The organism is Mycobacterium sp., assembly GCF_008709575.1.
Classification (GTDB): domain Bacteria; phylum Actinomycetota; class Actinomycetes; order Mycobacteriales; family Mycobacteriaceae; genus Mycobacterium.
The window spans coordinates 1-57,671 of sequence record NZ_VYIK01000009.1; the positions used below are offsets into that span (position 1 = coordinate 1).

The window sequence follows — 57,671 nt, forward strand, 5'->3', positions numbered from 1 at the left end:
GCGGGGTGGCGGTGGCCCCCGCCGGTGTTCCCGATGCTGGTGATGTCTTCGTCACCAACTCCGGAAGCGACACGGTGTCGGTGATCGGCTACAACACTGCCCATGACACGTTCAGTGTTGTTGACACCATCACCGTCACCGCCCCCACCGGGGTGGCGGTGGCCCCCGCCGGTGTCCCCGATGCCGGTGATGTCTTCGTCACCAACGACGTCTCAAGCGGCACGGTGTCGGTGATCAATCCCTCCACCGAGCAAGTCTTTGACACCATCACCGTCGGATCTTCTCATGGCTTTGAAAACGAGCCCCAGCTAGCGGTGATCCCCGCGGGTTTCACCGGCGCCGGCGATGTCTATGTCGCCAACATGGACAGCGGCACGGTATCCGTACTCGGCGCGGGGCTGCCGCAGTAGGGGTGAAGCAGAAATCGCCCGCAGACTGGTCACCGCCGCCACCGACGCGCGGTCACGGGCGACGCTGCGCCGGGCCCTATGCCCATCCCCGCTCCGGGGCGGCGGTGGAGTCGCGGGCGCGCCTGTTTCCACGCGGACCGGCGGGCTTCATCGGGCTACATGATCAGCGGTGCCGCACTCGGTATCGTGATGCGCCGATCCGGCACCGCGACCACGCCGCACCTCGACGTTGCGGTGGTGCCACAAACAGCAGCCAATGGGCCCGGCGAGTGCGAGCGCTGCAGCCACACCGAGCGGAGCGCATGACCACTCGACCGCCCCGCCGCTGCCAACAATGCCGTCAAGGATTGAAATCAGTGAGGCCGAATCGGCCATCTCAATAATCCTGTCGGAACCCCATGCCGCCTAACCGGGACTGGCCGGCGCATCCGGCGGCGAGTACCGTGATCACCGCGGACGAGTTGGCCGGGCGGCCGCGGCTCGCGCGGTTCGCCGGCGAGTCGAGGAAAGTCCGGACTTCACAGAGCAGGGTGATTGCTAACGGCAATCCGAGGTGACTCGCGGGAAAGTGCCACAGAAAACAGACCGCCACCGCTGCGGTGGTAAGGGTGAAACGGTGCGGTAAGAGCGCACCAGCATTCCGGGTGACCGGAATGGCTTGGCAAACCCCACCCGAAGCAAGGCCAAGAAGGCCGCACCGCGGTGCGGCCGCGCAGGCGTCCGAGGGTTGCTCGCCCGAGCCTGCGGGTAGGCCGCTTGAGGCACCCGGTGACGGTGTGTCCAGATGGATGGTCGCCGCCGCGCCGTCGGCAGTGACGGCGCGGAACAGAATCCGGCTTACAGGCCAACTCGCCCGCGCCAGCGGAAGGTGCGGCTCAGTGCCGGACCTTCCGAGCCGCCTTGTCGAGCTTGCGCATGGCCGCATCGAGCTGCTCACGGCAGTGTTGGGCCAGGTCGGCCTCTTGTTGGTAGAGCAGACCGTAGGTGAAGGTGTCCTCCCCGGCGGCGTGGGCGGCATCGGCCTGCCGAAGCAGGTGCTCGCGGCTGACCACACTGTCCTGATGGTCACCGAGCAACGTCTGGATGGTCTTGGCCTGCTCGGCCAGCTTCGTCGCACCGGTGGCCGCCGCGGCGTAGCGCAGTCGCTTGGCGCTGATGCGCGTCCGGTGCAGCGCCTTGTCGCGGTCGGCTTCGGCGGCCCGGGCGGCGGCCTTGGCCGCTTTGCGCACGCGCTGGTAGGCAGCGTCGAGGTCGACCGGCGTCGATTCAGGGTTGTGCCGAGACGGGGAGCTGGCCACTACGGCATCCAACGCGTCGAGCAGCCGGAAGTAGCGTTGCGAACGCAGCGCGGCCAGTGCTCGTTGCAGCCCTGTCCGGTACCGCCGTCGCGCCCCGTCGACCAGGCGTTTGCGGACCGGGCCGCGCACCAGTTCCGGGGGCAGCCGATCCAGGGCCTGCTGGTAGCGCATCCCCAGCACCTCGGCGTCTCGGGCAACACCGAGCACCGCGGCCAGCTCGCGGAGCTCGTCGAGGATCCAGGTCTGGTCGGACAGGCCGAAGGCATCCGGCGCGACCCGCAGCAGGCTGCGGATCTTGCGGGTGGTCACCCGCATCTGGTGGACCGCGTCGTCTGCGTCGGCCCGCACCGCCCGATCCCACACCAGCAGCTCGTCGATCTGCTCGACCACCGCCCGGTGCAGCGGGTCGGCCGACCGGTCCGGTGGGTGCGGCGGCGCGGTTTCTCCGAGCGCCCGCGCCAGCTTGGAGGCATGCCGGGACGGCGTGGCTCCGGCGTCGATCAGCCGGTTGCTCAGCCGGTCCAGCAACTCGGTGTTGCCGGCCGCGTCGGGCCCGACGAGTTCGAGTTCCCACTCCCGCCATCGCTGGGTCTCCTCGGCGTCGGCCAGGCGCGCACAGACCTCGTCGTCGCAGAACTCGGCCAGCACCGCACCGTCTTGGCCGCACAGCAGGTGGACGTCGCGGTTGGTGGTGATCTGTGCGACCGGTCGCAGCGGGCGATCGCGCACGATCGCCGCCACCACGTCCCGCAGCGCGTCGGGCACCGGGTCGCGGTCGGCGTCCTCCGCGCCCAGCGGGGTCCGAATCTCGGTGCGGGCGTCAGGCCCTGCGGGCAACTTCAGGTGCCATCCGGCATCGGAGCCGCCGCTGCGGCGACGCAACGTGATGCGGTTGGCGGCCAGATCGCGCCCCGGGGTATCGACGTACACCGCATGCAGCGTCTGCGTCGGTTGCTTTTCGATGCGGGTGATGGCGGCAAGTCCGGCAAAGGACGGGGACAGTGTGGACTCGTCGACGTCGAATTTGCGCTCGACTTCCCTGTGGCGCGTGGTATCCGCAGCCTTGGCAGCCCGGGCAGCCATAGACGTCCTCCGTCGTCGGGATCGGCGCCAAGCGTGCCATATTCGGCCGCCGCGGCGTGCGACAAGGTTGTCGGTCGGCGCCGCGCGGGGCGGGCCGGGAACTCGGCGCTAGAAGCAGTGCTCGTCGGCAGGAAACGTTCCGTTGGCCACTTCTGCTGCGTACTGCGTTGCGGCGCGGTGTAACTCGCCGGCGACGTCGCCGAACCGCTTGACAAAACGGGCGGTCTTGCCGTTGGTCAGGCCGGCCATGTCTTGCCAGACCAGCACTTGGGCGTCGCAGTTGGGGCCCGCGCCGATGCCGATGGTGGGGATGGTCAGCTTGCCGGTTATCTGGGTGGCCAACTCGGCCGGCACCATCTCCAGCACCACCGCAAAGGCACCTGCCTCGGCCACGGCGATCGCGTCGGCGACGACCTGTTCGGCGGCATCGCCGCGGCCTTGCACCCGGAAGCCTCCGAAGCTGTTGACGCTTTGTGGGGTGAACCCGATGTGCGCCATCACCGGGATCCCGGCAGCGGTCAGGGCGGCGATCTGCTCGGTTACCCGCGCGCCGCCCTCGAGCTTCACCGCGTGCGCGCCGCCCTCCTTCAGGAACCGGGTGGCGCTGGCCAACGCGGCGATTGCGCCCGTCTCGTAGCTGCCGAACGGCAGGTCGGCGACGACGAGAGCGTGTGGCGCGCCTCGAACGACCCCCCGAACCAGCGGAATCAGCTCGTCGATGCAGACCGGCACAGTGGTGTCGTAGCCGTAGACGACATTGGCGGCCGAGTCGCCGATCAGCAGCACCGGAATACCGGCGTTGTCGAAGATCCGGGCGGTGGAGTAGTCGTAGGCCGTGAGCATGGCCCACTTGTGGCCTTCGGCCTTCATCTTTTGCAGGTGGTGGATGCGGATCTTGGGCCGCGGCGCGTCGGCAGTTGCTATACCTCGTTCTATGCCTTGGCGGGCACCGTAGACGCTCTGCTCAGACATCACTGTCCCTGATGGTGGTGGGGTCGATCCTCGTGGCCCTGCCGGGTCCCCGGGCTCGTCTGACCCTGACCAGTGTGCCAGCTGCGCGAGAGCAGATCCACGCGCAGAGCAGTGGATTTTTTCACAATAAAACCCCGTGCTGCGGTTCGTTCGCTCCCGATGAATGCTCGACATACCATCGGCGCATGCAGCGGCTCAGCGGACTCGACGCCAGTTTTCTCTACCTGGAGACCTCGTCACAGCCATTGCATGTCTGTTCGATCCTGGAGCTGGACACCTCGACGATGCCGGGCAGCTACACCTTCGACCGCCTGCGCGAGGAGTTGGCCATCCGGATCAAGGCGATGCCGCAATTCCGCGAGAAACTGGCCGACAGCCCGCTCAATGTGGACCATCCGGTCTGGGTCGACGACGAGCACTTCGACATCAGCCGCCACCTGCACCGAATTGGGCTGCCGCCACCGGGCGGGCGCCTGGAGCTGTCCGAGATCTGCGGCCACATCGCCGGTCTGCCGCTGGACCGCAGCCGCCCGTTATGGGAGATGTGGGTCATCGAGGGGGTCGGAGGCACCGACGCCCGGGCGGGTGGGCGGCTGGCGGTGCTGACCAAGGTGCATCACGCCTGTGTGGACGGTGTGACCGGCGCGAATCTGATGTCTTCGCTGTGCAGCACCGACATTGACGCACCGCCGCCCGAGCCGGTCGACGGCGTCGGCGGCGCCAACGAGTGGGAGATCGTGGCCACCGGCCTGCTGACATTCGCCGCGCGGCCGCTGCACCTGATGCGTGTTGTGCCGACCACGGTGTCGTCGGTGGTCAAGACGCTGCAGCGGGCAAGCACAGGTCGAACGATGGCGCGCCCGTTCGCCGCGCCCCCGACTCCGTTCAACGCCCGCATCACCGGCCACCGCAACGTCGCCTACACGGAACTGGATCTCGACGACATCAAGAAGGTCAAGAACCACTTCGGTGTCAAGGTCAACGATGTGGTGATGGCGCTGGTGTCGGGGGTGCTCCGCCGGTTTCTGCTGGACCGCGGCGAGCTACCGGACTCGTCGCTGGTGGCCATGGTGCCGGTATCGGTGCACGGTAAATCTGATCGGCCCGGCCGCAACCAGATCTCGGGAATGTTCTCTCGCCTGGAAACCCACATCGCCGACCCGGTCGAACGTCTCAGAGCCATCGCCGAGGCGAATGCGGCTGCCAAAGAACACAGTTACGCGATCGGTGCCACGCTTTTGCAGGACTGGTCGCAGTTCGCCGCCCCGGCAGTGTTCGGGTTGGCGATGCGGGCGTACGCCCGCACGCGGCTGACTCGCAGCCGGCCGGTGTACAACCTGGTGATCTCCAACGTGCCGGGCCCGCAGCTGCCGCTGTATTTGCTGGGCTGCCAGGTCAAGGCGATGTATCCACTCGGTCCGATTTTCCACGGCGCCGGCCTCAACATCACCGTGATGTCGTTGAACGGCAAACTCGACGTCGGACTGATCGCCTGCCCGGAGTTGGTGCCGGACTTGTGGGAGCTTGCCGACGGCTTCGCCGTTGGCTTAGAAGAACTGCTGCGCGTCACCGGCTGAACTCATCGGCGCCGACCCGCTGCGCCCCATGAGGCCCGACTGGGCCGGCGGATGCGACCGCCGCGGATCCTACGGCTACCACGGACCGCTCACGGGCCATGGCAGCATAGGTGAGCATGGGGCCGTCTCGCCGCGACACGATTGCGCGCACGCTGCTGCTGTGGACCTCGATGGCTGCGGTCGTGGTCATGCTGGCAAGTTGTACCCGCGTCGTCGCCGGACGCGCGGTGCTCACCGGACCGAAAATCGGCAGTCCGGTGGAGTGGGGCGAGTGCCACGTCATCACCGACGGTCCGGCGGTGAAACTTCCGGCCGGCGCGCAGTGCGGCAAGATCGCCGTGCCGGTCGACTACAACGACCTCAGCGGGGGCGCGGCGACCTTGGCGATGATCCGGTTCCCGGCGACCGGGCACAAGATCGGTTCGCTGGTCGTCAACCCGGGTGGGCCGGGGGAGTCCGGTGTCGAAGCGGCACTGAGCATGGTGGGTTCGTTGCCGCCGCGGGTGCGCGAGCGGTTCGACCTGGTCGGGTTCGACCCCCGCGGCGTCGCGTCGTCGCGGCCGGCTGTCTGGTGCAACTCCGACACCGAAAACGACAGGTTGCGGGCCGAGCCGCAAGTCGACTACACCCCGGCGGGGGTGGCGCATATCGAGGACGAGACCAAGGCGTACGTCGCCCGCTGTGTCGACAAGATGGGAAAGAAGTTCCTGGCGAACGTCGGAACGGTCAATGTTGCACGGGATCTGGACGCGATCCGCAAGGGGCTGGGCGACGACAAACTGTCCTACCTGGGCTATTCGTACGGTACCCGGATCGGTTCGGCGTATGCCGAGGCCTATCCGCGCAACGTGCGGGCGATGATCCTCGACGGGGCCATCGACCCCAACACCGACCCGATCCAGGCAGACCTGCGGCAAGCCAAGGGATTCCAGGATGCGTTCAACGATTACGCGGCTGACTGCGCCAAGTCGCCGGAATGCCCGCTGGGCACCGACCCGGAGAAAGCCGTCGAGGTCTATCACAGCCTGGTGGACAAGCTGGTCGATCCTGCGGACCCGATGATCGGCAGGCCGGCCAAGACCAAGGATGCGCGCGGGCTGAGCTACAGCGATGCCATCGTCGGCACCATCATGGCGCTGTACTCGCCGGCGCTGTGGCATTATCTGACCACCGGGCTCACCGAACTGAAAAGCGACCACGGCGACGCCCTGTTGCTGCTGGCCGACATGTACATGCGTCGCGACGCCAAGGGGCACTACACCAATGCCAGCGACGCCAGGGTGGCGGTCAATTGCGTCGATCAGCCGCCGATCAAAAGCCACGCCAAGGTCATCGAAGAGGATCGGCTCTCGCGGGAAATCGCGCCGTTTATGAGTTACGGCAAGTTCACCGGTGACGCGCCTTTGGGCACCTGCGCTTTCTGGCCGGTACCGCCGACCAGTGATCCCCATACCATCTCGGCGCCCGGTTTGCCGCCCACTGTGGTGGTCTCGACGACGCACGACCCCGCGACACCGTACGAGGCGGGCGTCGACCTTGCCAAACAGCTGCACGCCGGGCTGCTCACCTTCGACGGGACCCAACACACCGTGGTCTTCCAGGGCAACAGCTGCATCGACGACTATGTGGCCGCGTATCTGGTCAACGGCACTATGCCGCCCACCGGCGCCCGATGTTGAGAGTGCGCCGCGAATAACGAGACCAAGGCGTGACCTGTCGGCCGTGCCGTCGGTGTTCGACCCGTGCGACTATTGAAACCCATGTGGCGCATGAGACGATTGAGCTCAGCGCTGTTGGCACTCGGCCTGGCGTCGACGGCCCTCGTACCAGCCCACGCCAACCCGGAATCCGACAGCGGCCAGGCGCCGGGCCCGGCCGCTGCCCAGCCCGCCTCGGCGCCCGTTCTGACTTGGGGCAGCTGCGGCGGGTTTGTGGCCGACACCGGTGATATCCCCAGCGCCCGCTGTGCCACCGTCGCGGTCCCGATCGACTACGACAACCCCGGCGGCGAACAGGCCCGGCTTGCGCTGATCCGTATCCCGGCAAGCGGCCCGCGGATCGGATCGCTGCTGGTCAACCCGGGAGGGCCCGGTGCTTCGGCGGTCGACCTCGTGGCCGGGCTGGCGCCGGCGCTGGCGGGCAGCGAGGTCACCCGGCGCTTCGACCTGGTCGGGTTCGACCCCCGCGGGGTCGGCCACTCCACCCCGACCCTGCGCTGCCGCACCGACGCCGACTTCGACGCCTGGCGGCGTGAACCGATGGTCGACTACAGCCCGGCCGGTGTGGCGCACGTCGAGCAGCTCAACCGGCAACTGGCGGCCGCCTGCCTCAATCGGATGGGTGCGGCATTCCTGAAGAACGCGGGCACCGCGTCCGTCGCGCGGGACATGGACATGGTCCGTCGGGCGTTGGGCGACGACCAGATCAACTACCTCGGATTCAGCTACGGGACCGAACTGGGCACCGCGTACGCCGAACGGTTTCCCGCCCAGGTGCGGGCGATGGTGCTCGACGGGGCGATCGACCCGAACGTCGGACCGATCGAGGAGAACATCAAGCAGCAGGCCGGCTTCCAGGTGGCGTTCAACGACTACGCGGCCACTTGCGCCCGCGCGCCGGCCTGCCCGCTGGGCACCGATCCGGCCAGGTGGGTCAGCCGATACCACGAACTGGTCGATCCGCTGGTCGCCACTCCGGCGAAAACGGCCGATCCGCGCGGGCTGAGCTACTCAGACGCGATCACCGGAACCATCAACGCCCTCTACACCCCCCAGTACTGGAAGTATCTGACCAGCGGGCTGCTCGGCCTGCAGCGCGGCACCGGTGCCGAAGACCTGCTGGTGCTGGCCGACGACTACTTTGCCCGCGACGAGGACGGCCACTACGACAACTCCCAGGACGCCTTCAACGCGATCCGATGTGTCGACGCCCCGTCGCCGACCAGTCCGGCGGATTGGGTGGAGGCCGACCGGCGCATCCGCGCGGTGGCGCCGTTTCTGAGCTATGGGCAGTTCACCGGGTTCGCCCCCCGCGACCTGTGCGCGCTGTGGCCGGTTCCGGCCACCTCGTCGCCGCATCCGGCGGTGTCGGCGGGCCCCGGCAAGATCGTCGTGGTGTCCACCACGCATGACCCGGCCACGCCGTACCAGGCCGGCGTGGATCTGGCCCGCGAGCTCGGTGCCCCGCTCATCACCTACGAAGGCACTCAGCACACCGCGGTGTTCAACGGGGATCGCTGCGTCGACAGCGCCGTTGTGCGCTTCCTGGTCGATCGCGTGTCGCCGCCCGACAACGTGCGATGTTGAGTCGTGCGGACCCGGTCAGCCGCTGCGGGAACACGAACAGACCACAATCAGAATGCGACCAGAACTAAGCGTTCGGTAACACAGAATTCACTGGCAGTGCATACTGTTCGAGGTATGGACCGACAGAAGGAATTCGTGCTGCGCACGCTGGAGGAACGGGATATCCGTTTCGTCCGGCTGTGGTTTACCGACGTGCTCGGCTACCTCAAGTCGGTCGCCATCGCTCCGGCCGAGCTTGAAGGTGCGTTCGAGGAGGGCATCGGCTTCGACGGGTCCTCGATCGAGGGCTTCGCCCGGGTCTCGGAGGCCGACACCGTCGCGAACCCCGACCCGTCGACCTTCCAGGTGCTGCCGTGGACCACCGATTCGGGCCACCACCACTCGGCCCGGATGTTCTGCGACATCACGATGCCCGACGGCTCGCCGTCGTGGGCGGACCCGCGTCATGTGCTGCGTCGTCAGCTCAGCAAGGCCAACGATCTCGGATTCACCTGTTATGTCCATCCCGAGATCGAGTTCTTCCTGCTGCAACCCGGGCCCGATGACGGGTCGGTTCCGGTCCCGCTCGACGACGCCGGCTACTTCGACCAGGCCGTGCACGACTCCGCCTCCAACTTCCGCCGTCGCGCCATCGAAGCGCTGGAGTTCATGGGCATCTCGGTGGAGTTCAGCCACCATGAGGGTGCACCCGGCCAGCAGGAGATCGACCTGCGGTTCGCCGACGCGTTGTCGATGGCCGACAACGTGATGACCTTCCGCTACCTGATCAAGGAGATCGCCCTGGAGGAGGGGGCGCGGGCGAGTTTCATGCCCAAACCGTTCGGGCAGTACCCGGGCTCGGCGATGCACACCCACATGAGCCTGTTCGAGGGCGACGTCAACGCGTTCCACAGTGCCGACGATCCGCTGCAGCTCTCCGATGTGGCCAAGTCGTTTATCGCCGGGATTTTAGAGCACGCCTGCGAAATCAGCGCGGTCACCAACCAATGGGTCAACTCCTACAAACGGCTGGTGTCCGGCGGCGAAGCGCCCACCGCCGCGTCCTGGGGCGCCGCCAACCGGTCGGCGCTGGTGCGCATACCCATGTACAGCCCGCACAAGACCTCCTCGCGGCGCATCGAAATCCGCAGCCCCGACTCCGCGTGCAATCCGTACCTGACGTTCGCGGTGCTGCTGGCAGCCGGGTTGCGCGGAGTGCAGAAGGGTTACACGTTGGGCCCGCAGGCCGAAGACAACGTGTGGGACCTCACCGCCGAGGAGCGCCGGGCGATGGGCTACAAGGAGCTGCCCGCCAACCTAGACGGTGCTCTGCGCGCCATGGAGAATTCCGAACTGGTCGCAGAAGCATTGGGGGAGCACGTTTTCGACTTCTTCATACGCAACAAGCGCAGAGAGTGGGCGAACTACCGCAGCCATGTCACTCCCTACGAACTCAAGACCTATCTCTCGCTGTAACCGCATCCGGTAGCCGGCGGATCCCGGGGCCACCTGCGCTACCGTCGTGGGCGTGAGCCAACCCGTCACGCGGCGTCCAAAGCTGCCCGGCGTGGGCCGGCTCGGGCTGGTCGACCCGCGGGCAAGCGCCTACCTGGCGCAACTCGGCTGGGATACCGACGCCCACGTCGACCTGTTGTGGTCGCTGTCGCGGGCGCCGGATGCCGACGCCGCGCTGAAAGCCTTGGTCCGACTGGCCGAGGCGCTCGGCGCCGGGTGGGACGAGCTGCACGCCGGGTTGCTGACCGACTCCGGCCTGCGGGGTCGACTGCTGGCAGTGCTGGGATCCTCGTTGGCCCTGGGCGACCATCTGGTCGCCCACCCGCAGTCATGGCGGCTGCTGCGGGGTAGTCAGGGCATGGTGACCTTGCCGTCGGCCGAACAGCTGCGTCGCACGTTCATCGACTGCGTCAACGACATGTCAACCCCGCCGGACGTGGCGCGGCTGCGCGCACTGTACCGCGACCATCTGCTGGTGCTGGCCGCTCTGGACCTGGCGCCGGCCGTCGAGGACGAGCCGGTGCTGCCGTTCACCTCGGTCGGCGCTCACCTGGCCGACATCGCCGACGCCGCGCTGGCGGCAGCGCTGGCCGCCGCGGAAAAGATCGTCTGTGGCGGCAAGACACCGCCTCGGCTGGCCGTCATCGCCATGGGTAAATGCGGAGCCCGGGAATTGAACTACGCCAGCGACGTCGACGTCATCTTCGTCGGTGAGCGCGCCGATCCGATGACCACCCGGGTGGCCGGCGAGCTGATGCGGCTGGCCTCGGAGGCCTTCTTCGAGGTGGACGCTGCGCTGCGGCCGGAGGGGCGACACGGCGAGCTGGTGCGCACTGTCGCGTCCCATCTCGCCTATTACCAGCGCTGGGCTAAAACCTGGGAGTTTCAAGCGCTTCTCAAGGCGCGGCCCGCAGCCGGCGACCCCGCGCTGGGCGAGCAGTACATGACCGCGTTGATGCCACTGGTATGGACGGCGTGCGAGCGCGACGACTTCGTCGCCGAGGTTCAGGCCATGCGGCAGCGAGTGTTAGAGCTGGTGCCGGCCGAGGTCCGCAGCCGCGAGATCAAACTCGGCACCGGCGGGCTGCGCGACGTGGAGTTCGCGGTGCAACTGCTGCAGTTGGTGCACGGCCGCGGCGACGAATCGCTGCACGTGGCGTCGACAGTGGATGCGCTGGCCGCGCTGGGCAACGGCGGCTACATCGGGCGCGACGATGCCGCGAACCTGACCGCCTCCTACGAGTTCCTGCGGCTGCTCGAGCACCGCCTGCAGCTGCAGCGGCTCAAGCGCACGCATCTGCTGCCGGCTCCCGACGACGACGAAGCGTTGCGTTGGCTGGCACGCGCGGCCCACATCGTTCCCGACGGACGTCACGATGCGCTCGGCGTGCTGCGCAAGGAACTCAAACGCCACAATCTGCGGGTGTCCCGGCTGCACGCCAAGCTGTTCTATCAACCGCTGCTGGAATCGATCGGTCCGCCGGGGCTGGAGTTCTCGCACGGCATGACCCCGGCCGCAGCACAACGGCAGCTGGCTGCGCTGGGTTACGAACGGCCGCAGAGTGCGCTGACCCACCTGAGCGCATTGATCAATCAGGGCGGGCGTCGCGGGCGGGTGCAGGCGGTGCTGCTGCCCAAACTGCTGGACTGGCTCTCCGACACCCCCGACCCGGACACCGGGTTGCTGGCCTACCGCCGGCTCAGCGAGGCGATGACCACACAACGCTGGTACCTGTCCACGCTGCGCGACAGCAGTGCGGTGGCCAAGCGGCTCATGCGGGTGCTGGGCACCTCGCGGTTCGTGCCGGAACTACTGATGCGGGCACCCGAGGTCATCCAGCAGTACGGCGACGGGCCGTCGGGACCCAAACTGCTCGACGTCGACCCCGGCGCGGTGGCCGGCGCCCTGGTGGTGTCGGCGGGCCGGCACGCCGATCCGGTTCGGGCCATCGCCTCCGCGCGGAGCCTGCGCCGACGCGAGCTGGCCCGGGTCGGTTCCGCCGACCTGTTGGGAATGCTCGAAGTCACCGCCGTGTGCGAGGCGCTGACCTCGGTGTGGGTGGCGGTGCTGCAGGCTGCGCTGAATGCGGTGATCCGGGCCAACCTGCCCGACTCGGGGTCGGCGCCGGCCCGCATTGCGGTGATCGGGATGGGCCGGCTCGGTGGCGGCGAATTGGGTTACGGGTCCGACGCCGACGTGCTGTTCGTCTGCGAGCCGGCGCACGGTGTGGCGGATTCGGACGCGGTGCGCTGGTCGATATCGGTTGCCGAGCAACTGCGGGCGCTGCTGGGCACGCCCAGCGTCGACCCGCCATTGGAGGTCGATGCCAATTTGCGCCCGGAAGGGCGTAACGGCCCGCTGGTTCGGACGCTGGCGTCCTATCGTGCCTATTACGAAAAATGGGCGCAGCCCTGGGAGATCCAGGCCCTGCTGCGCGCCCACGCGGTGGCCGGGGACCCGGATCTGGGCCAGCGGTTCCTGCTGATGGCCGACAAGACGCGCTATCCCGCCGCCGGGGTGTCGGAGCAGGCGGTGCGCGAAATCCGGCTGCTGAAGGCCCGCGTCGACGCCGAGCGGCTGCCGCGCGGCGCCGACCCCAACACCCACACCAAACTGGGGCGTGGCGGACTGGCCGACATCGAATGGACAGTGCAGCTGCTGCAGTTGCAGCACGCGCACGCGATCGGCGGGCTGCGCAACACCTCGACGCTGCAAACCCTCGATGCCATCGCGGCGGCCGGACTGATGTCGGCCGACGAGGTGGATCTGCTGCGGCAGGCCTGGTTGACGGCGACTCGGGCCCGTAACGCGCTGGTGCTGGTGCGCGGCAAGCCGACCGATCAGCTGCCCGGACCGGGCCGGATGCTCAATGCCGTCGCCGTCGCGGCGGGTTGGCCAAACGCTGACGGTGGCGCATTCCTGGACAACTATCTGCGCGTCACCCGACGCGCCAAAGCTGTGGTGCGCAGGGTCTTCGGCGGTTGATCGAGAGGCAGGTCGGGGTGAAGACAACCTATGAGGCCATGAGCGTCGCGGAGCATGACCGGCTGACGGCGGCGTACGCGCCGTTGACCAATGCCGTCCGCGAGCTCATCGACGCCACGATCCGGACCGAGGTCGACGAGAAGGTCCTGCAGGAGGCGCGCCGCCTGATCGAAGCGGTCACCGACACCTTGCGCAGCCGCCAACGCGACCAACCGCACAGCGTGCGTTACGTGGTCGACGGCCGGCCACTGGCCTGGGGCAATGCCGTGATCGGCCTGCGTAATCCGATCGCGCCACCGCTGGTCATCCACCACGACGCCGGCCGCTGCTTCAGCGAGTTCAGTCTGGGTCTGCCCTACGAGGGCCCGCCGGGATTGGTGCACGGCGGCGTCTGCGCGCTGGTGCTCGACCACATCCTGGGCGAGGCGGCCAGTGAAGGTCTGACCAAGCCGCTGTTCACCGGGACTATCACCGTCAAATATCTGCGCGGGACGCCGTTGGGCAGGCTTCGCGCCGAAGCCGTCATCGAGCGGACCGAAGAGGTCAAAACGTTCGTCCGCGGCCATCTGCGCGACGCCGACGGCATCACCGTCGAAGCGCAGGGTGTCTTCGTCCGACCGGCATGGGCACGAACTGCGGGATAACCGCCCGCATGCTTTCTTTTCCCACCAAAAATGGTTTGAGCAGCGGTTCGCCTACCATCAGTTCATGCGCGGCGCCAAAATCTTGATTACCGGTCCGACCGGTCAGGTCGCCGCTCCGGTGGCCCGGGCCCTCGCTGTCGACAACGAGGTCTGGGGTATCGCCCGGTTCACCGACGCGGCCGCACGTGACGGACTCCAACGAGCGGGAGTGCACTGCGCCACCGTCAACCTGGCCGAGGGCGATTTCGCGGGCTTGCCGTCCGACTTCGACTACGTCGTGAACTTCGCGGTGGCCAAGAGCGGCCGCTGGGACACGGACCTGCGGGCCAACGCGGAGGCGGTCGGCTTACTCATGGCGCAGTGTCGCGGGGCAAAAGCCTTCCTGCACTGCTCCTCGGCGGCCGTCTACGATCCGCCCGGCGACGAACCCCGCGACGAAAGTGCCATTCTGGGCGACAACCACAAGTTTTTGTTCCCCACCTATTCGATCTCCAAGATCGCCGGCGAAGTCGTCGCCCGGTCGATGGCGCGCGTCCTCGGCGTGCCCACCACCATCGCCCGCCTCAACGTCCCGTACGGAGACAACGGCGGGTGGCCCTACTACCACATGGAGATGATGCTGGCCGGCGTGCCGATCCCGGTCCCGCCCGGCGGGCCGGCCCGCTACAACCCGATCCACGAGGACGACATCATCGCCACGATCCCGAAGCTGCTTGCGGCGGCGTCGGTGCCGGCGACCACGGTCAATTGGTGCGGCGAGACGACCGTCAGCCTGCAGCAATGGTGCACTTACCTGGGCTCGCTGGTCGGCAAGGACCCGATATTCCAGGAGAACGAGCAGGCGCTGCGGGGTAATCCCACCGACGTGACCCGGATGCGTGGGCTGGTCGGCGGCACCGCCGTCGACTGGCGCGACGGAATGCGCCGGATGGCGGCCAAGTTCCATCCGGATCTGGTCCGCGCCTGATCGAGCGTGCATCTGCGGGAAACCGTTCCGTCACGCGCCTGGATGGCTTAACGTTGCCGGGGTGGACTCACAGGCAAACCCCGAACTCGTACCGGTCGAGGCACTGCGCTCGGGTGACCCGATCACCGACGTGCAGGGCGGTGGTCAGCATTACGTGGTCCTCGAGTCCAAAGCGATCGGCGACAGCTGCGTCGTCTTGGAGCTCGAGTCGAAAGCCGACGACCGGCTGCGGGTGATCGAGAGATCCTTTCCCACCGGCTACCACATGGGACGGTCGGCGCGGCACCTGTTGTGAGCGCCGGCCCGCACCCCTCGATTCGCCAGGGGTTCACCTGGGGGTTGAGTGGTGGGCGCGATCGCCCTATCGTCTGGCTATGGGACGATCGGTTGATAGGTGCCGTCGATGGTAGCGCCTGTTGAGCGATTGACGACCCTGGACGATCTTCCGCACGCGCGGCTGCGGTCGGCCGCCAGGGATGTCCACGCACTGTTGTGGCCGGGCGCGGCGAATTCCGCCCTGAGCCGCCTGGGTGAGCGAGTTGTCCTGGACGCGCCCCTGTTACCGACGTTGCTGTTCACCAGCTCGGTTGCCGACGCGCGGGCGTTGTTGGCCGACGCCGAAGACGACTTCTCGCTGGGGCAGGTCCTGCGCCGCCTGACCGCCCATGATGTCATCTTCGGCACGGACGGGTTGAGCTTCCTGGAAGGCGCCGAGCATCGCGCCGAGCGCAAAGCGGTATCGCCGCCCTACCACGGGCGGGCTTTGAAGTCCTACGAGGACGCGATTGCCGCCGTGATGCGCAGGCATCTCGACCACTGGCCGGTCGGTTCGCCGATCAGCTTCCTGAAGATCGGTTACCAGCTGTCGGTCGCGGTGATGATGTCCGTGATCTTCGGTGACACCGAGCCCGGGGCGACTGCCGACCTCGAACGCGCGCTGCGCGGGTGGTTCGGGGCGTTGGAAAGCCCCGGGTTTCAGCTCCTGAGCGCCCTAGGGGTGTTCACCGGCGGGCACGCGCTTCCCTACCTGCCGCTGCGGCGGCACGAGAAGGCGGTTGACGCGATTCTTCTCAAGGAGATTGCCAACCGCCGGGCCGGGCGCGGCTACTCCGATCACGGTCTGATCGAGCACGTGCTGAAGACGAACGCCGAAAGCGATCATCCCAAGGAGGACGCCGTGCTGGCGCGGGAGCTGCGCGGAACCGTGCTCGCGGGATATGAGACCACGGCGGTGACGTTGTCGTGGATCGCGGAGTTCGTCAGCCATTCGCCGCGAGTCCTGAGCGAAGTGCAGCGCAGCGTCGACGCGGGCGACGACTCGTACCTGGATGCCGTCATCTACGAAGTGATGCGCCTGCGGCCGGCCGTTCCCGGTACCGCACGACGAGTGTTGCGCGACACGGTGTTCAACGGCTTATGGCTTCCCCGGGGTACGATCGTCGTGATTCCGTTCCTGGCTGTACACGAACGTCCGGACATCTACGACGACCCGCTGGCATTCCGGCCCGAGCGATTCCTGGACGAGCCCCCGGGAACGTACACGTGGCTGCCGTTCGGCGCCGGCGCTCACCGTTGCCTGGGCGCGAAGCTGGCCACCTTCGAGGCCCGCGTGCTGTTTCGGACTCTGCTGCAACACCGATCGTTGGCCGCACTGCCGGGACCGCCGGCCCGGGCACACCCGATTCGTCCGATGTTGATGCCCGTCAACCGAGCCAAGGTGGTCCTCGCGCATCGATGAGGCGCGCCGGATGCTGTCAGCGACCGCTGATCCAGACCATGATCCTGCGCACGGTGTTACCGCCGGCAGACACCGGCGGTCCCGAGTGGTCGCCGGCGATCTCCAAGCCGAACATTATCAACGGGATCGCCGTGATTAACAACAATTTCCGAGGCAGACGCCCGCAACAGTTTTCCGGTACGTTAACGGTATTTCAGCTGTGTGACACGTCAGCAACCGGGCGTGGCAGGACAAGCACCAGTGTCGGTTCCGGTGGCACAACCCGTCCGCGTGGTCAATAATCATCGGCATAAGCGGATTCATTGCCGGCCAGGGGTGGGTTTGATGTCGCACAGCGGAAAACGGTTGCTGAATAACAAAAAATGGTCGCCGGAAGGCTGGATTCCGGGCCGCGTCAGACCGGTGGAATAAAACCCCTTCGGCATGGAGCGCCACATCATCGTCCGCGGTGACGACGCGCTGGCCGACGCGATAGTCGAGGAACTGGCCGGCGTGGGTGCGCGCGTCGTCAGGATCGACTCGGTGGTCGAGCTCGAGGACGCCGGGGTCGCTGAGGCGCTCGCCGTCGTCTGTGCGGGGCCCGATGACGCGAGAAATCTCGAAATCGCCTTGCGGGCACGGCGAGCCAATCCGAATGTGCGGGTCGTGGCAAGGCTGGCGAACGAAGTGCTGAAGGCGGCGGTATCGGTCGGCAACGGCCCGGGTGCGATCCTCGATGTGGCCGACCTGGCAGCGCCGTCGATCGTCGAGGCATGTCTGGCGCTCACCGCGCATCACTTGGAGGTGGCCGGTGTCACGCTGGTCATCGCCGGTGCCGTGGCGCCCCGGGATGCGACGCTGCGCCAGATCTATGGCGATCTGGCGCCGGTGGCGGTGATCCATGGCGAGAATTCGCCTACTCCCGGCGAGGTCGTAGCCTGCCCGGGGCGAGACGAGCGGGTAAGCGCCGGTGACTGGATCGCCGTGATCGGCACCGCCGAAGAATTGTCCGGTCACGGCATCAAAGCCAGACGGCCCAGCGCCACTCGTGCGCGCCGGCCGTGGTTTAGGCGAATGATAGATGCCGGTCACATGGTGCGCCAGGATATCAACCCATTATTCGTGCGGGCCTTAGCCGTTGCGCTTTTGCTGTTGGTCGGCTCGACGATTTTTTTGCGTTTCAGCTACCAAAGGCCGGGCATGGCGTGGGTCGACGCGCTGTATTTTGCGTCCGAGACGATCGCGACGGTGGGCTATGGCGACTTCAGCTTCGTCCAGCAACCCACGTGGCTGCGATTGTTCGCCGTGATGCTCATGTTCGCAGGTGTAACGACGACCGCGATACTCGTCGCTTTCGTCGCCGACATGCTGTTGTCGCGGCGCATCGCCTTCTCGGCCGGTCGCAGGCGGGCACGCCATTTGCGCAACCACATCATCGTCGTGGGGCTGGGCTCGTTCGGTATTCGCGTCGTCACCGACCTGAGTACCGCCGGCTACGAGGTCGCGGTGATCGAGCGTGACGAGGGCAACCGCTTTTTGACAGCCGCAGCCGAACTCGGTGTGCCGGTGATATTCGGGGACGCGACGCTGCGTCAGACGCTGGCCCTGGCCGGGCTCCAGCACGCCCGCGCGGTGGCCGTGCTGACCAATGACGACATGGTCAACATCGAGACCGGCATCGTGCTGCGCGAGATGCTCGGTCCCCGAGTGATGCCCGAGGTCAACCGGTTGGCCGACGTTCCGATCGTGCTGCGGGTCTACGACCGGGTGCTGGGCTCCGTGGTGGCGCAGCGGTTCGGATTCGACTCGGTGCGGTCCACGGTCGATCTGGCCGTGCCGTGGTTCATCGGCGCGGCGATGGGTCTGCAGGTGTTGCAGACCTTTTCGGTTGGGCAACGTTCATTCATGGTCGGTGGCATGCATGTCGGTGCGGGCAGCGAACTTGACGGACTGCCGATGCTCGAGTTGTCCACCAAAACTCGAGTCGTCGCCATTGCCCGAGATGACGCGGACCTGACTCTGCATCCGCGCCGCGCCACCCGGTTACGCGGCGGTGACACCGTCTATCTCGTCGGTCCTTACCATGAGCTGCTTGTGACGCTGCGCAAGGGGCAGACCTACGTCCGAGCGTCCGGACAAGACCCTCAAGAGCGTGCCGATCGGCTCCGCGAGCCGAGTTCGGGGTGATCGGATTTCTCCGAGCCGGCCGCGAGTCTCCTACACGTCGAAGTACAGGGCGAATTCGTACGGATGCGGCCGGATGTTGACCGGTTCGATCTCGTTCTCGCGCTTGTAGGCAATCCATGTCTCGATCAGGTCGGGTGTGAAAACGCCTCCCTCGGTGAGGTATTCGTGATCTTCCTCGAGGCGGTCGATCACCGCGGCCAGCGAGGTCGGTGCCTGCGGGATGTTGGCGGCCTCCTCCGGCGGCAGCTCGTAGAGGTCTTTGTCTACCGGAGCCGCCGGCTCGATCTTTTTCTTGATCCCGTCGAGACCGGCCATCAGCATCGCCGAGAATGCCAGATACGGGTTGCCTGACGAGTCGGGGCAGCGGAACTCCAGTCGCTTGGCCTTGGGATTGTTGCCGGTGATCGGGATGCGAACGCACGCCGAGCGATTGCGCTGGCTGTACACCAGGTTGATCGGCGCCTCGTATCCGGGCACCAGCCGCTTGTAGGAGTTCACGGTCGGATTGGTGAACGCCAGCAACGACGGCGCGTGGTGCAAGATCCCGCCGATGTAGTGGCGGGCGGTGTCGGACAAGCCGGCGTAGCCGACCTCGTCGTAGAACAGCGGGCCGCCGTCCTTCCACAGCGACTGGTGGCAGTGCATGCCCGAGCCGTTGTCGCCGAACAGCGGCTTGGGCATGAACGTCACGGTCTTGCCGTTCGCCCACGCGGTGTTCTTGACGATGTACTTGAACAGCATCAGGTCGTCGGCGGCGTGCAGCAGCGTGTTGAACTTGTAGTTGATCTCGGCCTGCCCGCCGCTGCCGACCTCGTGGTGGCCCTTTTCCAGGCTGAACCCGGCATTGATCAGGTTGGTCAGCATCTTGTCGCGCAGGTCGACGTACTGGTCGTTGGGTGCCACCGGGAAGTAACCACCCTTCGGACGGACCTTGTATCCCCGGTTGGGGCTGCCGTCGGCCTCGGTGGCCGCCCCGGTGTTCCACCATCCCGAGATCGCGTCGACCTTGTAGAACGAGCTGTTGGTCGTCGAACTGAAGGACACCGAGTCGAAGATGTAGAACTCGGCTTCGGCGCCGAAGTAGGCGGTGTCCGCGATGCCGGTGCTGATCAGGTAGCTCTCCGCTTTGCGGGCGATGTTGCGCGGATCGCGCGAGTAGGCCTCCCGGGTGAAGGGGTCGTGGACGAAAAAGTTCAGGTTGAGCGTCTTGGCCTCGCGGAACGGGTCGATCTGAGCGGTCTGCGGGTCGGGAAGCAGGATCATGTCGGATTCGTGAATCGACTGGAACCCGCGGATCGACGAGCCGTCGAAGGCCAACCCGTCGGTGAACACGCTCTCGTCGAACGCCGAAGCCGGGATGGTGAAATGCTGCATCACTCCGGGCAGATCACAGAACCGGACGTCGACGTACTGGACTTTCGCATCGCTGATCAGCTTGATGATGTCGTCGGCCGTCTTCTCGGACACCGAAGCGCTCTCCTTTGCTGCGGGCATTGGTGCGACTGCGGTCATTGAAGCGCTCTCCTTAACTGGCCGTGACGGCGGCCCTCACCAGACGCTAAGGAGGCGATGTTGCCCGCCAGTCAACCTCATGTTGCGCTGACGTTACGCGAGCTGGTGAGGCGCCATCCACGCCGGGTCGGGTACGACGGGCGCCGGCCGCCGATGGTGGGCCGCCTATTCTGATGCTATGTCCCCCGGCCCCGGATCCTGGCTGTCCGGCGCCGGCCAGTCCGCTCCTGACGGACGATATCCCGGGGCGATGCTGGGCATGCCCGAGCACGGATCGGGGTCTCTGGCCCCGACCGGTCGCCGGCTCGCGGCGCTGCTCGTCGACTGGCTGGTGGCTTACGGGCTGGCCGGATTGGGCCTGACGCTCGGGCTGGTCACGCCGGCGAGGCTATCGACGGCGGTGCTGGTGACCTGGTGGGCCCTCGGCCTGATCGCGGTGTGGTTGTTCGGATTTACCCCGGGTCAGTTTGCGCTCGGACTCCGGGTGGTGTCCACCGGGCCGCGTCCCCGAATCGGTCTGGGCCGGGCCGCGGTGCGCGGGCTCCTGATCGCGCTCGTGGTGCCGGCGTTGTTCACCGACACCGACGGCCGGGGCCTGCAGGACCGCGTGACCGCCACCGCTGTGGTGCGGCGCTGACAGCGCGCTACCGCCGGCGCACGGTGCGGGCGACACCGCGCATCTTGGCGGCGCCGGGCATCGGTCCCTTCGGCAGGGGGGCGGTGCCGGCCCGCGACCCCAGCGCGGCGAGCCGCGACTCCAACGCGTCCAGCTGTTTGGCACTGATGTTGTTCGGCAGCCGGATCAGGTGACGTTCCAGCTTGGCCAGGGGAACCTCCCCGTCGCCGTTGCCGACGACGATGTCGTAGATCGGTACGTCCCCGACCAGTCGGGCGGTGCGTTTCTTCTCCTGGGCCAGCAGCGGCTTGACACGTGCCGGCGAGCCCTCGGCCACCAGGATCACGCCGGGTCGGCCGAGGACCCGGTGCACCGCGTCGAAGTGACCGGTGGCGGCCACCGCCTGGGTGACCCGCCACTTGCCGCGCAGGTTGTCCAATACCCACGCCGCCGCGCCGGTCTGTCCCTCAGCTTTGCGATACACCGACCGCTGCGCACGTCGACCGAAGACGACCGACGCCGCCAGTGCGCCGAGGATCACCCCCAGCGCGATCACGGTGATCATGGTGAACCCGCCGGCCCACAGTCCCAACGCCACCGACACCGCCACGGTCAGCACGAACGCGCCGATCATGTACGGCAGCAGCAGATTGTCTTCTTGGCGCTGAACGTTGAACGCCTGCCACAGCTGGGCGCGGCGCTCTCTGGCGGCGGCTTTGCGGGCCGCTTTCGCCTGAGCCCTGGCGGCCTTGTTTCCCGGGTTCTTGGCGGCGTTGCGGGATCTTGCCATCGCTTCAGGATACTGGCCGGGCGGCCACCGCCTGCTCATAGAGCCGGCCCGCCCGGTAGGAGGAGCGCACCAACGGTCCCGCCAGCACGCCGGCGAAGCCCAGCTGCTCGGCATAGTCGCGGTGCTGCAGGAACTCTTCGGGCTTGACCCAGCGCTGCACCGGGTGGTGGCGCGCCGACGGCCGCAGATACTGGGTGATCGTGACCAGCTCGCAGCCGGCGCCGTACAGGTCGACCAGCGCGGTGCGCACCTCGTCTGGTGTCTCGCCCAGGCCCAGGATCAGATTGCTCTTGGTGACCAGCCCGAAGTCACGGGCCGCGCTCAGCACGCCCAGACTGCGCCGGTAGGAGAACGCGGGCCGGATCCGCCTGAACACACGCGGCACCGTTTCGACGTTGTGCGCCAACACCTCCGGGCCGGACTCGAACACCTGCTCAAGTCTGGCGGGATCGCCGTTGAAGTCGGGGATCAGCAACTCCACACCGGTCGAGGGGTTGAGCCGCTTGATGGCCCGCACGGTTTCGGCGTACAGCCATGCGCCGCCGTCGGGCAGGTCGTCGCGCGCGACCCCGGTGACGGTCGCGTAGCGCAGCCCCATCGCACGCACGCTCTCGGCGACCCGTCGCGGCTCGTCGCGGTCCAGCGTGGCGGGCTTGCCGGTGTCGATTTGGCAGAAGTCGCACCGACGGGAGCACACCTCGCCTCCGATCAAGAAGGTGGCTTCGCGGTCCTCCCAGCATTCGTAGATGTTGGGGCAGCCTGCCTCCTCGCAGACGGTGTGCAGACCCTCACGCCGGACCAGGCTTTTGAGCGCGGTGTATTCCGGGCCCATCCGGACCCGGGTCCGGATCCACGGCGGTTTGCGCTCGATCGGGGTCGCCGCGTTGCGCGCTTCCAGGCGCAGCAGCTTCCTGCCCTCGGGCGCGACGGTCACAGGGGTGATGCTACCCGGGCGAGCCGACCGTCCAGGGCGTCACACACCGTGTCGGCGACCGCCGACCGGACATCATCGACGCCCACCCGCCAACCCAATTCGGCGGTGATCGACGTCACCGCCGCATCGGTGATGCCGCACGGGATGATCCGGTCGAATGCAGCCAGGTCGCAATCACAGTTGAGGGCGAAGCCGTGCAACGTCGTCGCTCGCGAGACCCGAACACCGATAGCGGCGATCTTGCGCGCGGGCCGGTCCTCGCCGGCCGGCAGCCACACCCCCGAACGACCCTGCACCCGGCCGGTGTCAAGGCCCAGACCGTTGCACACGGCGATGAGTGACTCCTCTAGTCGGCGCACGTAATCGACCACGTCGAGCGGCTCGGCCAACCCGACGATCGGATAGCCGACGAGTTGTCCGGGACCGTGCCAGGTGATTTTTCCACCGCGGTCGGTGTCGATGACCGGGGTGCCGGTCGCCGGGCGCTCGTGCGGCAGGGTGCGTCGCCCGGCGGTGTACACCGAGGGGTGTTCCAGCAGCAGCAGCGTGTCGCTGCCGCCGGCTACCCGGGCATCGGCTAATTGGCGTTGCAATTGCCACGCGGCACGGTAGTCCACAGTGCCGAGTTGGCGGACGTCGACCGGCGCCGGGCTCGACCGGATGGAACGCACGGTCGTGAGATTACTAGGACATTCCAGCGCGACGCTCGGCCGGCCGGTGCCACCCCGGGGCTAGCGGGCTGTCGACCGTGACGCCAGCGTGCCGCTCGGGCTCGGCGATGGCGCCGGCGTCACGGTCGACGACGTGGCTGGCCGCGCTAGGCAACCGCGGGCCGGGTGGTGGCGTAGCGCAGCGCCTCGCCAATCGTGTTGTGGTGAAATGGGAAACTCGCCCGTTCCAGTGCGACGGGAATGACACGTTGGCCGGACAGCAGCCCCTCGTCGGCAAACTCGCCCAGCGCAGCACGCAGCGCGAAGCCGGGAACCACCAGCGGGGCGGGCCGGTGCAGCGCTCGGCCCAGCGCCGCGGTGAACTCTGCGTTGGTGACCGGCGCGGGCCCGGTGAGGTTGACCGGCCCGGACAGGTCCGGGTGCGAGACGGCGAACTGCAGCGCCCGCACCGCGTCTTCGAGGCTGATCCACGAGACGTACTGGCGGCCGTTGCCCAGCCGGGCGCCCAAACCCAGTGCGAACAGCGGTCGTAGCCGGCCCAGCGCGCCACCTCCCGGGGACAGCACGATCCCGGTCCGGGCAAGCACCACGCGGGTGCCGGCCCGCTGCGCGGGCACGGTGGCCGCTTCCCAGTCCACACACAACTGAGCCAGGAAACCGGTTCCCGCCGAGTTGGTCTCGTCGACTGCGCGGTCTTTGGTGTTGCCGTAGTAACCGACCGCGCTGGCGTTGACCAGCACCTGAACGCCGGCCTCGGCGACAGCGCCGGCAAGCACTTCGGTGGGCGTGATCCGGCTGTCGCGAAGGCTCTGTTTGAACGCGCCCGACCAGCGTCGCTGGCCGACGTTGACGCCGCACAGGTTGACCACCGCGTCGACGCCGCGCAGTGCGGAGGCGTCGAATTCGCCGCTGACGGGGTCCCAGGGCAGCTCGTTGTCGTTGGCCGGCGCTCGTCGCACGATCCGAAACACGTGGTGGTCGGCGTTTCGCAGCGCAGCGACCAGGGCCGAACCGATCAGTCCTGACGAGCCCGCGATCGCGATGACGGCCACGGCTGCGGCGCCTCCCTACAGTCCCAGCTCGGCCTCGAACGCACCTTCTTCGAGTCGGTTCTTGATCGTCGTCAGGAAACGGCCGGCGTCGGCGCCGTCGATCAGCCGGTGGTCGTAGGTCAGTGGCAGGTAACAGATCGAGCGCACCCCGATCGATTCGTTGCCGAAAGCGTCGACGATGACCCGCGGCCGTTTGACGATCGCACCGGTCCCCAACATCGCGGCCTGTGGCGGGACCAGGATCGGGGTGTCGTGCAGCGCGCCCTGGCTGCCGATATTGGTGATGGTGAAGGTGCCGCCGGACAGCTCGTCGGGTTTGAGGTCGCCGGACCGGGCGCGTGCGGCGATGTCGGCGATCGCGCGCGCCAGCCCGGCCAGCGACAGGTCGCCCGCGTTGTGGATCACCGGCGAGAGCAGTCCCTGCTCGGTGTCGACGGCGATGCCCAGGTGCTCGGCATCGTAGTAGGTGATTTCCTTGGTGTCCTCGTTGTAGCTGGCATTGACGTTGGGGTGGATCTTGAGGGCGTCGATCACGGCGCGGGCGATGAACGGCAGGAAGGTCAGGTTCACTCCCTCGCGTTCGGCGAATGCGCTCTTGGCCCGCGCCCGCAACGTCACGATCCTGGTCATGTCGACCTCGTGGGTCTGAGTCAGCTGGGCAGTGGCCAGCAGCGACTCGCGAGTCTTGCTCGCGGTGAGCTGCCGGATACGACTGGCTTTGCTGGTAGTGCCCCGCAGATGCGCCAGGGCGGGCGCCGGAGCGGCCGCGGCCGGCTTGGCGGCGGCGGCGTCGGCCTGCGGTGCCGGCGCCGGCTGCGGTTTTTCTTTCTGGTCTTTTTCCCGGGCTCTTTGCTCGGCCGCTGCCAGCACATCCTGCTTGCGGATCCGGCCGCCCACCCCGGTCCCGGTCACCTGGGCCAAGTCGATGTTGTTGTCCGCAGCCAACTTTCGCACCAGCGGTGTCACATACGGCGTGCCGGTGGCCGGCTGCGGTTCGGCCCGCGGTGGCTCAGGTGCCGGCTCGGCTTGAGGCGGGGGTGCCGCTTCGGCTTGAGGCGGGGGTGCCGCTTCGGGTTCCGGTTCCGCCGACGGTGTGGTCGACGGCGCGGCTACGGGCCGGGGCGCGGGCTCGGGCACCGGCCCGGCCACGGTGGAGATTCTGGCCAGCTCGGCGCCGACCGCGATGGTGACGTCCTCCTCGGCGGTGATGCTGACCAGGGTGCCTGATACCGGCGACGGAATTTCGGTGTCGACCTTGTCGGTGGAAACCTCCACCAGCGGCTCGTCGGCGTCTACGTGGTCGCCGACCTTCTTCAGCCAGCGGGTGACCGTGCCCTCGGTGACCGACTCGCCGAGTTCAGGCATCAGCACCGGCGTGACCCCCTCCGGCGTCGATGCGGACGTCGGCTCGGGTTCAGGTCGGGTCTGAGGTTCGGGCTGCACCGCGGCCGGCGACTGACCAGCTCCGGCGCTCTCGGCGGCGTCGCCGATGATGGCCAGCTCGCCGCCGACCTCGACGATGTCGTCCTCGTGGGCGATGATCTTGGTCAGCACACCGGCCACCGGTGACGGGATCTCGGTGTCGACCTTGTCGGTGGAGACTTCTACCAGGGGTTCGTCAACCTCGACCGGGTCGCCTTCCTGCTTGAGCCAGCGGGTCACCGTCCCCTCGGTGACGCTCTCGCCGAGTGCCGGCATCTGCACTGAGAAGGCCATCGTTGTCGACTCCTGGATCGATCGGTCGGTTCGCGCCGGGACCTGTGCCATCCCACGGCGTCAGGTCCCCGGCGGACTTATCCCCACCATCCTGTCATTGCCGCCGCGCGGACACACATCCAGGGCTGAGCCGGACTTGACCCGGGAAAGCGCGCCTCTTGACACCCCCGCGAAGCCCGGGCAGTGTCGAAACACCCGTGCTGCCAACTGCTGTGCGCCGACGGTAGTGGCATCAAAATTCGGAGGTTCGCAATGGCACGCCAGCAGCCCCACCGGCTCGTCGACAGCAGCGGCGGGGTCCGCCTCGCTGTCTATGAGGACGGAAACCCCGATGGGCCCACGGTCGTGCTGGTCCACGGCTGGCCGGATTCGCACGTGTTGTGGGACGGTGTGGTGCCGCTGCTTGCCGACCGGTTCCGGATCGTGCGCTACGACAACCGCGGAGTGGGTGGGTCGTCGGCGCCCAGGCCGGTGTCGGCGTACACGATGGCGCGATTCGCCGACGACTTCGACGCCGTCGCGGCGGCGTGCAGCCCCGCCCGGCCGGTGCACGTGCTGGCCCACGACTGGGGATCGGTGGGCGTTTGGGAGTACCTGCGCCGCCCCGGTGCCGCCGACCGGGTCGCATCGTTCACCTCGGTGTCCGGACCGGGCCAGGACCACCTCGCCGATTACATCCTGACCGGTCTGCGCCGCCCCTACCGGCCGCGAACCTTTCTGCGAGCGCTCAGCCAGGCGCTGCGGCTGACGTACATGGCAGCGTTTTCGATACCGGTGCTGGCGCCGCTGGTCGTCCGCGCGGCACTGTCCAGCCCGCACCTCCGGCGTGTCCTGACCAAGGGCATCCCCGCCGAGCGGGTCTATCACTCCCAGTCCTTCGCCAAAGACGCCGCGGCCTCGCTGAAGACGTACCCCGCCAACTATTTTCGATCGTTTGCCGGGCTTTTTTCCGGTTCGGGACGCGGGTTTTACGTCGACGTGCCGGTGCAGCTGATCGTCAACACCGAAGACCCCTACGTGCGCCCGTACGGCTACGACGCCACCGCTCGTTGGGTGCCCCAGCTGTGGCGCCGCGACATCAAGGCCGGACACTGGTCGCCGATGTCGCACCCGCAGGTGCTGGCGACCGCGGTACGCGAGTTCGCCGACCTGGTCGACGGCAACCCGCCGAGCCGGGCGCTGCGGCGAGCGCGGGTGGGCGGCAACCGCGCGTACTTCTCCGACCTGCTGGTGGCGGTCACCGGAGCGGGTAGTGGCATAGGGCGGGCGACCGCGCTGGCGTTCGCGCGCGAGGGCGCCGAATTGGTGGTCGCCGACATCGACGAGGCCGCGGCCAAGGACACCGCGGGGCAGATCGCCGCGATCGGCGCTGTGGCGCACCCGTATCTGCTCGATGTCGCCGACCCCGAGGCCGTCGAGGCGTTCGCCGCGCACGTCTGTGCCGAGCACGGAGTACCCGACATCGTCGTCAACAACGCCGGTATCGGGCAGGCCGGCAAATTCCTGGACACCCCGGCAGAGCAGTTCGACCGGGTGCTCGCCGTCAACTTCGGCGGCGTGGTCAACGGTTGCCGCGCGTTCGCGCCGCGTCTGGTAGAGCGCGGTACCGGCGGGCACATCGTCAACGTGTCGTCGATGGCTGCCTGGGCTCCGCAGCAGGCGATGAACGCCTACTGCACCTCCAAGGCCGCGGTGTACATGTTCTCCGATTGCCTGCGTGCCGAATTGGACGCGGCCGGCGTCGGGCTGACCACAATCTGCCCCGGCATCATCGACACCAACATCGTGCACACCACCCGGTTCGACGTGCCGGCGCATCAAGTCGAGCAGATCGACGATCGGCGGGACCGGCTAGAGAAGCTTTTCGCGCTACGGCACTACGGCCCGGACAAGGTAGCCAACGCCATCGTGTCGGCGGTCAAGAAGAACAAGGCGATCCGGCCGGTGGCACCCGAGGCCTACCTGATCTACGGCGTGTCGCGGCTGGCGCCGCAAGCTCTGCGCAGCATGGCCCGCGGGCGGGTGGTGTAGCGGGCCCTTCATACGAGAATCGAGCGTGCGTGTCGCCGGATGACACGCCGGGTTGATCCTGGGTAATGCGCACGCTGGTCAATCGCGGACCCGACCGTTCGCGGTGGTCGCCATGTGGCGCGCTGTGCGCCGAGTCCGCCGCCACGTTGATGGCAGCGATCACGGCGCCGACCATTTCCCGCCGTGATGACCGATGCAGGCCCGTCGTTGTGGCTGAGTTCAGCTACAGCAGCGCTTTTTCGCGAATCCCGATCGCTGGCTCGTCCGCATCGGTCACGTCCTCGGCGGTGACCGGGCCGGCCACCACGGAGGCGGCGCGGGTAGTCGGTCTGGGCGCCAGGCCGGGCTCCGGGGTGCGCAACAGCATGGCGCGCGCCTCCAGGACATGGCCGATGAAAAAGTCGTACAGTAGCAGGCCGACGACACCGCCGATCAGCGGCGCGGCAACAGAGATCCACCAGTACTGTCTGGCCGGGCCGTAGTCACCGGAAAAAGCCAGCCGCCCCCAGCCCGACAGGTAGGCGAAAAACCGCGGTCCGAGGTCACGGGCGGGGTTGAGCGCAGCGCCCGCATTTGTCCCGTAGGCGCACCCGATCACCGCGACGACGAAGCCGATCACCATCGGAGCCATGTTGCCGGCGGGCGCCTGGTTGCGGTGGTCGATCAACGCCGCGATCAGCCCGACCAGGATCGCGGTGCCGACGATCTGATCGACGAACGGCCCCACGTTGCTGCCGTGAAAGTACGGGGCGGGAAAAGTCGCGAAGATCGAATAGGTGTCCAACGAATCTGGTCGCGCGAGGTGAAAGATTTCGTTGAAGTTGTCGATAGCAGAGCAATAGACGGCATACACCACCGCCGCGCCACAAAATGACCCGACGAGCTGGACCGCCCATAAGGGAGGACGTATTTCCACTCGAACTTGCGTCGTATCGCGAAAGCCAGTGTGACTGCCGGGTTTAGGTGCGCCCCGCTGATTCCGCCAGCTACGTAGGCGCCGAACATGACGGCAAAGGCCCACCCGAAGACAATGATGAGCCAGTTTGCCGGGCCGAACGGCATGAGGCCCAGGTTTTGCCTGCCCGAACCCGGCAGGCCCACGACGGCGAGGGCGACAGTGCCGTCTCCGAGCAGGATCAACACGAACGTGCCGAAGAACTCGGCGAGCATCGCACCGGCAAGTCCGGCGCGCAGCCGGGTGAACGGAATGGTCCTCGTCAGCGTGCGCTCTCTTATCGTCGCCAATCTCTTTCTCCTCATGTCTCATCTAGGCAGCAGCCGACACTTTGGCGTTCATCGCCTTGACCGGCGTAGCCCGGCCGCCCAGCCGCTAAACCTCTGCGGACAAACTTCATTGCCGCCCGGTTGGCTGCCGGCGGCACCCGTGGGGCTGACCATGAGTTCGGCCGAGGGCGTCGATGTGCAGGCGCAACGGCCCGCGGGTCAGTCGGCAATCGGGCAGCCGGACCGAAATTTGGGTAGGAACCTGGCCCGGGCCATAAACCGCGGCTGGCCTCTCACGCCGTCGAGACTCGCCTGACAACTGCCGCGGCCGGGTCCGGGGTAGGTGGACTACCCGTTTTCGGCGATGTCCTCCAGCACCGCGAACATCGTGCGGGTCGGCACGCCGGTGCCGCCCTTGGGCGTGTAGCCCCACGGGCTGCCGGTGTTGTACGCCGGCCCCGCGACGTCGATGTGGGCCCAGGCGACACCGTCGGCCACGAATTCTCGCAGGAATACCCCGGCCACCAGCATGCCGGCGAAACGCTGACCGCTCACATTGGCCAGGTCGGCGACGGTGGATTTCAGGTCCTCTTCGAGGTCGTCGGGCAGCGGCATCGGCCAGCCGTTCTCGCCGACGGCCTGCGAGATCGCAGCCACCCGGTCGCGGAACTCCTCGCTGCCCATCACGCCGGGGGTGCGGGTGCCCAGCGCGACGGTCTGCGCACCGGTCAGCGTCGAGGTCTCGATGAGATAGTCCGGCTTGTCTTCGCAGGCCCGAACGATGGCGTCGGCGAGGATCAGCCGACCTTCGGCGTCGGTGTTGAGCACCTCGACGGTGGTGCCCCCGTACTGGGTCAGCACGTCGCCGGGACGCTGCGCGGTGCCCGACGGCATGTTCTCGGCCATCGGCACGGTGGCGATCACATCGATGGGCAGGGCTCGTTGGGCGGCCAGCATGACAGTCGCGATCACCGCCGCGGCACCACCCATGTCCGCGGTCATGTAGTGCATCGACGCTGCCGGCTTGATCGAAATGCCGCCGGTGTCAAACGTCACGCCCTTGCCGACCAGGGCAACCTTGCGGGCTCGCTTGGGTTTTTTGGCCAGCCTCGACCCGTGGTGAGTAAGCCGCACCAAACGCGGCGGTCGAGCGGAGCCCTTGCCGACTCCGATCACCCCGCCGTAACCGGCCTTCTGCAGGGCTTTGTCGTCAAGCACCTCGACCTCCAGCCCGACCGATTCGCCCAAAAGCTTTGCCTGACGAGCGAATTCGGCAGGGAACAAATGACTCGGCGGGGTGTTGACCAAGTCGCGAGCAGTGGCCACCGCGGTCGCGACCGCCGTGGCATGCTCAGCCTGCGCTGTGGCGTTCCCGGCGGTGGACAGCGCGGTGATCTTGCGCAGACCGCGGTCCTTCGGTGCTGTTTTGTCGCTGCGAAAGGCGGTGAACCGATAGCTGCCCAGGATCAGCCCTTCGACGGTGGCGGGCAGGTCCAGCTCGCTGAGCGTGGTGACGATAGCTTCAGCGGCCTCGGCGCCGTTGAGTGCCCGGGCCGCCACGCCGGCGGCACGGCGGATCACCTCGGCGGGCCAGTCGTCGCGGGGTTTACCCAGCCCGATCGTCAGCACGCTGGCTACCGGCAACGAGCCCACCACCAACCGGTGAACCTGCTCGCCGGCTCCGGTGGCGCCCAGCGCCGCCAAGCCGGCCTCGATCTCAGCGACCGCTTCCCTGGCGAGGAACGGCTCGGCTGCGACGACGGCCGCTCTCGGCCGATCGTCGCCGTCGGCGCACACCACCGGCACCACGAGCACCGCCGAGGCAGCGCGGCGGCGTGGCAGTGCGGAGGCGACGGCGACAGCGGGGCAGCGATAGTGGGTGCTCACGGGCCTTAACACTAATCACCGCCTGCCCGCATGCTGGCCGGCAGTCGGCCGTGGCGCTACCCCTCCGGCCCAGGCAGCGGTGAGCTTGTGATGCGGCCGTGACTAAAGTGACATGCCGTGACTGAATTGCAGCACGGTCCGCTGGAAGACCGCCACCGCACCTTGGGCGCGACCTTCGCCGAGTTCAGCGGTTGGCTGATGCCGCTCTCCTATGCCGGCACCGTCTCCGAGCACATCGCGACCCGCACGGCCGTCGGACTCTTCGACGTCAGCCATCTGGGCAAGGCGTCGGTGCGCGGGCCAGGCGCTGCGGCGTTCGTCAACTCCACGCTCACCAACGACCTCAACCGCATCGGGCCCGGCAAGGCGCAATACACGTTGTGCTGCAACGAGTCCGGCGGAGTAATCGATGACTTGATCGCCTATTACATCGGCGACGACGAGATCTTCCTGGTGCCCAACGCCGCCAACACGGCTGCGGTGGTCGCCGCACTGGCCCAGGTCGCCCCGCCGGCGGTGATCGTCACCAACGAGCACCGCTCGTATGCGGTGCTGGCAGTGCAGGGTCCCCGGTCCGCCCGGGTGCTCGACGACCTGGGATTACCCACCGACATGGACTACATGAGCTACGTCGACGCGGTGTGGCGACCGCAAGCGCGGCGAAGCCGGGCGCAGCGGGGCGCCGCCATGAACCCAGTCGCGGGCACGCCGGTGCGGGTGTGCCGCAGCGGCTACACCGGCGAACACGGTTACGAGCTCATGCCCCCGTGGGATGATGCCGGTGAACTCTTCGACGCGCTGCTCTCGGCGGTGACCCGGGCCGGCGGGCAGCCCGCGGGTCTGGGCGCCCGCGACACGCTGCGCACCGAGATGGGTTATCCGCTGCACGGCCACGAGCTGTCAGCCGACATTTCGCCGCTTCAGGCCGGCTGCGGCTGGGCGATCGGGTGGAAGAAGGACGCGTTTTTCGGGCGCGACGCGCTGCTGGCCGAAAAGGCGGCAGGGCCGCGGCGGATGGTGCGCGGGTTGCGCGCAGTCGAGCGCGGGGTGCTGCGGCCGGAGTCGACGGTGCGCGACGGGGAGCGCACAGTCGGGGTCACCACCTCGGGAACGTTCTCTCCGACACTAAAAGTCGGCATCGCGCTGGCGTTGATCGACTCCGACGCAGGTATCGAGGACGGCCGGCGTGTCACTGTCGACGTCCGGAGCCGCACGATCGCGTGCGAGGTTGTGCGACCGCCGTTCGTCGAACCGAAAACCCGCTAGCTTTCGCCTATACAATTGCACGATGACCAGCGGCCTCCTCGAGTTCACGGTGTCGCCGACGGCAACCCCGACAAGCGAAGCGATTCGCGAATCGATCCTGGCCGACCCCGGTTTCGGCCGGTACCACACCGATCACATGGTGTCGATCGATTACACCGAGGGCCGGGGTTGGCATGACGCGCGGGTCATCGGCTACGGGCCGATCGAGCTGGATCCGTCGGCTATTGTGCTGCACTACGCCCAGGAAGTGTTCGAAGGACTCAAGGCCTATCGCTGGGCTGACGGGTCGATCGTGTCGTTCCGCCCGGACGCGAACGCCGCCCGGATGCGGTCGTCGGCGCGTCGGCTCGCCATTCCCGAACTGCCCGACGAGCTGTTCTTGGAATCGTTGCGGCAGCTTATCGCCGTCGACAGCGCCTGGGTGCCGCCCGCCGGCGGCGAGGAATCGTTGTACTTGCGGCCGTTCGTGATCGCCACCGAACCCGGGCTGGGCGTGCGGCCGGCCAAACAATACCGGTATCTGGTGCTGGCCTCCCCGGCCGGCGGGTATTTCCGGCACGGTCTGACGCCGGTCAGCGTCTGGGTGTCGACGCAGTACGTGCGGGCCAGCCCGGGCGGCACCGGCGCGGCCAAGTTCGGCGGCAACTACGCCGCGTCGCTGGTTGCCCAGGCGCAAGCCGCCGACAACGGTTGCGAGCAAGTGGTTTGGCTGGACGCGGTGGAGCGCCGCTACATCGAAGAGATGGGCGGGATGAATATCTTCTTCGTGTTCGGCAGTGGTGGATCGGCGAAGCTGGTCACCCCTGAACTGTCTGGCTCGCTGCTGCCCGGGATCACCCGAGATTCCCTGCTGCAGTTGGCAACCGATGCTGGCTTTGTGATCGAGGAACGCAAGATCGACATCGACGAGTGGCAGAAGAAGACAGCGGCCGGCGAGATCACCGAAGTGTTCGCCTGCGGCACCGCGGCGGTCATCACGCCGGTCGCCCACGTGAAATACGGCGAGAGTGAATTCACCATAGCCGACGGGCAACCCGGCGAAGTGACGATGGCACTGCGTGACACGCTGACGGGAATCCAGCGCGGCACCTTTGCCGACACCCACGGCTGGATGTACCGCTTGGGTTAGAGGCCGGCGAGCAGCACCGCGGTCAGCGTCGTCGTCAGCTCGATCGCGGCCCCCAGCACGTCACCGGTGATACCGCCGAACCGGCGTACGCAGTGCCAGACCAGCACCGCGGCGCAGCTCAGCGCCACCAGCACCGCCGCCGGTCCCTGCCAGGCGCCCGCCGTCGTCGACGCCGCGGCGAGCACCGCGATCCAGACCGCCACCACCGGCACCGGTTGGGTACCGGCGACGCGTGCGCCCAGCGTGCTGCCCTCCGCCGCCGGCACTGATCGGCGGCAGGCCAACACTGCTGCGACCCGGCCGGCACTCACCGCCACGACGATCCCCGCCACGTCGAGATCGGCAAATGCCAGCCCCTGCAGGATGATTGTCAACACGATCGCGGCCACGCCGAACGGCCCGGTCGAGCCGTCGCGCATCACCCGCAACGCGCGCTGCGGCGGCCCGTAGCAACCCAGCCCGTCGGCGGTGTCGGCGATGCCGTCGAGGTGCAGGCCCCGGGTAGCGGCCAGCAGCGCGGTCACCGCGAGCAGACCGGACAGCGGATTGCCCGGCCCGAGGGAGAGCGCGCTGCCCCAGACCACCGCAGCGGTCAGCCCGCCCAGCGCCGCGCCGACGACCGGGAGCGCGGTCACCGTCCCCGCGCTCAGCGGCCGTTTCGCAATCCCGGGCAGCGGGAGTATGGTCCCGAACCCGAAAGCCGTTGCCAGTGAGCCGATCACGAAGAGGACCGGCCGGCGACTTGTGCTTCGCCGAAGGTGGCCATGGCGGACAGGGCCGTGACCGCCGCCCGCAGCAACGGTACCGCGGCCACCGCGCCGGTTCCTTCGCCCAGGCGCATCCGCAAGTCCAGAATCGGGTCGAGCCGCAACTGGGCCAGCGCCAGGTCGTGTGCCGGCTCGGGTGAGCGGTGTCCGGCTTGCCACCACAGCCGGGCGCCCGGTGCCAGGCGGTCGGCGACCAACGCCGCCGCCGTGACAGCCAGCCCGTCCAGCAGCAGCGGGGTGCGCCGTACCGCGGCTTGTGCGCAGAAACCGGCCAGGGCGGCCAGATCCGCACCGCCGCAACACCGCAGCAGCCCGACCGGGTCGGGGAGCACCGATCGAGCCCGAAACAGTGCGTCACGCACCGCTGCGGTTTTGCGCATCCAGCCCGCGTCATCGATTCCGGATCCGTAGCCAACCACCGCAACCGGCTCGGCGTCGGTCAGCGCTGCCACCAGAACCGCAGCCGCCGTGCTATTCCCGATGCCCATATCGCCGCCGACGAGCAGATCCGCGCCGGCATCGACCTCCTCGTCGGCGATCTGCACACCGGCGCGAATCGCCGCCTCGGTTTCGGAATCGGTCAACGCATCCTCGACCGCGATGTTGCCGCTGCCGCGCCGCACCTTATGTGCGCTGACCCGATGCGATGCCGGCTCGGCGGCTACGGCCAGGTCAGCGACCCGCACCGTCGCGCCGGCGACATCGGCCAAGGCGTTGATCGCCGCACCACCGGCCTGGATATTGGCGACCATCTGGGCGGTGACTTCAGGCGGATACGCCGACACCCCGGCGGCGGCGACGCCGTGGTCACCGGCGAAAACCACCACTCGGACCTGGTCGAAGTCTCTGGGCGGACAACGACCCTGGCACGACGCCACCCACACGGAGAGGTCCTCCAGGCGGCCCAGCGCGCCGGTCGGCTTGGTCAACGTGTCCTGGCGGGCTCGGGCCGCCGCGGCGGCGTTCGCGTCGGGCGGCGACACCGGCGTGAACGTCATCGCGTCCCCGCGGGCTTGATCGGCACCGGCTGCCCGGCCAGCACCAGCACCACCCGGTCGCACAGAGCGGCGAGGCGCTGGTTGAGCATGCCCAGCTCATCGGCGAACCGGCGGGCCGACGCGGTCGCCGGCACCACGGTCAACCCGACCTCGGGGCTGATCAGCACCAACCGCGACTCGAACGAGGCCACCGCGGCGAGCAGGCCCTCGACCTCGACCGACACCGACCCCCCCACCCAGGCCCGCCGGTGGTCCAACGTCGCGGTCAGCCAGCCGCCGACATCGTCGACGAGTGTCGGCGTGGTCGGCGCCCGGCGCAATTCTGTGGCCAGATCGCAGGTTTCAATCGTGGACCAGTGCCCGGGCCGACGCGCGCGGTGCTCGGCTATCCGCGCCGACCAGGCTGCATCCGCCGGGACAACCGGGCCGGCTGCCAGGTACCGCACCGGCTGATCGGGTGCCAACGATTCGGTGATCGCGGCCTCCGCCCAGCCGGACTTACCCGACCTGATCCCGCCCAGCACCAGCGTCCGCACGGTGGCTCAGCGGAGGTCAATGGACACGGCTACCGCGCTGGACCTGGGGCCGAGGCGCCCGCATCCGACGCATCTGCGACGCCCGGCTGGCAGCATAGAATCCTAGTTTCCAACGGCTCTCGGTGTTGTTCGGGAATTTCTCGTCGACCAGCCTGGTGACTTTGCGGCCCAAGACGATCCCGTCGAGCACCATCAGCAGCATCAATACCGTCATCGCGGGTGAGACGTAGGGCGCAAGCTGCGGAACGCCGAACATGACGAACATCAGCGCCAGCGCCGCCGGCAGGAAAAGACCGAGCACATTGCGGCGGGAATCGACCACGTCGCGCACGTAGCGGCGCACCGGGCCCTGGTCGCGCGGAAGCAGGTAAGCCTCTTCGCCGGCCATCATGCGCTCCCGGCGTTCAGCCATCGCGGCCCGCCGCGCCGCACTCTGCGCGCGCCGTTCCTCGCGGCTGAGCTTGGGTCCGGCCATGGTTTTGCGCCGAGCGCGGGCCTCGGCGGCGGTCATCGGGGCCGGGGCGACCGGTCCGCGGCGCCGGTCGCCCCGTTTGGGTGTGGGCCGGCCCTTGGGGGCGGTGGTGCGACGCGGGCGGACGGTGCTCGAGGTGGCGACGTCTTCGCGCGTACCACCTGCCCCGGCGCCGCGGATATCGCCGGGGTCATCTCCGCGGACATCTCCCTGGACGACGCCGTCGTTCTTCTTGCGGCCCAGCAGCTTCACGGTTGCCAGGTTACTTCGCGACGGGATTTGTCCGCTAAACGGTCCGGTGATGCCCGGCGACGTGCCTAGGCTTCAGGGGATGAACGGTGCCCCGGCGGCAGGCCCGGGCCATGAGTCGGGCCTGCGTGTCCTCATCGCGCCCGACTGCTACGGCGAGACCCTGACCGCGATGCAGGCCGCGGCCGCCATCGCCACGGGCTGGAACCGGCAACGGCCCGCCGACAAGTTCACGATCGCGCCGCAGTCCGACGGCGGCCCCGGATTTGTCGCGGTGCTGGCCGAACGGTTGGGGGAGCGGCGCCGGCTTCGGGTGTCGGGGCCGCTGGACGACGAGGTGGACGCCGAGTGGGTGTTCGATGCCGCATCGGCGACCGCCTATCTGGGATCTGCGCAGGCCTGCGGCTTGGCCGCGCTGGGCGGGCCGCCGACACCACAGACCGCGCTGGCCGCCCACAGCCGGGGAGTCGGTCAGCTCCTCTGCGCGGCGCTGCAGGCGGGCGCGGCGCGCATCGTGGTGGGGCTGGGTGGCAGCGCCAGCACCGACGGCGGCCGGGGACTGGTCGACGAACTCGGCGGCCTGCAGACCGCCCGGCAACGGCTAGCCGGGATCGACGTGGTCGCTGCTTGCGACGTCGAATACCCGCTGCTGGGGCCGTGGGGTGCCGCTCGGATCTTCGGGCCGCAGAAGGGCGCCGACCCGGCTACCGTTGCAATGCTGGAGCAGCGTCTCAGCCGGTGGGCCGTCGAGCTGGACCAAGCGGCCGGGCGGGCGGTCAGTGCCGAGCCGGGTGCCGGTGCGGCGGGCGGAATCGGCGCGGCGCTGCTCGCGCTGGGGGGACGATACCGGCCCGGCGCGGCGATCATCGCCGAGCACACCGGTCTGGCCGACGACATCGCCGCTGCCGATCTCATCGTCGCCGGCGAGGGCAAATTCGATGCACAGTCTTTGCACGGCAAGGTGGTGGGAGCGCTGGCCCGGGCCGCACGGGAGCACCACGTCCCCGTGCTGGTCCTGGCCGGTCAGGTGGATCTCGACGACGCCGCGCTGCGCTCTGCGGGCATCACGGCGGCGTACGCGATCGCCGACTACGCCGGTTCGGTGCGCCTGGCGGTGGCCGATGCCGTCAACCAGCTCATGGGCCTGGCGTCGTATGTGGCCGCGCAACTGGGGAATGGCGACGCGGGAATACCGCGATGGCGAGGTACCCTTGACTCACCATGAGAAGGGATTCGGCCGGTGTTCGGCGCCGAGCAGATCGGACCCGGCAACGATTGGGCACGATTTGGGTAGATTTGGCGACGTAGGCACAGTTAGGGAGAAGCAATGACCGTTTCGGGCGAGTCAACCGCCGCGACCCATGGCGTGATCTTGACCGAGGCCGCGGCAGCTAAGGCGAAGGCGCTGCTGGAGCAGGAGGGACGTGACGATCTGGCGTTGCGTATCGCGGTCCAGCCCGGCGGGTGTGCGGGCCTGCGCTACAACCTTTTTTTCGATGACCGCAGGCTCGACGGCGACCTGACCGCGGAGTTCGGTGGCGTGACGTTGACCGTCGACCGGATGAGTGCGCCCTATGTGCAAGGCGCCTCGATCGACTTCGTCGACACGATCGAGAAGCAGGGCTTCACGATCGACAACCCGAACGCCACCGGGTCGTGCGCCTGCGGCGACTCCTTCAACTAATACGAGCCCGCTGTCCGCAGTACGTATGAGCACACCAGCACCTGGTTGTGCTGGGCCAGCAGCTGGGCCATTCCCTGCAGGTGCTCGCGCGCCTGGCCACCGCCGGCGGGGGCAACCCGCATCGTGAACAGCACCTGGGCCTGGTACCGCGACCAGTAGACGATCTTGTCGATCGCGGTCACCTGGGCATCGGAAAACTGCTTACGAAACGCGTCGCTGCTGAGCCTGGCCAGCGCCAGGTCGGGTCGCCGGTCCTGGACGGCGTCGTAGATGCCGCACAGCGTGTTGCGGGCGATGGTGTCGGTGTCGCGGTGCTCCAGCGCGTTGAGGTAGCCCTGGATCGCCGTCTTGGCCGTGGCGTCGGAAATCACCTCGGTGGACTGGTTTTGCCGCAGGCCGTAGATGATCGCGGCCGCCAACCCGCTGATCAATGTGAACGCCACCGCCGCGCCGGCCACCAGCCGCCGGCGAGCGGGGTAGGCCACCGGCGGCGGAAGCAAGCCCGGGTAGGCGGCCGACGGCGGTGCCGCCGCGCCGGCGCCGTCGGCCCGGGAGCGACCATAGTCGGCCCGGCCGGAATCGGGCGTACCACGCGGCGGGCTGCCCGCACCGAAACCGTGGTTGCGCGGATGCGGACCCGGCATCGTTGGTTCTCCTCGGTTGTAGGGCCGGAGCTGATCAGCGGTGACGCCCAAGCGCGGCTGGTGCGGGCGGCTCGCTCTAGGCAGGCTAGCGCACTGGTGGCTGCCGGCCGCGGCCATGACGGGACCACGACCGCTAAGGGTGGATCGGCCACTCACCACGAGGACCGGCCACCCGGCAAAACGCCCGGCACCTGCTGCTGTGCGGGTTGGAGCAGGCCCGCGGTGACTGGCTGCTCCTGGCCGTCCGCGGCAGTCTGCGCAAACTCCGCGACCGACATCGGCACCACCGGACCGGCCGGCCCGCAGTGAGCTGACTGTCGAGCCACTTGCCTGCCATGGGGCCTCGAGTGTACGTCCGGGGCGCCGAGTGTGCGTTCCGGGCGGCGGGGCGCTTGAATTCAGGCGGTCCCCGTCACCTTCAGCGCACAGTGAAACCGAGGACCCACGCTCCTAGTACTCTTCCGTAGATGGGCTTATCAAGCGAAGGAGTGGATTTTTCGTGACGATCGTGGTGACCGGTTCGATTGCGACTGACCATTTGATGCGGTTTCCGGGCCGGTTCTCCGAACAACTGCTCCCCGATCACCTGCACAAGGTTTCGCTGAGCTTTTTGGTCGACGACCTGGTGATCCACCGCGGCGGCGTGGCCGGCAACATGGCCTTCGCCATCGGCGTGCTCGGCGGTGACGTCGCCCTGGTCGGTGCGGCCGGCGAGGATTTCAGCGACTATCGCAACTGGTTGCAAGCCCACGGCGTCAACTGCGACAACGTGTTGATTTCGACGACGGCGCATACCGCACGGTTCGTGTGCACCACCGACCGGGAGATGGCCCAGATCGCGTCGTTCTACCCGGGCGCCATGTCACAGGCACGCGACATTTCCCTTGCCGCGGTGCTTGAGCGCATCGGCAAGCCCGAGCTGGTGGTCATCGGAGCCAATGACCCGGCGGCGATGTTTTTACACACCGAGGAGTGCCGCAGGCTGGGCCTGGCCTTCGCGGCCGATCCCTCTCAGCAGCTGGCCCGGCTGTCCGGCGAAGAGATCCGCAAACTCATCGACGGCGCCGCCTACCTGTTTACCAACGACTACGAATGGGACCTGTTGCTGTCCAAGACCGGCTGGACCGAGGCCGACGTGATGGCGCAGGTCGGGCTACGGGTGACCACTTTGGGTCCCAAGGGTGTCGATCTGGTCGACCCGGACGGCACCGTCGTCCACGTCGATGTGGTGCCCGAAACCGGCCAGGTCGACCCCACCGGTGTCGGCGACGCATTTCGGGCCGGATTCCTGACCGGCCGCAGCGCGGGTCTGGGGCTGGAGCGTTCCGCGCAGCTGGGATCGCTGGTTGCGGTGCTGGTGCTGGAGTCGACCGGTACGCAGGAGTGGGCGTGGGACCGCGATACAGCGGTGGGCCGACTGGCCGGCGCCTACGGCCCGGAAGCTGCGCAGGAGATCGCCGGCGCACTGGGGCGAGCAAACCCCGGGTCACCCGATCTTTAGAGCTGTACCGGATAGCGCGGTTCACGGATCTGCGGCACCACGGTGTGCTCGACGAAGATCGCATGCCACAGCATGAAAATCAGCAGCGTCCACAGTCGGCGACTGTGCTCGGCTGCGCCGCATCGATGCTCGTCGAGCATCCTGCGCACCACGGCGATATCGACGAATTCGCCCGCCTGCGACGAGTCCGTCATCGCATAGGCCCAGTCGAGCAGTTCCCCGGCGCGCAGCCAGTGCCGGATCGGCACCGGGAAACCGAGTTTGGGCCGATTGAGCACGTGCGGCGGCACGATCGGCTCCAGCGCGCGCCGCAGCGCATATTTAGTCGTGCGCCGGGTGACCTTGGCGCCGGACGGCAACCGGGAAGCGACCGCGAAGACCTCGGTATCCAGAAACGGCACGCGCAACTCCAGTGAGTTGGCCATCGTCATCTTGTCGGCTTTGACCAGGATGTCGCCACGCAACCAGGTGAACAGGTCGATGTGCTGCATGCGGGCTACCGGGTCCCAGCCCGCCGATTGCGCGTACAGCGGCGCGGTCACGTCGGTGTGGGTCCATTGCGGCCGGAACCGGCGCAGCACTTGGCGCAGTTGCGCATCGGAAAAGCTGCGGGCATTGCCGTAGTAGCGCTCCTCCAGCGGCTGCGATCCGCGGTGTAGCAGACTCTTGCCCCGCATGCCCTCGGGCAGCGGCTTGGACATCTTGTCCATCGAACGCCGCAGCGGCCCGGGCAGATACTCGAACGGCTTCAGCGACAGCGGTTCCCGGTAAATAGTGTAGCCACCGAACAATTCGTCGGCGCCCTCGCCGGAGAGCACCACTTTGACGTGCTTACGTGCCTCGCGGGCGACGAAGAACAGCGGCACCAGTGCCGGGTCGGCAACCGGCTCGTCGAGGTACCACACGATCTCCGGCAGCGCGGCGACGAACTCGTCGGGTGTGACCACCTTGGTGACGTGCCGTGCCCCGATCGCCTCGGCGGAGGCCGAGGCGACGTCGATCTCCGAGAAGCCCTCCCGCTCGAAGCCGGTGGTGAACGTGATCAGCCTCGGGTTGTGCCGGATCGCCAGCGCCGCAATTGCGGTGGAGTCGATGCCGCCCGACAAAAAAGCGCCGACCGTCACGTCGGCACGCATGTGTTTGGCCACCGAGTCCTCCAAGACCGCGGTGATCTCGTCGTAGCGGGCCTGCTCGCTGCCGCGGGAGATCGGCTGGGCGTTGAACCGAGGCACGAAGTAACGAGTGATCCGCGGGTTCGGGCTGGTCGGAGAAATCCTGGCGTAGCAACCCGATTCCAGCCGACGCACCCCGCGGTGCAGGGTCTCGGGTTCGGGCACGTACTGCAGCACCGTGTAATGCTGCACGGCCCGGTCGTCGATGCCGGTGTCGAACCCCACCAGATCGGCCAGCTCCAACAGGCATTTCTCCTCACTGGCCACCGCGCAGCCGCCGGCCCCGGCCGCCACGAACAGCGGTTTTATGCCGAACGGGTCACGAGCGCAGAACAATTCGCTGGTGACGGTGTCCCACAGCGCGAACGCGAACATCCCGCGCAGCCGCGGCAACGCCTCGACGCCCCAGTGATGGTAGGCGGCAACGATGGCTTCACCGTCGCCGTCGGTGGCGAAGGTCGCGCCGTGGCGCGCGGCAAGTTCGGCGCGCAGCTCCAAATAGTTATAGATCTCGCCATTGAACACCAGCAGGTACCGATCGGGGCTTTCCGGCGGTCCCCAGCGCAGTGGCTGATGCGAGTGCGCGATGTCGATGACCGACAGCCGGTTGAAGCCGAGCACTACGGTCCCGTCGGCCCATGTCCCGGGTTCGTCGGGCCCGCGGTGACGCATCAGGTGCGAGGCCCGGCTCACCGCATCCGCGGCCGCCACCGCGTCGGGCGCCGCGGCGCTGGCCGCGGCGGCCACGAAGACCAGCAGTCCACACATCAGCGTCCGAGTATGCCGCACCGCGGGCAGGCCCGCGCAGCTGCGCCGGCCCCATGGTCTACGCTGCGTAGTAATCGATAATTGCGTCGGCCGACAGCTCCTGGCAGGCCAGGGTCAGGTCGGCAGAGCTTGTGGTTCAGGAGGCGCCACCGTGAGACCTCGCGGGCCCGGTCGTTCGCAGAGCCTGGCTGCCAATCGTCGGTGGCGCGGGCCAGTACTGGCCGGGGTGCTCGCCGTGCTGGCGACCACCTTGAGCGGTTGCAGCTGGCAGGAAGTGCTGGGCTTCGGCTGGCCGTACGGCATCACGCCGGAAGCCGAAACCAACCGGCAGCTGTGGCTCGGTGCGGTGATCGCCTCGCTGGTGGTCGGCGGGATTGTGTGGGGCCTCATTTTCTGGGCGTCAGCATTTCACCGTAAGAAGGCCGGCGACACCGAACTGCCCCGTCAGTTCGGCTACAACATGCCGTTGGAACTGGTGCTCACCGTCACACCGTTCGTGATCGTCTCGGTGCTGTTCTATTTCACTGTCGTGGTTCAGGAGAAAATGCTGCACCTCGCGAAGAACCCCGAGGTCGTCATCGACGTCACGGCATTCCAGTGGAACTGGAAGTTCGGCTACCGCAAGGTCGACTTCGCAGACGGCACCTTGACCTACGACGGAGCCGACCCGGCACGCAAGAAGGCAATGGCCTTCGCGCCGCCGGAGGACTACGGCCCCCAGCTCGCCGGGCCGCCGCGGGGACTCAACGCGAAAGGCAAGAGCTACCTCAACTACGACAAGGTCGAGACGCTGGGCACCAGCACCGAGATCCCGGTGCTGGTGCTGCCTGCCGGCAAGCGCATCGAATTCGTGCTGGCCTCTGCCGACGTGGTGCATTCGTTTTGGGTGCCGGAGTTCTTGTTCAAGCGCGACGTCATGCCTGACCCGGAGGCCAACCACTCGGTCAACCGCTTCCAGCTCAGCGAAATCACCAAGACCGGGGCGTTCGTGGGCCGTTGCGCCGAGATGTGCGGCACTTACCACTCGATGATGAACTTCGAGGTCCGGGTGGTGACGCCCAATGACTTCAAGGCTTACCTGCAACAGCGGATCGCCGGCAAGGACAACGCCCAGGCGCTGCAGGCGATCAACCAGTCTCCCGTGGCGGTGACCACCCACCCGTTCGAAACCCGCCGCGGTCAGCAGTCGCCTCAGGCCAGTAAGTAGGGGAACCTCATGCGTATCGAAGCCAGGCTGTTTGAATTCGTCGCGGGGTTTTTCATCCTCGTCGCGGTGATCTACAGCATTACGACGTCGCTGTTCTCCACTGGCGGGGCGGAGTGGGCCGGCGCGACCGCGCTGGCGTTGACCGGTTGCATGGCGCTGATCATCGCCACGTTCTTCCGCTTCGTGGCCCGCCGGCTCGATACCCGTCCCGAAGACTACGAGGGCGCCGAGATCAGCGACGGTGCGGGAGAATTAGGTTTTTTCAGCCCGCACAGCTGGTGGCCGGTCCTGGTGGCCTTGTCCGCTTCGGTAGCCGCAGTGGGGGTCGGCTTGTGGCTGCCGTGGCTGATTGTCGCCGGGGTGGTGTTTGTCCTCGGCTCGGCCGCCGGACTGGTCTTCGAGTACTACGTCGGCCCGGAGAAACACTGACTGTGCCGTTTCGGCGGTCACCAGGACACAACCAAGGCATGATCGGTGAACGTCTACCCGGGTTGGGTAGGGTTTCCGAAGCACAATGGATACATCAGAAGGCGCATTCGACGATGCAGCCGAGATGCTGCGTGCGCAGACGACCTAGTTGAATGGGACAGTCGAACAGGACAGGCGAACATGAGCGGGCCGAACCCTCCAGATCCGGGACCTGACGGACCGGGGCCCGACAGCGTACCCGCTACCGGGCTCGACGACGGCCTGCACGCCGACGCGTCCGTCGACAGCGACCGGAGCAGCGCGACCCCTTTTTATCCCCAGGCTTACTCGGCGCCGGAATCTGAGCAGTTCACCGGCGGTCCTTTCGTGCCGATGGACCTCGATCTCTACGACTACGACAATTATGAGGAGATCGCGGAGGAACCCGCCCCGCCGCGTTGGCCATGGGTGGTGGGCGTGGCGGCCATCGTGGCGGCCGTCGCGCTGGTGGTGTCGGTATCGCTGCTGTTCGCCCGCACCGACACCAACAAGTTGGCCACGCCCGGTATCGCGCCCACCTCCACGCCGCCAATTCAGGACGAGATCACCGTCACCACCCCGCCACCGGCTCCGGCCCCATCACCGGCACCGCCGACCAGCCAGGCGCCCCCGCCGCCACCAGCAACCAGTGAGGAACCGCCGCCGCCACCGCCGCCGCCCACCAGTGAGGAACCACCGCCACCGCCGGCCACGACGGCGCCGCCGGCGACCACGACCGCAGCGGCCCCGCCACCGACACCCACGACCACACCGGCGGGTCCCAAGCAGGTCACCTATTCGGTGACCGGCACCAAGGCCCCATTTGACCAGATCACGATCACCTACACCGACGCTTCCGGGCAACGACGGGTCCAGCGCAACGCGTATATCCCGTGGTCGTTGACCCTCACCCCGATCTCGCAGTCCGATGTCGGCTTCGTGGAGGCGTCGAGCTTGCTGCGGTTGAGCAAACTCAATTGCACGATCACCTCCAGCGACGGCACGGTGTTGTCCGCCAACGAGAACAACGCCCCCCAGACGAGCTGCTGATGGCGCGTCAGCCTGGCTGGGCCATCCTGTCACCGATCCTCGTCGATCGCGTTCTGGTCGGACTGTGCACGGCAGTGTGGCTGGTGCTGATCGGCATGAGCGCCGCTGCCGTGGTCGCGTTGATGGACTTGGACCGGGGGTTTCACGAAGGGCAGGGCAACGGGCACACCTCGTCGTTGCTCTACGGCATCATCGTCATTTCCGTACTGATCATCCTGGCGGCCATTCCGTTGCTGCTGCGCGCTCGCCGGATGACAGCCGAACGGTCGTCGGCGGGGGTGGCGGCACGCAGCGTGATCGGCCAGCCGGCCGGATTCGGATATCCGTCGGCCCGCGTGTTCGACCAGCCCGCTCAAATCGCCCACATCGAGCGGCCGGCCACGCTGCGGCCCGCATTGCCCGACGCCGAGGTGAACCGCGTCTGGTTACGCGGCATTGTTTTCCTGCTGGGCCCGCTGGGCCTGGCGTTGGTCGGGGTAGCTACGGCAACCTACTTGATGGCGACCGGGCATCAGGGCGCGGCGTGGGTCATGTACCTGATCTCCGGGCTTATCACGGTGGCTCTGCCGGTTATCGTGTGGCGCCACGGTCGGTGGCTTAAAAACATGCTGTCCCGACGACCGCAGCGGACGTTTTAACCGTCGCGCTGCACTCGGCGCCGCGGGCGCGGACTCAGCGATCGGGCAGGTATTCGCCGTCGGTCGAACCGTTGCTGTCCTGACGCTCCCGCAGCGCAGTCAGAGCACGTTGTTCGCTGGCGTGCGCCGCCTCGCGCAGTGCCGCGTCTTCTGACACCGGATCGGCGCGCAGCAGGCTGCCGCTGCCCGGAGAACCGGCCGAGCCGAGTTTGTTCATCCGCTTGGGCACCGGGGCGCCCTGGTACTCGAGCGGCAGCGGGTGGCCGTGCTCGTCGACCGGACCGAGCGGTTGATGCAGCTCGATGTAGGCGCCATGGGGCAACCGCTTGATGATGCCGGTTTCGATGCCGTGCTCGAGCACCTCACGGTCGCTGCGCTGCAGCCCGATGCACCACCGATACGTGACGAAGTAGACGATCGGCGGCACCACCACCATGCCGATGCGCCCGATCCAGGTGGTCGCGTTGAGCGAGATGTGGAATTTGTAGGCGATGATGTCGTTCATTGCCGACAGCGTGAGCACCATGTAGAACCCGATCGCCATCGCACCGATTGCTGTGCGCACCGGGACGTCACGCGGCCGCTGCAGTAGGTTGTGGTGGGCGGAGTCGCCGCTGAATCGCTTCTCCAGGAACGGATAGACGATCAGCAGAACGAAGACCAGTCCCATGATCAGCGCCACCCAGACCGGGGCGGGAATCGTGTGATGGCCCGGGTAGAACTCCCAATCCGGCCAGATGCGAGCCAGGCCCTCGGTCCACATCATGTAAAAGTCCGGCTGTGAGCCCGCCGAGACCTGGGACGGCTTGTACGGCCCCAAGTTCCAGATCGGGTTGATCTGCAGCAGGCCACCCATCAGGCCCAGAATCGCGGTGGTCAGCGCGAAGAAGGCGCCGGACTTCACGGCGAACACCGGCATCACCCGCACGCCGACCACGTTGTGCTCGGTGCGGCCCGGTCCGGGGAACTGGGTGTGTTTCTGGAACCATACCAGCGCCAGATGCACCCCGATGAGCGCCAGGATGATCCCCGGTATCAGCAAGATGTGCAGCGAGTACATGCGCGGCACGATGTAACCCGCGGTGTCGCAGGTATATCCCACGCCCCCGCAGGGGAAATCGCCGCCGAACAGCGCCCAGTGCAGCCAGGTCCCGATCACCGGCATTCCCAAAGTGATCGACGACAGCGCCGCGCGCAGCCCGATCCCCGACAGCAGGTCGTCGGGCAGCGAGTAGCCGAAGTAGCCCTCGAACATCGCCAGTATCAGCAGGATGGAGCCGATGACCCAATTGGCCTCACGGGGCCGGCGGAACGCGCCGGTGAAGAAGATTCGCGCCAAGTGGACCATGATCGCGGCGGCGAACATCAGCGCCGCCCAGTGGTGGACTTGGCGCACGAACAGGCCGCCGCGCACCTCGAACGAGATGTCGAGCGCCGATTGATAGGCCTTCGACATCTCCACACCGCGTAACGGCTGGTAGGCGCCGTTGTAAGTGACCTCGTTCATCGACGGATCGAAGAACAGGGTCAAATACACACCGGTGATCAGCAGCACGACGAAGCTGTACAGCGCGATCTCGCCGAGCAGAAACGACCAGTGGGTCGGGAAGACCTTGTTGAGTTGTCGCCGCACGGCTGCCGCAGGGTGATAGCGGATGTCGATGTCGTGTGCTTGGCGAGCCAGGATATCGCCGATGTGCAGACTCATGACGTGCGCTCCCAGAATGCCGGTCCGACAGGTTCGATGAAGTTACCGTTGGCGACCAGATACCCTTCGCTGTCGATGGTGATCGGCAGCTGGGCCAATGCTCGTGCGGCCGGGCCAAAGATAGGCTTGGCGTAGACCAACGCGTCAAATTGCGATTGGTGGCACGGGCACAGGATTCGGTAAGACTGCTGTTCGAAAAGCGATGGCGGGCAGCCCAAATGCGAACACACCTTGGTGTAGGCGAACAGATCACCGAAGTTGAAGCTCTCCTGGCCCTTGCGCTTGACTACGCGGTGCATGTCGTTGGGCCGAATGCGGATGAGCATGACCGGGTTACGCACACCTTGCATGATTTCCCGATGCTTTTGCCGGGATTCCTCGGTGGTGCCGTCGCCGTCGGACTCCCGCCAGGGAAACACGGTCTCCATCCCGCCGGCGTCGATGTCTTCCGGGCGCATTTTGATCAACGGGGCCCCCACGTGTGATCCGGTGGCACGCGCCAGATAGATCGTTTCGCCTTCGTAGCGCGGTGTCCAACCCGAGGTCCACAGCACAGCCGTCTTGCCCTTGGAGGTCTGCACCACCGGTTTCCACGGATTTTTGATAAGTCCCCCGATAAACGCGACTAGCGTGCCGAGGCCGAACGTTCCCAGGGCCAGGCCCAGCGAAGCCCCGATGATCTTGCGGCGCCGCAATGTCGAGCCTTCGAAGGCATCCGTCAGGTTGGCCACGGCAGTCTTGCGGTCTATCTCAGGGGAGCCGGAGCCGGCGCCGTCGTGGCGTTCCTGGATCGAAATCTCTTCCGGAAGGAACTTTTTCTGGAACAGCACTGCGCCTACGGCGATGCACAGGATGGACAATCCGAAGGTGAGCCCGTAGAGCGGGGTGGTCAGCGAATACATGATGCTGCCTTTGGCGCCGGTCGGCTTGTACTCCCAGGGCCAGAACACGAAAACGAGCAACAGCGCCAGCCCGAAACCGCCGCCCAGCAAAAACCACGTCGCGACCCGGCGTTCGGCGCGTGCTTCGGCTCTGGTGCCTTCGACCTGCCAGCGGGGCTCTTTGAAGACGGTCTCGACGCCGTCGAGCCGACCGCCGAGGGCCACCAACTCCTCGCGTGACATCGCGTTGAGCTCGGTCTCGGTAGGTGCATCGCCCCTGTGTGCCCCGTCGTTCACGCTCGTGCCCCAATCCACAACGCCACGCCGATAACGGCGACCATTCCGATGATCCAGATGACCATGCCCTCGGAGGCGGGTCCGAAGCCGCCCAGCCCGTAGCCCCCCGGCTGACGTTCCTCGGTCACGGTTTTCACGTAGGCAATGATGTCTTTCTTCTCCTCCAGGGAGATCTGCCGGTTGGAGAACTTCGGCATGTTTTCCGGACCGGTCAGCATCGCGGTGAGAATCTGCTGCTCCTCGGCACCGCCGAGCTTCGGTGCGTAGGCACCCGAGGACAGCGCCCCACCCTTGCCGGTGAAGTTGTGACACGACGAGCAGTTGAGTCGGAACAGATCGCCGCCGCGGCCTACGTCGTTGCCGCGCAAGGATTTCTGGGCGAGGCTGCCGTCGGGGTTGCGGACCAGGGTGGGGCCGCCCCCGAAGGCTTGTACGTAGGCGCCCAGTGCGTCGATCTGTGCCGCGTCGAAAACCGGAGGTTTCGAGGGAGCTTGCGCCTCGCCGTCCATGGCGGGCATCCGGCCGGTGGACACCTGGAAGTAGACGGCCGCCTCTCCGACGCCGATCAGGCTCGGGCCGCGGTCGTGCACACCCTGCAGGTTGGCGCCGTGACAGGTCACGCAAGCGGTGTCGAACAACTCTTTGCCGGTGCGCAACAGCGCCGACGACGACTGGTCGGCGACCGCCACCTGCGGGGCCGGGGTCAGCACGGCCGCCAGCCCACCGGCTATGCCCAGCCCCGCCGACAGCAGCAATCCCGCCGACAACCGCCGGCGCAGCCGCCGCCGGGCAACGCCGCTGGTGGGCAACCACCGAGTCATTAACCGAGTCTTCAACCGAACGCTCCTGTTCGTCGGGCGGGGGGTCATCGGATGAAATAGATCGTGGCGAACAGCGCGATCCAGACGATGTCGACGAAGTGCCAGTAGTAGGAGACCACGATCGACGCGGTCGCTTGCGCGGGGGTGAACTTGCTCATCGTGGTGCGCACGATCAGGAAGATGAACGCGATCAATCCGCCCGTGACGTGGAGTCCGTGAAAGCCGGTGGTCAGATAGAACACCGTGCCGTAGGCGCTGCCCGGGATCGTGGTCCCGTGATCGATCAGGTGGTGGTACTCGTAGAGCTGTCCGATGATGAAGAACAAGCCCATGGCAAAAGTCAGGGCGTACCAGCGGCGCAGCCCGAACACATCGCCGCGCTCCGCGGCGAACACTCCCATCTGGCAGGTAAACGACGACGCGATCAGCACCAGCGTCACCGGGACAGCTTGGTACAGGTTCAGATGGGTGGGTTCGGGTGGCCAGTCGCCGCCGGCCAGAGCCCGCGCAGTGAAGTACATCGCGAACAGCCCGGCGAAGAACATGAGTTCGCTGGACAGCCAGACGATGGTACCGACGCTGACCATGTTGGGCCGGTTGAGCGAGTGCACTCGCGAGGTGATAGCAGTACCCGAAGACCCTACGGCGCTCGTCACGCCACTAAGTATGACGCTTTGTAGTTGTCGAACTCCAGCCGGGGCGGTATTTGGCAGGTGGGGACACCCGGGTAGCGGCCGTGGGACCATCAGCGGATGGCGAACTCACCGGCCGCCCCCGCCGATCGGACCCCTGCGACACCGACCTGGCCGCGGGTGCTGGCGGACCTGACGGCCGGGCGGAACCTGGCGCGCGGACAAGCCGGCTGGGCCATGGAGCAGATCATGACCGGGGTCGCGACACCGGCCCAGATCGCGGCTTTCGCGGTGGCATTGACGATGAAGGTCCCCACCGCGGCGGAGGTCGGCGAGCTGGCCGAGACGATGCTGCGGCACGCACGCCGGCTGCCTGCCGAGGTGATCGGCGCCGACACCGCGGACGTGGTGGGCACCGGCGGTGACGGGCTCAACACCGTCAACCTGTCCACGATGGCGGCGATCGTGGTGGCCGCCGCCGGCGTGCCGGTGGTCAAGCACGGCAACCGGGCAGCATCGTCGCTGGCCGGCGCCGCCGATGTGCTCGAGGCGCTCGGAGTGCGCATCGACCTGGAACCCGACCAAGTGGCACGCAGCGTTGCCGAGGTCGGGATCGGATTCTGCTTCGCGCCGCGGTTTCATCCCTCGTACCGGCACGCCGCAGCGGTGCGGCGCGAGATCGGTGTAGCGACCGTGTTCAATCTTCTCGGGCCGCTGACCAATCCCGGGGAGCCGCGGGCTGGCCTGGTCGGCTGCGCGTTTCCCGAGCTGGCCGAGGTGATGGCCGAAGCGTTCGCCGCCCGGCGCTCCAGTGTCTTGGTGGTGCACGGTGACGACGGGCTCGACGAGCTGACCACCACCACGACCAGCACGATCTGGCGGGTGCAGGCCGGCACGGTGGACAGGCTGACGTTCGATCCCGCCGGGTTCGGGTTCGCCCGGGCCGGTCTCGAGGACCTGTTGGGCGGCGACGCGGCGAGCAACGCGGCGGCGGCGCGGTCGGTGCTGGCCGGGGCGACGGGGCCGGTCCGCGACGCCGTGGTGCTCAACGCCGCCGGCGCGCTGGTAGCCCATGCGGGGTTATCCAGCCGCGCCGAATGGCTGCCGGCGTGGGAAGACGGTCTGCGCCGCGCCGCCGACGCGATCGACAGCGGTGCGGCCGAACAGCTGCTCGCGAGGTGGGTGCGGTTCGGTCAACAGCTCTGAGCCGTCCGCCGACGGCCCCGGCACCTGCTCGGCGGCCCTCCGCGCCGAGCGTGCCGCCCCGGCCCACGCCGCCCACCGGCCGGCGCCGCGCAGCGGCGATACCCAGCCCGCGCCGTCGTCAGTCTCGGCACAGCGCACGACGCGTACGCCCGGGGTCGCGAGCCAGCGGGCGATCAGCGCGGTCTCCTCGACCAACGCCCCGCCCAGCGGTGCGGCCTCCGGCAGGACTACTTGTGCCCCCGCCCGCAGGGCATCGACGACGGGCATCGGCGGAACGCCGCGGCCGGCGCTACCGGCCGCGGCGAGCCGGCCGTGCCGCACGACGGCGAGCTGCCAGCCGCCGCGTCCGTCCGGCGCGGCGGCCACCAGCTCGGGCAGCGCGGCCAGCGCCCGCAGGCGCTGGGACCGCCAGAGCATGTCGACCGCGGCCGCGGTGCGGTCGCGCAGCCGTGCGGCGGTCTCGTAGCGCTGCCGCTGCGCCAGCTCGGTGATCTGCTGGACCGCGGCGGCCAGCGCGCTGTCGTCGGTGCCATCGATCAACGCGGCCGCTTGCCGGGCCGTCGCGGCATACCGGGCGGCCGTCACACCGCGCTCCGCCGGACACGGCGAAATTTCGCGTGGCGGGCAGGCCGGCCCGTGCACAGCTGACCGGGCGAGCCGGGTGGTGCAGGTCCGCACCCCGGTGAACCGGGCGAGCAACGCCGCGGTGTCAGCGGCGTCGGCCCGGGAGCGAAACGGTCCGAGCGCACGCTGGTGCCGCGGCGCGCGCAGCACCGAGAACCGCGGGAACGCTTCGTCGGTCAACACCACCCACCACCACCGCTGCGGAAACCTCGACCGGCGGTTGTACGGCGGAGCGTGCGCGGCCAACAGTCGCAGTTCGCGCACGCCAGCTTCGAGTGCGTGCGCGCACTCGACGTGGTCGATGGTCTCGGCCAGCGCGACCATCTCATTGGTGCGGGGTCGCGGGTCGCTGCCGTTGAAGTACTGCGCGGCTCTGCGGCGCAAATCGGTCGCGGTGCCCACGTAGAGCACCTCACCGGCCGGCCCGCGGAACAGGTACACACCGGGCCGGCGGGGGAGCCGCTCGGCCAGCACGCGCTTACGGCGCTGGGCCGGCGAGACTCCGGGCAGATACGAGCGCAAATCCGCATAGGTGTGGATGCCCTGGTTGCCGACCCGTTCGATCAGCGCGTGCAGCACATCGACGGTGGCGCGGGCATCATCGAGCGCCCGGTGGCTGGGCTCGTTGGCGAGGGCGAACAGCCGGGCGAGCGCGGCCAGCCGCACACTCGGGGCTTCGTCGCGGCTGAGTACACGGCGGGCCAGCCGGACCGTGCACAGCACCGGCGGGCGGGGCCAGGTGATTGCGCACTGCTGGGCCGCCGCTCGGAGGAACCCGATATCGAACGAGGCGTTATGGGCCACCAACACGGCGCCCCGGGCGAATTCCAGGAACATCGGCAGTACCACCCCGATGGTGGGGGCATGGCACACCATGGCGGTGGTGATGCCGGTGAGTCGCACGATCTGTGGCGGGATGCTGCGCTGGGGATCCACCAGCGTCGCGAACTCGCCCAACACCAGCCCGCCGCGTACCTTGACCGCACCGATTTCTGTGATGGCGTCGGCGGGGGTTTCACCCATCGCGGTCGTGCGCCCGCCGGTGGTTTCCAGGTCGACGACGACGAAGGTGGTCTCGGCCAGCGGCAGGTCGTCGGCGCGTTCGGCGCGGTCGACGCCGGGCAGGCTCAGCTGCTCGGCGGCGGGCGCACCCATGGCCCGGATGTTAGGCGGGGGCACCGACACTGTCGGCTGAGCGGCCGACGACACGCCGGCGGCTCGAGGCGGCGGAGCAGTGGTGAGCGTTACGGCACCAGCACGATCGAGCCGACGGTTTTGCGTCCCTGCAGGTCGCGGTGGGCCTGCGCGGCGTCGGACAGCTGATAGCGCGCGCTCACCGTCACGTTGATCGAACCGCCTTCGATCTCGTCGAACACTTCCCCGGCCCGCCACGCGAACTCCTGGGCGGTGCGCGTGAAGTGCACCACCGAGGGCCGGGTCAAGTACACCGAGCCGGCGGCGTTGAGTCGCTGCGGGTCCACCGGCGGAACCGGTCCGCTGGCCGCGCCGAACAACGCCAGCGTGCCCCGCACGGCGAGGCTGGCCAGGCTGGCGTCGAAGGTGCTGGCGCCCACGCCGTCGTAGACCGCGGCCACCCCGGCGCCCCCGGTCACGTCGCGGATGCGTCGGCCGAAATCCGCGGGGTCCTCGCCGGGATAGTCCAGCACCTCGGTCGCGCCGGCCTGCCGGGACAGCTCGGCTTTGGCCGGCGTGGATACCGTCGTGATCACCCGCGCGCCCAGGCTGGTGGCCCACTGGGTCAGGATCAGGCCCACCCCGCCGGCTCCGGCGTGCACCAGCACTGTGTCCCCGGCCTGCACCGGATAAACCGACTTGAGCAGGTACTGGGCGGTGATCCCCTTCAGCAGCGCCGCCGCCGCCACTTCGAAATCCACTCCCGCCGGCAACCGGGCAACCAACTCTGCCGGCGCCGTGCAGAATTCGGCATAGGCCCCCGACGCCGCCCCGGTCACCACCCGGTCGTCGGGGTGTAGCCCGGTCACGCCCTCGCCGACGGCGCTCACCGTGCCGGCCACTTCGATGCCCATGACGAACGGCAGGTCGCGCGGGTACTGGCCGGAGCGGAAATAGGTATCGATGAAATTGACCCCGATCGCTTCGGCCCGGATCAGCACCTGCCCCGCGGCCGGAGCCGGCCGCGGCAGCTCCACGTAGCGCAGGACTTCGGGGCCACCGGTTTCGGCGACTACGACGGCATGCATGGCGACTATCATCCCGTGGGGTGCCCATGACGCTGGCCCGGCCCGACATTCGTCATCCGCGGATCGTGCTGGCCGGGCAATCCGGCGCGGCGCCCGCCGACGACGCGGGACTACTCGCCGCGTTGCGCCGGCGCGGGTTGCCCGCGCACTGGCTGGCATGGGACGACCTGGCCACCTTGCGCGCGGATCTGGTGATCGTGCGCGCGGCCGGTGCCGACCGGTCAGGCCAGTTCTTGGCCTGGACCAAACGGGTGCGCCACCTGCTCAACACTGCCGACGTCCTCGCGTGGAACACCGACCGCCGCTACCTGTTGGACCTGCAGCAGGCCGGGGTGCCGACCACTGCGGCCACGGCGGATGCGACGACGGCACTGGTGTTCCTCGGTGGTGCGCAGTCGCACGCGTTCACCCCGCAGACATCGGTGGAACCCGACTTCCAACTATGGGACATCGGTCGGGCCGCCCTGCGTGCCGCCGCCGAGCGCCTCGGCTTTGGGGTCGATCGGCTGCTGTATGCCCGCGCCGACGTCACCGATGATGCGCGGTTGGTCGGGCTGGACCTGGTGGCGCCGATACTGGGCTGGGGGCAGCTCGATGCCGCGTCGCGCGAGATCGCCGAACGGCAATTCGCGGTGTGCGTCGAATCAGCTTTGGAGCGGCTGGGGTTCGGTCCGTTCTCGCATCGACGCCCATAGCGCTGCCGTGGCCGCGGTGCACAGGACCGCACCGCCCACGTGCACGGCCACCAGGGCCGGAGGAACCCCGGTGAAGAACTGGACGGTGCCGACCACACCCTGCCCGGCCACCAGCACGACCAGCACGGCCAGTCTCAGCAGCACCGGCCTGGGGGCCGCCACGGCCAGCAGCCCGAACCCGAGCCCGACCAGTAGCGCCAGGTAGGTCGCCATCAGCGACGAGTGCAGGTGCGCCAGCGTGGTGATCTCGATCGTCAATCGCGGCACCGTCCGCACCGGGCTGGTGTCTCCGGCGTGCGGGCCCGCGGCGGTGACCAGTGTCCCGGTCACCAGCACCGCAGCCAGTGTCAGCGCGCTCAGCAGCGTGAGGCGGCGCAGCGGGGCGGCCACCAGGTCGCGGATGACGCCGTTGTCGGGTTCGCCGATCTTGACGTAGAGCAGCACCGCAAGCCACACCATCGTCATCGACGTCAGCAGGTGGATGGCCACCGTCCACCACAGCAGCCCGGTGCGCACGGTGATCCCGCCGATCACCGCCTGCAGCACGGTCGAGGCGGGCATCAGCCAGGCGTAGACCAGGACTTCCGTGCGGCGCCGGGCCCGGGTGACGGCGAGCACCGCTGCCGCGGCGGCAATGACCACGGCGACCGTGATCAATCGGTTGCCGAACTCGACGGCCTGGTGGATGAGCGGCACCTCGGCGACCGTCACCGGGGTGAAGCTGCCCGGGAAGCATTGCGGCCAGGTCGGGCAGCCCAGTCCCGACGCGGTGACGCGGACGACCGCGCCGGTGACGGCGATCCCGCCCTGGGTCACCACGACGATCGCGCCGATGATGCGCTGGGCTCGCACACCGGGCACCGGCAGCAGGTCCACCAGCCGCCGCAGGAACCGTCCAGTGAGCACCGCCCGATCGTAAGGCACGGTCAACTACGCCCTGTCGTAGATGGCGTCGTGGCCGGGAAGCCGACGCTATAGCGGTTGCGAGCGTGACGCTGGGGTGGCGATGGAGGTCGAGAGTGACGCCGGCGTCACGCTGGGGTTGAACGGGGCTCGGCTCAGGTGAAGCGAAACCAGCGCAGCGCGGCCACCGCGCCCAGCGCACCCCACCCGGCGAGCACCGCGACGCCGAACCAGTCGGCTGACACCGTCATCGCTTGCGACAGCGCCTCGGTCAGTGCGCCGGACGGAGTCAGCCGGGCGGCCCATCGAACCGTGGTGGGGATCATGTGGGTCCGCAGGCTCAGTGCGCCGAAGCCGGCGAACACGAACCACAGCAGGTTGGCGATCGCCAGCACGATCTCGGCGCGCAGCGTGCCGCCCAGCAGCAGGCCCAACGCGGCGAAAGCCGCCGTGCCCAGCGCGATGACGCCGGCGCCCCACGTCAGTGCGACCACGCCTGGGCGCCAGCCCAGCACGAAACCGATGGCGCCCACAATGATTGCCTGTAGGAAAACTACCGCCACCACCGCCAGCGACTTGCCTGCGATGATGCCCCACACCGGCAACGCGGTGGCACCCAGCCGTTTGAGGGCTCCATAGCGGCGGTCGAACGCCACGGCGATGGCCTGTCCGGTGAATGCGGTGGATATCACCGCCAGCGCCATAATGGCCGGGGCGAACGTGGCGGCGCGGTTATCGCCGAAGGACCCGAGCGGCAGCAGCGTCAGCCCGACCAGCAGCGTGATCGGGATGAACATGGTCAGCAGCAGCTGTTCGCCGTTGCGCAGCAGCAGTTTGAGCTCCAGCGCCGACTGAGCGGCCAGCATCCGCCACACCCTGTTCGGCCGCGGGTCGGGTTTGAACGTGCCCGCCGGGAACACCGCTCGGCTCATGACCGCAACTCCCGCCCGGTGAGATCCAAAAACACGTCCTCGAGGCTGCGATGTTCGACCCGCATGTCGGTTGCCAGCACGTCGATCTGGGCGCACCAGGCCGTCACCGTCGCCAGTAACTGCGGGTCCACCGGGCCTTCCACCAGGTACTCGCCCGGGGCCGTCTCGCTGGCCCGATAAGCCTCCGGGAGCGCCTTGAGCAGCAGCGACAGGTCAAGCCGGGGCGGGGCACTGAAGCGCAGCTGGTCTTTGGCGCCGGTGCGCATCAGCTCTGCCGGCGTGCCGGCGGCCACCGTGACCCCGTGGTCGATGATGACCAACCGGTCGGCAAGTTCCTCGGCCTCGTTGAGCTGGTGGGTGGTCAGCACCACCGTCACACCATCGCGGCGCAGCGCGCCGATCAACTCCCATACCAGCAGCCGGGCCTGGGCGTCCATCCCGGCGGTGGGCTCGTCGAGGAACACCAGCTCGGGGCGGCCGACCAGGGCGCACGCCAGCGCCAGCCGCTGTTGCTGTCCGCCGGACAGCCGCCGATAGGTGGTGCGTGCCACATCGGTGAGGCCCAAGGTGGTCAGCAGCCAGTCGGGATCGAGCGGGTTGGCGGCGTAGGCGGCGACCAGGTTGAGCATCTCGTCGGCGCGGGCAGCGGGGTAACCGCCGCCGCCCTGCAACATCACCCCGATGCGCTCCCGCAGCCGGGCATTGTCGGCGATGGGATCCAGCCCGAGTACCTCGATGGTGCCGGCATCGGGCCGGACGAAGCCTTCACACATCTCGACCGTCGTCGTTTTGCCGGCACCATTGGGTCCCAGCACGGCAAACACCTCGGCGGTCTGCACGTCGAGATCGAGATTGGCTACGGCCGTCACCGCCGAGGAGCCCGACCCGTACCGCTTGCACACCCCACGCAGCCGTACCGGAGGGTTCGAGGCGGCGCTCACGGGAATTCAGCGTAAGCGCCTGGCACGGTGCGCAGCCGGTGGGTCGCGGTGGCGCTCACCACATCCGGTGGCACCGAGGCGCAGATCGAATCTCCCTCGGTGCCGGGCGGTCGTCGCCAGGGCAGGCGAGTGTAGGTCAGCCCGATCAGCAGCAGCACAATGCACGTGCTCGCCAGGGTGGCGTCGATGATCTGGAACACCGCGAAGC

At 67.9% G+C, this 57,671-nt stretch carries 48 protein-coding genes, 1 other RNA gene and 3 pseudogenes (1 of these 52 running past the window's edge); 26 read left to right on the plus strand and 26 right to left on the minus strand.

The annotated features are described in order from the left end of the window. The 3 genes and pseudogenes from F6Q13_RS03230 to rnpB all read left to right on the plus strand — a co-directional run. Window positions 1-410, plus strand: a 410-nt coding sequence (locus F6Q13_RS03230) for a YncE family protein (RefSeq protein ID WP_367140955.1), incomplete at its 5' end; no start/stop codon positions are given. A gap of 7 nt (window positions 411-417) precedes the next feature. Then, a pseudogene (locus tag F6Q13_RS03235) lies at window positions 418-710 on the plus strand (HNH endonuclease); the annotation flags it as partial. Window positions 711-867: 157 nt separating this feature from the next. Continuing rightward, window positions 868-1,266, plus strand: an RNA gene (gene rnpB, locus F6Q13_RS03240) — RNase P RNA component class A. A 19-nt stretch (window positions 1,267-1,285) separates the two neighbouring features. Here rnpB and F6Q13_RS03245 read toward each other — a convergent pair. Beyond that, window positions 1,286-2,791, minus strand: coding sequence for a CYTH and CHAD domain-containing protein (locus F6Q13_RS03245; protein ID WP_293052163.1), 1,506 nt, complete (start codon window positions 2,789-2,791; stop codon window positions 1,286-1,288). Window positions 2,792-2,899: 108 nt separating this feature from the next. Further along, window positions 2,900-3,763, minus strand: coding sequence for a 3-methyl-2-oxobutanoate hydroxymethyltransferase (panB, locus tag F6Q13_RS03250; protein WP_293052166.1), 864 nt, complete (start codon window positions 3,761-3,763; stop codon window positions 2,900-2,902). A gap of 185 nt (window positions 3,764-3,948) precedes the next feature. On the opposite strand from panB, the gene F6Q13_RS03255 reads away from it, so the two are divergent. The 10 genes from F6Q13_RS03255 (at window position 3,949) to F6Q13_RS03300 (ending at window position 18,640) form a co-directional block, all read left to right on the plus strand. Beyond that, the gene (locus tag F6Q13_RS03255) at window positions 3,949-5,340 is read left to right on the plus strand and encodes a wax ester/triacylglycerol synthase family O-acyltransferase (protein ID WP_293052168.1); all 1,392 of its coding nucleotides are present in this window, start codon (window positions 3,949-3,951) and stop codon (window positions 5,338-5,340) included. A 116-nt stretch (window positions 5,341-5,456) separates the two neighbouring features. Continuing rightward, the gene (locus F6Q13_RS03260; protein ID WP_293052299.1) at window positions 5,457-7,019 is read left to right on the plus strand and encodes an alpha/beta hydrolase; all 1,563 of its coding nucleotides are present in this window, start codon (window positions 5,457-5,459) and stop codon (window positions 7,017-7,019) included. 72 nt (window positions 7,020-7,091) lie between these two features. After that, window positions 7,092-8,645: an alpha/beta hydrolase gene (locus F6Q13_RS03265; protein ID WP_293052302.1), complete on the plus strand. Its 1,554-nt coding sequence runs from the start codon at window positions 7,092-7,094 to the stop codon at window positions 8,643-8,645. Between the two features lie 114 nt (window positions 8,646-8,759). After that, window positions 8,760-10,100, plus strand: coding sequence for a type I glutamate--ammonia ligase (gene glnA, locus F6Q13_RS03270; RefSeq protein WP_293052171.1), 1,341 nt, complete (start codon window positions 8,760-8,762; stop codon window positions 10,098-10,100). Between the two features lie 46 nt (window positions 10,101-10,146). Beyond that, complete coding sequence (locus F6Q13_RS03275; protein WP_293052173.1) at window positions 10,147-13,125, plus strand: bifunctional [glutamine synthetase] adenylyltransferase/[glutamine synthetase]-adenylyl-L-tyrosine phosphorylase; 2,979 nt, start codon at window positions 10,147-10,149, stop codon at window positions 13,123-13,125. A 38-nt stretch (window positions 13,126-13,163) separates the two neighbouring features. Next, a complete protein-coding gene (locus F6Q13_RS03280; protein WP_293052305.1) occupies window positions 13,164-13,769 on the plus strand; it encodes a PaaI family thioesterase in 606 nt (201 codons plus the stop codon). A gap of 64 nt (window positions 13,770-13,833) precedes the next feature. Next, on the plus strand, window positions 13,834-14,736 hold the full coding sequence (locus tag F6Q13_RS03285; protein WP_293052175.1) for an NAD(P)-dependent oxidoreductase: 903 nt from the start codon (window positions 13,834-13,836) through the stop codon (window positions 14,734-14,736). Between the two features lie 61 nt (window positions 14,737-14,797). Continuing rightward, complete coding sequence (locus tag F6Q13_RS03290) at window positions 14,798-15,031, plus strand: hypothetical protein (RefSeq protein WP_293052177.1); 234 nt, start codon at window positions 14,798-14,800, stop codon at window positions 15,029-15,031. Between the two features lie 108 nt (window positions 15,032-15,139). Next, window positions 15,140-16,474 carry a cytochrome P450 gene (locus F6Q13_RS03295; RefSeq protein WP_293052180.1) on the plus strand — a complete coding sequence of 445 codons (1,335 nt, stop codon included), beginning with the start codon at window positions 15,140-15,142 and terminating at the stop codon, window positions 16,472-16,474. Between the two features lie 423 nt (window positions 16,475-16,897). Further along, window positions 16,898-18,640, plus strand: a complete 1,743-nt coding sequence (locus tag F6Q13_RS03300) for an NAD-binding protein (protein WP_293052182.1) — start codon at window positions 16,898-16,900, stop codon at window positions 18,638-18,640. A 30-nt stretch (window positions 18,641-18,670) separates the two neighbouring features. Here F6Q13_RS03300 and glnA (F6Q13_RS03305) read toward each other — a convergent pair whose 3' ends face one another. Continuing rightward, window positions 18,671-20,107: a type I glutamate--ammonia ligase gene (gene glnA, locus F6Q13_RS03305; RefSeq protein ID WP_293052185.1), complete on the minus strand. Its 1,437-nt coding sequence runs from the start codon at window positions 20,105-20,107 to the stop codon at window positions 18,671-18,673. A 223-nt stretch (window positions 20,108-20,330) separates the two neighbouring features. Here glnA (F6Q13_RS03305) and F6Q13_RS03310 point away from each other — a divergent pair, with 223 nt between their 5' ends. Beyond that, window positions 20,331-20,789, plus strand: coding sequence for an RDD family protein (locus F6Q13_RS03310; protein WP_293052188.1), 459 nt, complete (start codon window positions 20,331-20,333; stop codon window positions 20,787-20,789). 7 nt (window positions 20,790-20,796) lie between these two features. Here the strand turns inward: F6Q13_RS03310 and F6Q13_RS03315 are convergent, their stop codons facing one another. From F6Q13_RS03315 to sucB, 5 genes are all read right to left on the minus strand, one after another. Beyond that, window positions 20,797-21,558: a DUF4191 domain-containing protein gene (locus F6Q13_RS03315; RefSeq protein WP_293052191.1), complete on the minus strand. Its 762-nt coding sequence runs from the start codon at window positions 21,556-21,558 to the stop codon at window positions 20,797-20,799. Window positions 21,559-21,562: 4 nt separating this feature from the next. After that, window positions 21,563-22,492, minus strand: a complete 930-nt coding sequence (lipA, locus tag F6Q13_RS03320) for a lipoyl synthase (protein ID WP_293052194.1) — start codon at window positions 22,490-22,492, stop codon at window positions 21,563-21,565. Next, entirely contained in the window at window positions 22,489-23,163 is a 675-nt protein-coding gene (lipB, locus tag F6Q13_RS03325; RefSeq protein WP_293052197.1) for a lipoyl(octanoyl) transferase LipB, read from the minus strand. Before lipB ends, lipA begins: the two co-directional genes overlap by 4 nt. A 146-nt stretch (window positions 23,164-23,309) precedes the next feature. After that, window positions 23,310-24,215, minus strand: a complete 906-nt coding sequence (locus tag F6Q13_RS03330) for a TIGR01777 family oxidoreductase (protein ID WP_293052200.1) — start codon at window positions 24,213-24,215, stop codon at window positions 23,310-23,312. 15 nt (window positions 24,216-24,230) lie between these two features. After that, window positions 24,231-25,931 (minus strand): 2-oxoglutarate dehydrogenase, E2 component, dihydrolipoamide succinyltransferase, encoded by a 1,701-nt coding sequence (gene sucB / locus F6Q13_RS03335; RefSeq protein ID WP_293052203.1) that lies wholly within the window; start codon window positions 25,929-25,931, stop codon window positions 24,231-24,233. 252 nt (window positions 25,932-26,183) lie between these two features. Here sucB and F6Q13_RS03340 point away from each other — a divergent pair, with 252 nt between their 5' ends. Beyond that, a complete protein-coding gene (locus F6Q13_RS03340; RefSeq protein ID WP_293052206.1) occupies window positions 26,184-27,962 on the plus strand; it encodes an SDR family oxidoreductase in 1,779 nt (592 codons plus the stop codon). 223 nt (window positions 27,963-28,185) lie between these two features. Here F6Q13_RS03340 and F6Q13_RS20255 read toward each other — a convergent pair. Continuing rightward, window positions 28,186-29,222: pseudogene (locus F6Q13_RS20255) on the minus strand (MIP/aquaporin family protein). Between the two features lie 312 nt (window positions 29,223-29,534). Further along, on the minus strand, window positions 29,535-31,073 hold the full coding sequence (locus tag F6Q13_RS03350; protein ID WP_293052211.1) for a leucyl aminopeptidase: 1,539 nt from the start codon (window positions 31,071-31,073) through the stop codon (window positions 29,535-29,537). Between the two features lie 117 nt (window positions 31,074-31,190). On the opposite strand from F6Q13_RS03350, the gene gcvT reads away from it, so the two are divergent. After that, on the plus strand, window positions 31,191-32,339 hold the full coding sequence (gene gcvT / locus F6Q13_RS03355; protein ID WP_293052214.1) for a glycine cleavage system aminomethyltransferase GcvT: 1,149 nt from the start codon (window positions 31,191-31,193) through the stop codon (window positions 32,337-32,339). 22 nt (window positions 32,340-32,361) lie between these two features. After that, window positions 32,362-33,468: a branched-chain amino acid aminotransferase gene (locus tag F6Q13_RS03360; RefSeq protein WP_293052216.1), complete on the plus strand. Its 1,107-nt coding sequence runs from the start codon at window positions 32,362-32,364 to the stop codon at window positions 33,466-33,468. On the opposite strand, the gene F6Q13_RS03365 is transcribed toward F6Q13_RS03360, so the two are convergent. From F6Q13_RS03365 to F6Q13_RS03380, 4 genes are read right to left on the minus strand one after another with little or no spacing between them, the layout of a single operon-like run. After that, on the minus strand, window positions 33,465-34,190 hold the full coding sequence (locus F6Q13_RS03365; RefSeq protein ID WP_293052218.1) for an adenosylcobinamide-GDP ribazoletransferase: 726 nt from the start codon (window positions 34,188-34,190) through the stop codon (window positions 33,465-33,467). The two genes, F6Q13_RS03360 and F6Q13_RS03365, sit on opposite strands and share 4 nt — an antisense overlap. Further along, complete coding sequence (cobT, locus tag F6Q13_RS03370; protein ID WP_293052220.1) at window positions 34,187-35,233, minus strand: nicotinate-nucleotide--dimethylbenzimidazole phosphoribosyltransferase; 1,047 nt, start codon at window positions 35,231-35,233, stop codon at window positions 34,187-34,189. The genes F6Q13_RS03365 and cobT overlap by 4 nt, the downstream gene beginning before the upstream one ends. After that, window positions 35,230-35,769 carry a bifunctional adenosylcobinamide kinase/adenosylcobinamide-phosphate guanylyltransferase gene (locus F6Q13_RS03375; protein ID WP_293052222.1) on the minus strand — a complete coding sequence of 180 codons (540 nt, stop codon included), beginning with the start codon at window positions 35,767-35,769 and terminating at the stop codon, window positions 35,230-35,232. The genes cobT and F6Q13_RS03375 overlap by 4 nt, the downstream gene beginning before the upstream one ends. Window positions 35,770-35,785: 16 nt before the next feature. Beyond that, on the minus strand, window positions 35,786-36,421 hold the full coding sequence (locus F6Q13_RS03380; protein ID WP_293052308.1) for a DUF3043 domain-containing protein: 636 nt from the start codon (window positions 36,419-36,421) through the stop codon (window positions 35,786-35,788). Between the two features lie 151 nt (window positions 36,422-36,572). Between F6Q13_RS03380 and F6Q13_RS03385 the strand changes: the two genes are divergently transcribed. Further along, window positions 36,573-37,715, plus strand: coding sequence for a glycerate kinase (locus F6Q13_RS03385; protein WP_293052224.1), 1,143 nt, complete (start codon window positions 36,573-36,575; stop codon window positions 37,713-37,715). A 102-nt stretch (window positions 37,716-37,817) separates the two neighbouring features. After that, a complete protein-coding gene (locus tag F6Q13_RS03390; protein ID WP_293052227.1) occupies window positions 37,818-38,174 on the plus strand; it encodes an iron-sulfur cluster assembly accessory protein in 357 nt (118 codons plus the stop codon). Here F6Q13_RS03390 and F6Q13_RS03395 read toward each other — a convergent pair. Continuing rightward, entirely contained in the window at window positions 38,171-38,818 is a 648-nt protein-coding gene (locus F6Q13_RS03395; protein ID WP_293052230.1) for a hypothetical protein, read from the minus strand. The genes F6Q13_RS03390 and F6Q13_RS03395 overlap by 4 nt on opposite strands. 499 nt (window positions 38,819-39,317) lie before the next feature. Between F6Q13_RS03395 and F6Q13_RS03400 the strand changes: the two genes are divergently transcribed. Beyond that, the gene (locus F6Q13_RS03400; protein WP_293052232.1) at window positions 39,318-40,319 is read left to right on the plus strand and encodes a carbohydrate kinase family protein; all 1,002 of its coding nucleotides are present in this window, start codon (window positions 39,318-39,320) and stop codon (window positions 40,317-40,319) included. On the opposite strand, the gene asnB is transcribed toward F6Q13_RS03400, so the two are convergent. Beyond that, entirely contained in the window at window positions 40,316-42,259 is a 1,944-nt protein-coding gene (gene asnB, locus F6Q13_RS03405) for an asparagine synthase (glutamine-hydrolyzing) (protein WP_293052234.1), read from the minus strand. The two genes, F6Q13_RS03400 and asnB, sit on opposite strands and share 4 nt — an antisense overlap. Before the next feature lie 184 nt (window positions 42,260-42,443). Here asnB and F6Q13_RS03410 point away from each other — a divergent pair, with 184 nt between their 5' ends. The 4 genes from F6Q13_RS03410 (at window position 42,444) to F6Q13_RS03425 (ending at window position 45,601) form a co-directional block, all read left to right on the plus strand. Then, the gene (locus F6Q13_RS03410; protein ID WP_293052311.1) at window positions 42,444-43,466 is read left to right on the plus strand and encodes a cytochrome c oxidase subunit II; all 1,023 of its coding nucleotides are present in this window, start codon (window positions 42,444-42,446) and stop codon (window positions 43,464-43,466) included. Between the two features lie 9 nt (window positions 43,467-43,475). Then, window positions 43,476-43,895, plus strand: a complete 420-nt coding sequence (locus F6Q13_RS03415; protein ID WP_293052236.1) for a cytochrome c oxidase subunit 4 — start codon at window positions 43,476-43,478, stop codon at window positions 43,893-43,895. Window positions 43,896-44,075: 180 nt separating this feature from the next. Next, window positions 44,076-44,963: an MmpS family transport accessory protein gene (locus tag F6Q13_RS03420; protein WP_293052238.1), complete on the plus strand. Its 888-nt coding sequence runs from the start codon at window positions 44,076-44,078 to the stop codon at window positions 44,961-44,963. Continuing rightward, on the plus strand, window positions 44,963-45,601 hold the full coding sequence (locus F6Q13_RS03425; protein WP_293052240.1) for a DUF2561 family protein: 639 nt from the start codon (window positions 44,963-44,965) through the stop codon (window positions 45,599-45,601). Before F6Q13_RS03420 ends, F6Q13_RS03425 begins: the two co-directional genes overlap by 1 nt. Before the next feature lie 34 nt (window positions 45,602-45,635). Here the strand turns inward: F6Q13_RS03425 and F6Q13_RS03430 are convergent, their stop codons facing one another. Genes F6Q13_RS03430 through F6Q13_RS03445 form a run of 4 tightly spaced genes read right to left on the minus strand, consistent with a single transcriptional unit; the run spans window position 45,636 to window position 49,964 of the window. After that, window positions 45,636-47,309, minus strand: a complete 1,674-nt coding sequence (locus tag F6Q13_RS03430) for a cytochrome bc complex cytochrome b subunit (protein ID WP_293052242.1) — start codon at window positions 47,307-47,309, stop codon at window positions 45,636-45,638. Continuing rightward, complete coding sequence (locus F6Q13_RS03435; RefSeq protein ID WP_293052245.1) at window positions 47,306-48,487, minus strand: ubiquinol-cytochrome c reductase iron-sulfur subunit; 1,182 nt, start codon at window positions 48,485-48,487, stop codon at window positions 47,306-47,308. The genes F6Q13_RS03430 and F6Q13_RS03435 overlap by 4 nt, the downstream gene beginning before the upstream one ends. Further along, on the minus strand, window positions 48,484-49,308 hold the full coding sequence (locus tag F6Q13_RS03440; protein WP_293052248.1) for a cytochrome c: 825 nt from the start codon (window positions 49,306-49,308) through the stop codon (window positions 48,484-48,486). Before F6Q13_RS03440 ends, F6Q13_RS03435 begins: the two co-directional genes overlap by 4 nt. A 44-nt stretch (window positions 49,309-49,352) precedes the next feature. After that, complete coding sequence (locus F6Q13_RS03445) at window positions 49,353-49,964, minus strand: heme-copper oxidase subunit III (RefSeq protein WP_293052251.1); 612 nt, start codon at window positions 49,962-49,964, stop codon at window positions 49,353-49,355. Between the two features lie 96 nt (window positions 49,965-50,060). On the opposite strand from F6Q13_RS03445, the gene trpD reads away from it, so the two are divergent. Then, window positions 50,061-51,146, plus strand: coding sequence for an anthranilate phosphoribosyltransferase (gene trpD / locus F6Q13_RS03450; RefSeq protein ID WP_293052254.1), 1,086 nt, complete (start codon window positions 50,061-50,063; stop codon window positions 51,144-51,146). Here trpD and F6Q13_RS03455 read toward each other — a convergent pair. After that, window positions 51,084-52,925: pseudogene (locus F6Q13_RS03455) on the minus strand (DEDD exonuclease domain-containing protein); the annotation flags it as partial. The gene trpD and the pseudogene F6Q13_RS03455 sit on opposite strands and share 63 nt — an antisense overlap. Window positions 52,926-53,014: 89 nt before the next feature. After that, complete coding sequence (locus F6Q13_RS03460; RefSeq protein WP_293052257.1) at window positions 53,015-53,992, minus strand: quinone oxidoreductase; 978 nt, start codon at window positions 53,990-53,992, stop codon at window positions 53,015-53,017. Between the two features lie 26 nt (window positions 53,993-54,018). Between F6Q13_RS03460 and F6Q13_RS03465 the strand changes: the two genes are divergently transcribed. Further along, window positions 54,019-54,687, plus strand: a complete 669-nt coding sequence (locus tag F6Q13_RS03465; protein WP_293052313.1) for a hypothetical protein — start codon at window positions 54,019-54,021, stop codon at window positions 54,685-54,687. On the opposite strand, the gene F6Q13_RS03470 is transcribed toward F6Q13_RS03465, so the two are convergent. From F6Q13_RS03470 to mptB, 4 genes are all read right to left on the minus strand, one after another. After that, window positions 54,637-55,566, minus strand: coding sequence for a heme A synthase (locus tag F6Q13_RS03470; RefSeq protein ID WP_293052315.1), 930 nt, complete (start codon window positions 55,564-55,566; stop codon window positions 54,637-54,639). The genes F6Q13_RS03465 and F6Q13_RS03470 overlap by 51 nt on opposite strands. 179 nt (window positions 55,567-55,745) lie before the next feature. After that, the gene (locus tag F6Q13_RS03475; protein WP_293052262.1) at window positions 55,746-56,522 is read right to left on the minus strand and encodes an ABC transporter permease; all 777 of its coding nucleotides are present in this window, start codon (window positions 56,520-56,522) and stop codon (window positions 55,746-55,748) included. Then, the gene (locus F6Q13_RS03480; protein ID WP_293052265.1) at window positions 56,519-57,463 is read right to left on the minus strand and encodes an ABC transporter ATP-binding protein; all 945 of its coding nucleotides are present in this window, start codon (window positions 57,461-57,463) and stop codon (window positions 56,519-56,521) included. The genes F6Q13_RS03475 and F6Q13_RS03480 overlap by 4 nt, the downstream gene beginning before the upstream one ends. Further along, on the minus strand, window positions 57,460-57,671 hold the 3' portion of the coding sequence (mptB, locus tag F6Q13_RS03485; RefSeq protein ID WP_293052268.1) for a polyprenol phosphomannose-dependent alpha 1,6 mannosyltransferase MptB. 1,495 nt of this gene lie beyond the right edge of the window; only the last 212 of its 1,707 coding nucleotides appear in the window; its start codon lies off the right edge, out of view — the gene reads right to left on this strand; its stop codon occupies window positions 57,460-57,462. The genes F6Q13_RS03480 and mptB overlap by 4 nt, the downstream gene beginning before the upstream one ends.

What these genes read in the sequence shown, in the direction of transcription:
- F6Q13_RS03245 (WP_293052163.1), bottom strand. Translation starts at nt 2,791, where the DNA reads ATGGCTGCCCGGGCTGCCAAGGCTGCGGATACCACGCGCCACAGGGAA.
- panB (WP_293052166.1), bottom strand. Translation starts at nt 3,763, where the DNA reads ATGTCTGAGCAGAGCGTCTACGGTGCCCGCCAAGGCATAGAACGAGGT.
- F6Q13_RS03255 (WP_293052168.1), top strand. Translation starts at nt 3,949, where the DNA reads ATGCAGCGGCTCAGCGGACTCGACGCCAGTTTTCTCTACCTGGAGACC.
- F6Q13_RS03260 (WP_293052299.1), top strand. Translation starts at nt 5,457, where the DNA reads ATGGGGCCGTCTCGCCGCGACACGATTGCGCGCACGCTGCTGCTGTGG.
- glnA (WP_293052171.1), top strand. Translation starts at nt 8,760, where the DNA reads ATGGACCGACAGAAGGAATTCGTGCTGCGCACGCTGGAGGAACGGGAT.
- F6Q13_RS03280 (WP_293052305.1), top strand. Translation starts at nt 13,164, where the DNA reads ATGAGCGTCGCGGAGCATGACCGGCTGACGGCGGCGTACGCGCCGTTG.
- F6Q13_RS03285 (WP_293052175.1), top strand. Translation starts at nt 13,834, where the DNA reads ATGCGCGGCGCCAAAATCTTGATTACCGGTCCGACCGGTCAGGTCGCC.
- F6Q13_RS03295 (WP_293052180.1), top strand. Translation starts at nt 15,140, where the DNA reads ATGGTAGCGCCTGTTGAGCGATTGACGACCCTGGACGATCTTCCGCAC.
- F6Q13_RS03300 (WP_293052182.1), top strand. Translation starts at nt 16,898, where the DNA reads ATGGAGCGCCACATCATCGTCCGCGGTGACGACGCGCTGGCCGACGCG.
- F6Q13_RS03310 (WP_293052188.1), top strand. Translation starts at nt 20,331, where the DNA reads ATGTCCCCCGGCCCCGGATCCTGGCTGTCCGGCGCCGGCCAGTCCGCT.
- F6Q13_RS03315 (WP_293052191.1), bottom strand. Translation starts at nt 21,558, where the DNA reads ATGGCAAGATCCCGCAACGCCGCCAAGAACCCGGGAAACAAGGCCGCC.
- sucB (WP_293052203.1), bottom strand. Translation starts at nt 25,931, where the DNA reads ATGGCCTTCTCAGTGCAGATGCCGGCACTCGGCGAGAGCGTCACCGAG.
- F6Q13_RS03340 (WP_293052206.1), top strand. Translation starts at nt 26,184, where the DNA reads ATGGCACGCCAGCAGCCCCACCGGCTCGTCGACAGCAGCGGCGGGGTC.
- F6Q13_RS03360 (WP_293052216.1), top strand. Translation starts at nt 32,362, where the DNA reads ATGACCAGCGGCCTCCTCGAGTTCACGGTGTCGCCGACGGCAACCCCG.
- cobT (WP_293052220.1), bottom strand. Translation starts at nt 35,233, where the DNA reads ATGACGTTCACGCCGGTGTCGCCGCCCGACGCGAACGCCGCCGCGGCG.
- F6Q13_RS03385 (WP_293052224.1), top strand. Translation starts at nt 36,573, where the DNA reads ATGAACGGTGCCCCGGCGGCAGGCCCGGGCCATGAGTCGGGCCTGCGT.
- F6Q13_RS03390 (WP_293052227.1), top strand. Translation starts at nt 37,818, where the DNA reads ATGACCGTTTCGGGCGAGTCAACCGCCGCGACCCATGGCGTGATCTTG.
- F6Q13_RS03395 (WP_293052230.1), bottom strand. Translation starts at nt 38,818, where the DNA reads ATGCCGGGTCCGCATCCGCGCAACCACGGTTTCGGTGCGGGCAGCCCG.
- asnB (WP_293052234.1), bottom strand. Translation starts at nt 42,259, where the DNA reads ATGTGTGGACTGCTGGTCTTCGTGGCCGCCGCGGCCAGCGCCGCGGCG.
- F6Q13_RS03415 (WP_293052236.1), top strand. Translation starts at nt 43,476, where the DNA reads ATGCGTATCGAAGCCAGGCTGTTTGAATTCGTCGCGGGGTTTTTCATC.
- F6Q13_RS03420 (WP_293052238.1), top strand. Translation starts at nt 44,076, where the DNA reads ATGAGCGGGCCGAACCCTCCAGATCCGGGACCTGACGGACCGGGGCCC.
- F6Q13_RS03425 (WP_293052240.1), top strand. Translation starts at nt 44,963, where the DNA reads ATGGCGCGTCAGCCTGGCTGGGCCATCCTGTCACCGATCCTCGTCGAT.
- F6Q13_RS03430 (WP_293052242.1), bottom strand. Translation starts at nt 47,309, where the DNA reads ATGAGTCTGCACATCGGCGATATCCTGGCTCGCCAAGCACACGACATC.
- F6Q13_RS03440 (WP_293052248.1), bottom strand. Translation starts at nt 49,308, where the DNA reads ATGACTCGGTGGTTGCCCACCAGCGGCGTTGCCCGGCGGCGGCTGCGC.
- trpD (WP_293052254.1), top strand. Translation starts at nt 50,061, where the DNA reads ATGGCGAACTCACCGGCCGCCCCCGCCGATCGGACCCCTGCGACACCG.
- F6Q13_RS03460 (WP_293052257.1), bottom strand. Translation starts at nt 53,992, where the DNA reads ATGCATGCCGTCGTAGTCGCCGAAACCGGTGGCCCCGAAGTCCTGCGC.
- F6Q13_RS03465 (WP_293052313.1), top strand. Translation starts at nt 54,019, where the DNA reads ATGACGCTGGCCCGGCCCGACATTCGTCATCCGCGGATCGTGCTGGCC.
- F6Q13_RS03475 (WP_293052262.1), bottom strand. Translation starts at nt 56,522, where the DNA reads ATGAGCCGAGCGGTGTTCCCGGCGGGCACGTTCAAACCCGACCCGCGG.